The 56,595-nt window shown below is 71.2% G+C and carries 51 protein-coding genes (2 of these 51 cut by a window edge); 28 read left to right on the forward strand and 23 right to left on the reverse strand.

The window, feature by feature from the left end; translation table 11 throughout:
- A protein-coding gene (locus AB0Q90_RS26125; RefSeq protein WP_363164290.1) for a type ISP restriction/modification enzyme crosses the window boundary here: on the forward strand, positions 1–98 show its 3' portion. The gene continues 1,042 nt to the left of window position 1, outside the view; only the last 98 of its 1,140 coding nucleotides appear in the window; its start codon lies beyond the left edge, outside the window; it ends in the stop codon at positions 96–98.
- Here AB0Q90_RS26125 and AB0Q90_RS26130 read toward each other — a convergent pair.
- The gene (locus AB0Q90_RS26130) at positions 91–810 is read right to left on the reverse strand and encodes a TetR/AcrR family transcriptional regulator C-terminal domain-containing protein (protein WP_363164291.1); all 720 of its coding nucleotides are present in this window, start codon (positions 808–810) and stop codon (positions 91–93) included. The two genes, AB0Q90_RS26125 and AB0Q90_RS26130, sit on opposite strands and share 8 nt — an antisense overlap.
- Positions 811–873: 63 nt before the next feature.
- On the opposite strand from AB0Q90_RS26130, the gene AB0Q90_RS26135 reads away from it, so the two are divergent.
- Genes AB0Q90_RS26135 through AB0Q90_RS26145 form a run of 3 tightly spaced genes read left to right on the forward strand, consistent with a single transcriptional unit; the run spans position 874 to position 3,833 of the window.
- A complete protein-coding gene (locus AB0Q90_RS26135; RefSeq protein WP_363164292.1) occupies positions 874–1,833 on the forward strand; it encodes an ATP-binding cassette domain-containing protein in 960 nt (319 codons plus the stop codon).
- Positions 1,830–2,612 (forward strand): ABC transporter permease, encoded by a 783-nt coding sequence (locus AB0Q90_RS26140; RefSeq protein WP_363164293.1) that lies wholly within the window; start codon positions 1,830–1,832, stop codon positions 2,610–2,612. The genes AB0Q90_RS26135 and AB0Q90_RS26140 overlap by 4 nt, the downstream gene beginning before the upstream one ends.
- A gap of 24 nt (positions 2,613–2,636) precedes the next feature.
- On the forward strand, positions 2,637–3,833 hold the full coding sequence (locus AB0Q90_RS26145; RefSeq protein WP_363164294.1) for a CaiB/BaiF CoA-transferase family protein: 1,197 nt from the start codon (positions 2,637–2,639) through the stop codon (positions 3,831–3,833).
- A 16-nt stretch (positions 3,834–3,849) separates the two neighbouring features.
- Here AB0Q90_RS26145 and AB0Q90_RS26150 read toward each other — a convergent pair whose 3' ends face one another.
- The 3 genes from AB0Q90_RS26150 to AB0Q90_RS26160 form a co-directional block, all read right to left on the reverse strand.
- Positions 3,850–4,119 (reverse strand): hypothetical protein, encoded by a 270-nt coding sequence (locus tag AB0Q90_RS26150; protein ID WP_363164295.1) that lies wholly within the window; start codon positions 4,117–4,119, stop codon positions 3,850–3,852.
- 126 nt (positions 4,120–4,245) lie between these two features.
- Positions 4,246–5,031, reverse strand: coding sequence for an anti-sigma factor (locus tag AB0Q90_RS26155; RefSeq protein ID WP_363164296.1), 786 nt, complete (start codon positions 5,029–5,031; stop codon positions 4,246–4,248).
- Entirely contained in the window at positions 5,028–5,570 is a 543-nt protein-coding gene (locus tag AB0Q90_RS26160) for a sigma-70 family RNA polymerase sigma factor (protein WP_363164297.1), read from the reverse strand. Before AB0Q90_RS26160 ends, AB0Q90_RS26155 begins: the two co-directional genes overlap by 4 nt.
- A 209-nt stretch (positions 5,571–5,779) precedes the next feature.
- Here AB0Q90_RS26160 and AB0Q90_RS26165 point away from each other — a divergent pair, with 209 nt between their 5' ends.
- The 4 genes from AB0Q90_RS26165 (at position 5,780) to AB0Q90_RS26180 (ending at position 11,882) form a co-directional block, all read left to right on the forward strand.
- Positions 5,780–7,306, forward strand: a complete 1,527-nt coding sequence (locus AB0Q90_RS26165; RefSeq protein WP_363164298.1) for a DUF4331 domain-containing protein — start codon at positions 5,780–5,782, stop codon at positions 7,304–7,306.
- 106 nt (positions 7,307–7,412) lie between these two features.
- Positions 7,413–8,726, forward strand: coding sequence for a tetratricopeptide repeat protein (locus AB0Q90_RS26170; RefSeq protein ID WP_363164299.1), 1,314 nt, complete (start codon positions 7,413–7,415; stop codon positions 8,724–8,726).
- On the forward strand, positions 8,723–10,246 hold the full coding sequence (locus tag AB0Q90_RS26175; protein WP_363164300.1) for a nickel transporter: 1,524 nt from the start codon (positions 8,723–8,725) through the stop codon (positions 10,244–10,246). Before AB0Q90_RS26170 ends, AB0Q90_RS26175 begins: the two co-directional genes overlap by 4 nt.
- Before the next feature lie 52 nt (positions 10,247–10,298).
- Positions 10,299–11,882, forward strand: a complete 1,584-nt coding sequence (locus AB0Q90_RS26180) for a serine/threonine-protein kinase (RefSeq protein WP_363164301.1) — start codon at positions 10,299–10,301, stop codon at positions 11,880–11,882.
- Positions 11,883–11,886: 4 nt separating this feature from the next.
- Here AB0Q90_RS26180 and AB0Q90_RS26185 read toward each other — a convergent pair whose 3' ends face one another.
- Positions 11,887–12,681: an SGNH/GDSL hydrolase family protein gene (locus tag AB0Q90_RS26185; protein WP_363164302.1), complete on the reverse strand. Its 795-nt coding sequence runs from the start codon at positions 12,679–12,681 to the stop codon at positions 11,887–11,889.
- Between the two features lie 317 nt (positions 12,682–12,998).
- Between AB0Q90_RS26185 and AB0Q90_RS26190 the strand changes: the two genes are divergently transcribed.
- The 7 genes from AB0Q90_RS26190 (at position 12,999) to AB0Q90_RS26220 (ending at position 22,578) form a co-directional block, all read left to right on the forward strand.
- Positions 12,999–14,207 (forward strand): S8 family peptidase, encoded by a 1,209-nt coding sequence (locus AB0Q90_RS26190; protein ID WP_363164303.1) that lies wholly within the window; start codon positions 12,999–13,001, stop codon positions 14,205–14,207.
- Positions 14,208–14,359: 152 nt separating this feature from the next.
- Positions 14,360–14,785, forward strand: a complete 426-nt coding sequence (locus tag AB0Q90_RS26195) for a hypothetical protein (protein WP_363164304.1) — start codon at positions 14,360–14,362, stop codon at positions 14,783–14,785.
- A 1-nt stretch (position 14,786) separates the two neighbouring features.
- On the forward strand, positions 14,787–15,884 hold the full coding sequence (locus AB0Q90_RS26200) for a GNAT family N-acetyltransferase (RefSeq protein WP_363164305.1): 1,098 nt from the start codon (positions 14,787–14,789) through the stop codon (positions 15,882–15,884).
- A gap of 372 nt (positions 15,885–16,256) precedes the next feature.
- The gene (locus AB0Q90_RS26205) at positions 16,257–17,078 is read left to right on the forward strand and encodes a glycosyltransferase family 2 protein (protein WP_363164306.1); all 822 of its coding nucleotides are present in this window, start codon (positions 16,257–16,259) and stop codon (positions 17,076–17,078) included.
- A complete protein-coding gene (locus AB0Q90_RS26210) occupies positions 17,075–18,064 on the forward strand; it encodes a glycosyltransferase family 2 protein (RefSeq protein WP_363164307.1) in 990 nt (329 codons plus the stop codon). Before AB0Q90_RS26205 ends, AB0Q90_RS26210 begins: the two co-directional genes overlap by 4 nt.
- Entirely contained in the window at positions 18,057–18,893 is an 837-nt protein-coding gene (locus AB0Q90_RS26215; RefSeq protein WP_363164308.1) for a polysaccharide deacetylase family protein, read from the forward strand. The genes AB0Q90_RS26210 and AB0Q90_RS26215 overlap by 8 nt, the downstream gene beginning before the upstream one ends.
- A complete protein-coding gene (locus AB0Q90_RS26220) occupies positions 18,886–22,578 on the forward strand; it encodes a lipopolysaccharide biosynthesis protein (RefSeq protein ID WP_363164309.1) in 3,693 nt (1,230 codons plus the stop codon). The genes AB0Q90_RS26215 and AB0Q90_RS26220 overlap by 8 nt, the downstream gene beginning before the upstream one ends.
- 6 nt (positions 22,579–22,584) lie before the next feature.
- Here AB0Q90_RS26220 and AB0Q90_RS26225 read toward each other — a convergent pair whose 3' ends face one another.
- Complete coding sequence (locus tag AB0Q90_RS26225) at positions 22,585–24,006, reverse strand: xylan 1,4-beta-xylosidase (RefSeq protein ID WP_363164310.1); 1,422 nt, start codon at positions 24,004–24,006, stop codon at positions 22,585–22,587.
- A gap of 70 nt (positions 24,007–24,076) precedes the next feature.
- Between AB0Q90_RS26225 and AB0Q90_RS26230 the strand changes: the two genes are divergently transcribed.
- Positions 24,077–25,189, forward strand: coding sequence for a DUF5925 domain-containing protein (locus AB0Q90_RS26230; RefSeq protein ID WP_363164311.1), 1,113 nt, complete (start codon positions 24,077–24,079; stop codon positions 25,187–25,189).
- A 44-nt stretch (positions 25,190–25,233) separates the two neighbouring features.
- Positions 25,234–26,004 carry a DUF72 domain-containing protein gene (locus AB0Q90_RS26235; protein ID WP_363164312.1) on the forward strand — a complete coding sequence of 257 codons (771 nt, stop codon included), beginning with the start codon at positions 25,234–25,236 and terminating at the stop codon, positions 26,002–26,004.
- Between the two features lie 2 nt (positions 26,005–26,006).
- Here the strand turns inward: AB0Q90_RS26235 and AB0Q90_RS26240 are convergent, their stop codons facing one another.
- Positions 26,007–26,378, reverse strand: coding sequence for a GntR family transcriptional regulator (locus AB0Q90_RS26240; protein WP_363164313.1), 372 nt, complete (start codon positions 26,376–26,378; stop codon positions 26,007–26,009).
- Between the two features lie 70 nt (positions 26,379–26,448).
- Here AB0Q90_RS26240 and AB0Q90_RS26245 point away from each other — a divergent pair, with 70 nt between their 5' ends.
- Positions 26,449–27,381, forward strand: a complete 933-nt coding sequence (locus AB0Q90_RS26245; protein WP_363164315.1) for a GNAT family N-acetyltransferase — start codon at positions 26,449–26,451, stop codon at positions 27,379–27,381.
- Positions 27,362–27,865, forward strand: a complete 504-nt coding sequence (locus AB0Q90_RS26250; RefSeq protein ID WP_363164316.1) for a DUF402 domain-containing protein — start codon at positions 27,362–27,364, stop codon at positions 27,863–27,865. The genes AB0Q90_RS26245 and AB0Q90_RS26250 overlap by 20 nt, the downstream gene beginning before the upstream one ends.
- Here AB0Q90_RS26250 and AB0Q90_RS26255 read toward each other — a convergent pair.
- Positions 27,862–28,476, reverse strand: coding sequence for a class I SAM-dependent methyltransferase (locus AB0Q90_RS26255; protein WP_363164317.1), 615 nt, complete (start codon positions 28,474–28,476; stop codon positions 27,862–27,864). The genes AB0Q90_RS26250 and AB0Q90_RS26255 overlap by 4 nt on opposite strands.
- A gap of 139 nt (positions 28,477–28,615) precedes the next feature.
- Here AB0Q90_RS26255 and AB0Q90_RS26260 point away from each other — a divergent pair, with 139 nt between their 5' ends.
- Positions 28,616–28,750, forward strand: coding sequence for a hypothetical protein (locus AB0Q90_RS26260; protein ID WP_363164318.1), 135 nt, complete (start codon positions 28,616–28,618; stop codon positions 28,748–28,750).
- A gap of 25 nt (positions 28,751–28,775) precedes the next feature.
- On the opposite strand, the gene AB0Q90_RS26265 is transcribed toward AB0Q90_RS26260, so the two are convergent.
- Positions 28,776–29,225, reverse strand: coding sequence for a GNAT family N-acetyltransferase (locus AB0Q90_RS26265; protein WP_363164319.1), 450 nt, complete (start codon positions 29,223–29,225; stop codon positions 28,776–28,778).
- Positions 29,226–29,298: 73 nt separating this feature from the next.
- On the opposite strand from AB0Q90_RS26265, the gene AB0Q90_RS26270 reads away from it, so the two are divergent.
- A complete protein-coding gene (locus tag AB0Q90_RS26270; RefSeq protein ID WP_363164321.1) occupies positions 29,299–29,889 on the forward strand; it encodes a hypothetical protein in 591 nt (196 codons plus the stop codon).
- Positions 29,890–30,049: 160 nt separating this feature from the next.
- Positions 30,050–31,048, forward strand: coding sequence for a lytic polysaccharide monooxygenase (locus tag AB0Q90_RS26275; protein ID WP_363164322.1), 999 nt, complete (start codon positions 30,050–30,052; stop codon positions 31,046–31,048).
- Between the two features lie 59 nt (positions 31,049–31,107).
- On the opposite strand, the gene AB0Q90_RS26280 is transcribed toward AB0Q90_RS26275, so the two are convergent.
- Together AB0Q90_RS26280 and AB0Q90_RS26285 are read right to left on the reverse strand one after the other, a co-directional pair.
- Positions 31,108–31,968, reverse strand: coding sequence for an alpha/beta fold hydrolase (locus tag AB0Q90_RS26280; protein WP_363164323.1), 861 nt, complete (start codon positions 31,966–31,968; stop codon positions 31,108–31,110).
- 174 nt (positions 31,969–32,142) lie between these two features.
- Positions 32,143–32,589 carry a MarR family winged helix-turn-helix transcriptional regulator gene (locus AB0Q90_RS26285; RefSeq protein WP_363164324.1) on the reverse strand — a complete coding sequence of 149 codons (447 nt, stop codon included), beginning with the start codon at positions 32,587–32,589 and terminating at the stop codon, positions 32,143–32,145.
- 136 nt (positions 32,590–32,725) lie between these two features.
- Between AB0Q90_RS26285 and AB0Q90_RS26290 the strand changes: the two genes are divergently transcribed.
- Positions 32,726–33,100, forward strand: coding sequence for a cupin domain-containing protein (locus AB0Q90_RS26290; protein WP_363164325.1), 375 nt, complete (start codon positions 32,726–32,728; stop codon positions 33,098–33,100).
- Here the strand turns inward: AB0Q90_RS26290 and AB0Q90_RS26295 are convergent.
- The 3 genes from AB0Q90_RS26295 to dnaE form a co-directional block, all read right to left on the reverse strand.
- Positions 33,078–34,217 carry an NADAR family protein gene (locus AB0Q90_RS26295; protein ID WP_363164326.1) on the reverse strand — a complete coding sequence of 380 codons (1,140 nt, stop codon included), beginning with the start codon at positions 34,215–34,217 and terminating at the stop codon, positions 33,078–33,080. The genes AB0Q90_RS26290 and AB0Q90_RS26295 overlap by 23 nt on opposite strands.
- A gap of 143 nt (positions 34,218–34,360) precedes the next feature.
- Positions 34,361–35,323, reverse strand: a complete 963-nt coding sequence (locus tag AB0Q90_RS26300; protein WP_363164327.1) for a hypothetical protein — start codon at positions 35,321–35,323, stop codon at positions 34,361–34,363.
- On the reverse strand, positions 35,320–38,736 hold the full coding sequence (gene dnaE, locus AB0Q90_RS26305) for a DNA polymerase III subunit alpha (protein ID WP_363164328.1): 3,417 nt from the start codon (positions 38,734–38,736) through the stop codon (positions 35,320–35,322). The genes AB0Q90_RS26300 and dnaE overlap by 4 nt, the downstream gene beginning before the upstream one ends.
- Positions 38,737–38,879: 143 nt before the next feature.
- Here dnaE and AB0Q90_RS26310 point away from each other — a divergent pair, with 143 nt between their 5' ends.
- Positions 38,880–39,944 (forward strand): DUF3533 domain-containing protein, encoded by a 1,065-nt coding sequence (locus tag AB0Q90_RS26310; protein ID WP_363164329.1) that lies wholly within the window; start codon positions 38,880–38,882, stop codon positions 39,942–39,944.
- Here the strand turns inward: AB0Q90_RS26310 and adhE are convergent.
- The 6 genes from adhE to AB0Q90_RS26340 form a co-directional block, all read right to left on the reverse strand.
- A complete protein-coding gene (gene adhE, locus AB0Q90_RS26315) occupies positions 39,932–42,526 on the reverse strand; it encodes a bifunctional acetaldehyde-CoA/alcohol dehydrogenase (RefSeq protein WP_363164330.1) in 2,595 nt (864 codons plus the stop codon). The two genes, AB0Q90_RS26310 and adhE, sit on opposite strands and share 13 nt — an antisense overlap.
- 217 nt (positions 42,527–42,743) lie before the next feature.
- The gene (locus AB0Q90_RS26320) at positions 42,744–43,826 is read right to left on the reverse strand and encodes a S1 family peptidase (RefSeq protein WP_363164331.1); all 1,083 of its coding nucleotides are present in this window, start codon (positions 43,824–43,826) and stop codon (positions 42,744–42,746) included.
- Positions 43,827–44,103: 277 nt separating this feature from the next.
- Entirely contained in the window at positions 44,104–45,003 is a 900-nt protein-coding gene (locus tag AB0Q90_RS26325; protein WP_363164392.1) for a slipin family protein, read from the reverse strand.
- A gap of 182 nt (positions 45,004–45,185) precedes the next feature.
- Positions 45,186–46,094 carry a S1 family peptidase gene (locus tag AB0Q90_RS26330; protein ID WP_363164332.1) on the reverse strand — a complete coding sequence of 303 codons (909 nt, stop codon included), beginning with the start codon at positions 46,092–46,094 and terminating at the stop codon, positions 45,186–45,188.
- A gap of 239 nt (positions 46,095–46,333) precedes the next feature.
- Positions 46,334–47,179 carry a S1 family peptidase gene (locus AB0Q90_RS26335; protein ID WP_363164333.1) on the reverse strand — a complete coding sequence of 282 codons (846 nt, stop codon included), beginning with the start codon at positions 47,177–47,179 and terminating at the stop codon, positions 46,334–46,336.
- Between the two features lie 378 nt (positions 47,180–47,557).
- On the reverse strand, positions 47,558–48,739 hold the full coding sequence (locus AB0Q90_RS26340) for a DUF5685 family protein (protein ID WP_363164334.1): 1,182 nt from the start codon (positions 48,737–48,739) through the stop codon (positions 47,558–47,560).
- Positions 48,740–49,054: 315 nt separating this feature from the next.
- On the opposite strand from AB0Q90_RS26340, the gene AB0Q90_RS26345 reads away from it, so the two are divergent.
- The gene (locus AB0Q90_RS26345) at positions 49,055–49,492 is read left to right on the forward strand and encodes a cell division protein SepF (RefSeq protein WP_363164335.1); all 438 of its coding nucleotides are present in this window, start codon (positions 49,055–49,057) and stop codon (positions 49,490–49,492) included.
- A gap of 37 nt (positions 49,493–49,529) precedes the next feature.
- Here AB0Q90_RS26345 and AB0Q90_RS26350 read toward each other — a convergent pair whose 3' ends face one another.
- Together AB0Q90_RS26350 and AB0Q90_RS26355 are read right to left on the reverse strand one after the other, a co-directional pair.
- Positions 49,530–50,708: an acyl-CoA dehydrogenase family protein gene (locus AB0Q90_RS26350; RefSeq protein ID WP_363164336.1), complete on the reverse strand. Its 1,179-nt coding sequence runs from the start codon at positions 50,706–50,708 to the stop codon at positions 49,530–49,532.
- Between the two features lie 89 nt (positions 50,709–50,797).
- Complete coding sequence (locus AB0Q90_RS26355) at positions 50,798–52,393, reverse strand: MFS transporter (RefSeq protein WP_363164337.1); 1,596 nt, start codon at positions 52,391–52,393, stop codon at positions 50,798–50,800.
- A gap of 250 nt (positions 52,394–52,643) precedes the next feature.
- Here AB0Q90_RS26355 and AB0Q90_RS26360 point away from each other — a divergent pair, with 250 nt between their 5' ends.
- A complete protein-coding gene (locus AB0Q90_RS26360; protein ID WP_363164338.1) occupies positions 52,644–53,840 on the forward strand; it encodes a hypothetical protein in 1,197 nt (398 codons plus the stop codon).
- Positions 53,841–54,079: 239 nt separating this feature from the next.
- Entirely contained in the window at positions 54,080–55,084 is a 1,005-nt protein-coding gene (locus AB0Q90_RS26365; protein ID WP_363164339.1) for a phosphatase PAP2 family protein, read from the forward strand.
- 103 nt (positions 55,085–55,187) lie between these two features.
- Here AB0Q90_RS26365 and AB0Q90_RS26370 read toward each other — a convergent pair whose 3' ends face one another.
- Positions 55,188–55,403: an I78 family peptidase inhibitor gene (locus AB0Q90_RS26370; protein WP_363164340.1), complete on the reverse strand. Its 216-nt coding sequence runs from the start codon at positions 55,401–55,403 to the stop codon at positions 55,188–55,190.
- 418 nt (positions 55,404–55,821) lie between these two features.
- Between AB0Q90_RS26370 and ctaD the strand changes: the two genes are divergently transcribed.
- Positions 55,822–56,595: the beginning of a cytochrome c oxidase subunit I gene (ctaD, locus tag AB0Q90_RS26375; RefSeq protein WP_363164341.1), read on the forward strand. 906 nt of this gene lie beyond the right edge of the window; the window shows 774 of its 1,680 coding nt (coding positions 1–774); its start codon is at positions 55,822–55,824; its stop codon lies beyond the right edge, outside the window.

A 56,595-nucleotide genomic window follows, 5' to 3' on the forward strand; every position in this document is an offset into this window, starting at 1 on the left:
GGGCGGGGGTGCTGCCGGTGCCGGACGCGGCACGCAGGCCGGCGTCGGTCCTGGACCACCACGAGGAAGGCCCGGAAGGCCAGTTCACGCTCATCTGACGGGCGCGTAGCTGTCCAGCAACCGCCCCAGCATCCGCTCGAACGTGGCCTCCGGGTCCTCCGCCGGAGCCACCCCCTGCGCGAACAGCGCGGCCAGGTGCGGATACTCCCCCGTCATCACCTGGCGCATCATGTACTCCCCCCGCACGGCCTGCTCCCGCTCCGCACTCCAGGCGGTGGCCCGCGCCCGCTCGGCCAGCGCCAGTTCGTTCGCGACGAACGTCATCACCGACCCGTTGACCATCCCGAACAGCTCCAGCTTCGTGCCGGGCGGCACATCGAGCCCCTCCAGACAGGCGAGGACCCAGTCCAGACAGCGAAGGGCGTTGGGGCTGATGCTGTACACGGACGACATCACCCGGATCACCCACGGATGCCGCCGCATGATGTCGCGAGCCTGACGCGCCAGGAACATCATGTCCGCGCGCCAGTCCCCGCTCGGCTCACGGGACAGCTCGTACTCCCCGCTGACGAGGTCGACCATCAGCTCGTACAGGTCCTCTTTGCGCGGCACGTAGTTGTACAGGGACATCGTCCCGCACCCGATGTCCGCCGCGATCCGCCGCATCGAGACGGCGTCGAGGCCGTCCGCGTCGGCGATCCGGACGGCGGCCGCCGCGATGTCCGCCCGCGAGTACGCGGGCTTCGGCCCGCGCCCCGTGCGCTCGGGGCGCGCCCAGATCACTTCGGGTTCGGCCGCTCGGCCCGCCATCGATCATCACCTCGCCCACCATCGTAGTTACGTACACCGTACGTAGTGCGCTATGGTCGCCGCATGACTACTACGTACGCTGTACTTAGTGAGGGTCTGGAGAAGCGCTTCGGCGAGGTCCGTGCCCTGCGCGGGCTGGATCTGGCGGTGGCCGCCGGCACGGTCTGCGGCATCCTCGGGCCGAACGGCGCCGGCAAGACCACGGCCGTCCGGCTGCTCACCACGCTGCTGCGCCCTGACGCGGGCTCCGCACGGATCGCCGGCCACGACCTCGTGAGGGAGCCGGCGGCGATACGGCGCCGGATCGGCGTCACCGGGCAGTACACCTCGGTCGACGGGGACCTCACCGGACGCCAGAACCTGCGCCTGTTCGCCCGGCTGCACCGGGTCCGGGACGCCGCCGCACGCGCCGGCGAGCTGCTGGACCGCTTCGGGCTGACCGAGGCCGCCGACCGGCCGGCGTCCACCTACTCGGGCGGTATGCGGCGACGGCTGGACCTGGCGGCGAGCCTGATCCGCCACCCCGAGGTGCTGTTCCTGGACGAGCCGACCACCGGCCTGGACCCGGCCAGCCGGAACATGATCCGGGCAGCGGTGCGCGAGCTGACCGGCGAGGGCACGACCGTACTGCTGACCACCCAGTACCTGGAGGAGGCCGATCAACTGGCCGACGACATCGCCCTGGTGGACCGGGGACGGGTGGCGCACACAGGCTCCCCCGCCGAGCTCAAAGCGCTGATGGGGACCTACGTCGAGGTCGTCCTTGCCCGTCCGGAGGTGATGGTGCGGGCGGCCGAGGTACTCGACCGGCTGACCGGCGGCGAGCCGGCGTTCGACCACGACCGGGCCGCCGTCGGCGCGGTCACCCGGGACACCACGCTCACGCTCCCCCGGCTGGTGCGTGAACTCGACGCGGCGGGCGTGCCGTTGCTGGACGCGAGCCTCAAGGCCCCCACCCTCGACGATGTCTTCCTGCGCCTCACCGAGGACGACCTGCGGGACGACAAGGAGCACGCGGCATGAGCACCCTGGCCCACGACGGCACGGCCCTCCTCGGCCGCCAGCTCCGGCGGATCCGGAACAACCCGGGGCTGATCGTCCTGACCCAGACCACGCCCATCACCATGCTGCTGTTCTTCGGCTACGTCTTCGGCAGCGCGGTCGCGATGCCCGGCACCGAGTACCGCACCTACCTGGTGCCCGGACTGCTCGCGGCCACGGCCGTGGGCGGGATCATGACGGGCATGTTCCAGGCGGCCCAGGACACGCACCGCGGCGTGACGGACCGGCTGCGCACCCTGCCGGTGAGCCGGGCCGCGGTACCACTCGGGCAGGCGGTGGCGGACCTGGTCGTCACGGCGGCAGGGCTGGTGCCGTTCCTGCTGGTCGGGCTTGCGGTGGGCTGGCGGTTCGAGGGGTCGGCCCTCGAAGGGGCCGCCGCCCTGGGCCTGCTGCTGCTGTTCCGGTTCGCGTGCACCTGGGTCGGGATCCTGCTCGGACTGCTCAGCCGGAGCGAGGAGGCCGCCGGGCAGCTCGGCAGCGCGACCTTCGTCCTGCCGCTGCTGTCCAACGCGTACATCCCGACCGACAATCTGGCGGGCTGGCTGCGCACGGTCGCCGAGTGGAACCCGGTCAGCGCGGTCACCACGGCCCTGCGGGACCTCTTCGGCAACGCTCCCGTACCCCAGGACGCCGCCTGGCCCGTGGCACACCCCGTCGCCGGCTCGCTGGCCTGGTGCGCGGTGCTGATCGCGGTGGCCGCGCCGCTCGCCGTACGCCGGTACGCCCATGGCCAAGGCTGACGCCCACGGGGCATGATCGCCCGCATGGAATCGCAGCCGCTCCCCCTCGCGGGCATCACCGTCGTCGCCGTCGAACAGGCCGTGGCCGCTCCCTTCGCCACCCGGCAGCTCGCCGATCTGGGTGCCCGGGTGATCAAGGTCGAGCGGATCGACGGCGGCGACTTCGCCCGCGGCTACGACACCGCCGCCCGCGGCCTGGCCTCGCATTTCGTGTGGTGCAACCGCGGCAAGGAGTCCATCGCCCTGGATCTGAAGGACGCGCGCGGCCTGGACGTCGTACGGCGGCTGATCGACGACGCGGACGTCTTCGTACAGAACCTCGCGCAGGGGGCCGCGGCCCGGCTGGGCCTCGACGCGGCCACGCTGTGCGCCGCGCACCCGCGGCTGATCGCCGTGGACATCTCGGGATACGGCGCGGGCGGCCCGTACGCGGACAAGCGGGCGTACGACATGCTCGTGCAGTGCGAGGCGGGGCTGGTGTCGGTGACCGGGACGCCCGAGCAGCCGGTGAAGGCCGGGATCCCCGCGGCGGACATCGCGGCCGCCATGTACGCCTTCTCAGGAGTGCTCGCGGCGCTGGTACGGCGGGGTGTCACCGGGCGCGGCGGGCCGGTGGAGGTGTCGATGCTGGAGTCGCTGGCGGAGTGGATGGGGCATCCGCTGCACCATGCGATGCACGGTGGCACGGCCCCGGCGCGCACCGGGCTCGCGCACGCCGTCATCGCGCCGTACGACGCCTATCCGACGGCGGACGGCGGGCGGGTGCTGTTGTCGGTGCAGAACGACCGGGAGTGGCGGCGGCTGGCCGAACAGGTGCTTGAGCGGCCGGAGTTGGGTTCGGATCCGGCCTATGCCACGAACGCGGCGCGGGTGGTGAACCGGGAGCGCACCGACGAGCTGGTGGGCAAGGCCCTGGGTGCGCTCGGCACGGACGAGGCGCTGGCCCGGCTGGAGGGCGCGGGGCTGGCGTGTGCGCGGCTGAGGGATCTGCACGAGGTGGCGGAGCATCCGCAGCTGGCGGCCCGGGAGCGGTGGCGGGAGGTGGGCTCGCCGGTGGGGCCGCTCAGGGCACTGCTGCCGCCCATCACGCTGCCGGGTGGGGCGGCGGCACACATGGGGGACGTACCCGCGCTCGGGGAGCACACCGGAACACTGCTGCGAGCCGTGGGGATGACGGACGGCGAGATCGCAGCACTGCGCCGGGACGGTGTGGCCGCCTGAGCGCGGGCCGGAACGCCTAGTGGCCGCCGAACAGTGAGCGGCGCAGTCGGCGCAGTGGCGCGAAGAGCGAGACGCGACGGACTCGCGCACCCCGGTCACTGTGCTGACGCACGGGCTCACGCGCGGTCAGTTCACGCATCAGCAAGGTCGCCTCGGCCGTCTTCTGCTGCGGCACGGCGGGACCCGCCAGCACCGCGAGATGGCGGTCGAGGCGCGAACTGGTCGCGCTGCTCCCGCAGGTGATCGCAGGGACCCTCGCCCTGCTGCGCACTGTTATCTGTTCCATGACACTCCCCACCCGTACGAGTCCACCCGGCCCGGGCAGGGTAACCCTATCGCTCCCGTGGGGCACTCGTGTATCGCGGTCACAGGATTCACCTTCCCCGTAAGGGTGTTGACGACCCGTCGTTGATTACTCTCCGAATCCAACCGATTTCAGGGCGAGTTGGACAACCGGCTGGGTGGTGGGCTGCGCCGAGCCCCCGTCCGGCTCGACGGTCACAGCGAGTGACGTCGCGGACTTGTCCAGGCCGGACGCGACCAAGGGCGTGTCGCCGTCGAAGAGCCCGAGGGAGCGCGGTTGCGCGTCGGGGCGCATGAGCCACAGTTGATGCACGCGGTCGCCCGGGGGGTCGCCGTAGCCGCCGAGGGTGACCACCGCGCGCCCCTCCGATACGGAAGCGATCACTCCGATACTTCGGCCGCGAGCGTCCTGCCCACCGGCCGCCCGGGCGTCGGGAGCCGCCAGAACGTGGGCGATCTCACGTGCCCGGTCCCGCTCGGCGTTCAGCCGGTCCTGCGTCTCGTTCGCCTGTACGGCGAACAGGGCCGCGACGACGAGCGCCGCGGCGGCGGTGGCCGTGGCGAACGGCACGAACAGCGGCCCCCGCCGCCGCACCCGCGGCGGCGGCTGCGCCCCCCACACATGCGGCGGCAACTGCGGCTCATGCGCCCGCACCGCCTCCTGCGGAGTCGTCCGTACGGCGGCCAGGACCCGTTCGCGCAGCGCGGCCGGCGCGGGGGCCGCCGTCGACCAGGCCAGCCGGACCGCGTCCTCGGACAGGGCCCGCACCTCGGCGGCGCAGCGGTCACAGTTCTTCAGATGCTTCTCGAAGCGCACGCGTTCGGCCGGTTCCAGGGCGTCGAGGGCATAGGGGGCGGCAAGGGAGTGCAGATCTCCGCGGCGGAACAGGCTCATGCGGCGCCTCCCAGGCACTCGCGCAGCCGGGTCAGCCCGTCGCGCATCCGTGTTTTCACCGTGCCCAGCGGCAGCGAGAGCCGCTCGGCGACCTCACGGTAGGTGTAGCCGTCGTAGTAGGCGAGGGTGACCGACTGGCGCTGGAGGGCCGTGAGCCGGTCCAGACAGCGGCGGACCCACTCGCGTTCGAGGCCGGCCTCGACCTCCTCGGCGACATGGTCGAAGGCCGGCTGGTTGGCGCGGAGCGCCTCGCGCTGCTCGCGCTCACCGGCCGCGCGGGCGCTGCGCACCCGGTCGACGGCCCGGCGGTGGGCGAGGGTGAGGACCCATGACAGGGCGCTGCCCCGCCCGGGATCGAACCGCCCGGCGGACCGCCACAGTTCCAGCAGCACCTCCTGCGCCACCTCCTCCGACTGGGCCGGGTCCCGCACCACACGCCGCACCAGCCCGAAGACCGGCCCGGACACCAGTCCGTACAGCTCCTCGAACGCCTTCTGGTCGCCGCCTGCCACGAGCATCAGCAGCTCGTCCGCCTCCAACTCGTCTCCCCCTCCCGCGAGACCGCATCTGGGCCGTCCCGTCCCACGAGGTATTCGCAACGCACCCACCTCCGGATGGGGTTACGGATCAGAAGGCCCAAAACGCGGGTCGGCGGGCAGCCGAATCTGTTTTTCGGGTCGGACCAATCCGCTCCGCGCGCGGCTCCGAATCCCGGTGCGTCAGGCAAGTTGAACCGAGGACGGACGGCATGACACCTATCTCCAGGAGCGGCGCGGGACGCGCGAGCGTCGCGACCCTCATCTGTGGTGCGCTCGCCGCCGGGGGGCTCGCAGCCGCCGGCGTGACCGCGCTGGAACCGGGGGCGGCCTCCGCCTCCAGTCACCGGGAGGCCCCCCTGATCTCGGGGACCCCGCAGTACGACAACACGGACGTGTACGCGTTCGTCAGCCCGGACAAGCCGGACACCACCACGATCGTGGCGAACTGGATCCCGTTCGAGGAGCCGGCCGGCGGACCGAACTTCTTCCCGTTCGCCGAGGACGCCCAGTACGACATCCACATCGACAACAACGGTGACGCGCAGGGCGAGCTGCTCTACCGCTTCACCTTCAAGACGCATGTGAAGAACAAGAAGACGTTCCTGTACAACACCGGTCCGGTCGAGAGCCTCGACGACCCCGACCTGAACGTCACGCAGACGTACGACATCGACCTGCTGCGGCTGAAGAACCAGCACCTGGTCTCCAAGACGAAGATCGCCAACGATGTGCCGGTGGCGCCGTCGAACGTCGGCAAGGCCTCGATGCCGGACTACGCGAAGCTGCGCAAGCAGGCGATCCACCCGCTCGCGGGCGGTTCGACGACGTTCGCCGGCCAGGCCGACGACCCCTTCTTCCTGGACCTGCGCGTCTTCGACCTGCTGTACGGCGGGAACCTCAGCGAGGTCGGGAACGACACCCTCAAGGGCTACAACGTCAACTCCATCGCGCTTCAGGTGCCCACGCACATGATCACGGAGTCGGCCGAGCAGCCGATCGTCGGGATCTGGTCGACGACCCAGCGCAAGAACGCCCAGGGGCACTTCACCCAGGTGTCGCGCCTGGGCAACCCGCTGGTGAACGAGGTCGTCAATCCGCTGAAGGACAAGGACAAGTTCAACGCGGACTCGCCCTGGAACGACGGCCAGTTCCTGAAGAACGTGACCAACCCCGAGCTGCCGAAGCTCATCGAGGCGATCTACAAGATCCCGGCGCCCGCCGAGCCGCGGAACGACCTCGTCGATGTCTTCCTCAAGGGTGTGAAGGGGCTCAACCAGCCGCCGAACGTGCGGCCCGCGGAGGAGCTGCGGCTGAACACGTCGATCAAGCCGACGGCCTCGCCCAAGCGGCTCGGTGTGCTCGACGGCGACAACGCCGGGTTCCCGAACGGGCGCCGGCTGTCGGACGACGTGCTCGATGCCGCGCTCCAGGTCGTCGAGGGCGAACTGGTCGGCTCCAAGAACGACTTGGGCGACGCGGTCGACAAGAACGACAAGGCCTTCGAGAAGGCGTTCCCGTATGTGGCGCTGCCCACGGAGGGGTCGCGGGGGCCGCTGGCGAAGGGCACCTCCGGTGACACGGATGTGCGCAGCCAGATCGGGGACGCGCTGTCCCCTGCCGGGGGTTCCGATGACACCACGCTGATCGCGGCTTCTGCGGGGGCCGGGGCTGCGGGGATCGCCTTGATCGGGGCCGGGTTGCTCTGGTGGCGGCGGATGCGGGAGCGGGCGTACTAGGCGCCGTGGCGGGGAGCTGTGCGGGTTCGGCCGCGGGTCTGTTGTGGCCGGTCGCGCAGTTCCCCGCCCCCTTGGCCGTTCGTTTCAGACCGAACCAGGAGAGGTCATGAGGAAGCACAGGCTTCAACTCGCCTTGTGTGTCGCGCTGTTGGCCGTCGCGTTCACCGCCGGGTCGATCGCGCTCGGCGGCGGGCGGGAGACGCCCGGGCGGAGTGTCGCGGCCGGGTCCCCGGCGCTCCTCGCCTCCGGTGACCTCGACGCGAGTGTCTCCGCCCTCCAGGAGCATCTGCGGGAGCAGCCGCGGGACTTCACCGGGTGGGCGACGCTCGGGCTCGGCTATGTCGAGCAGGCCCGGACCAAGGGTGACCCCTCGCGGTACCCGCAGGCCGAGCGGGCGTTCGAGCGGTCCCTCGCGGTGGAGCCGGGCAACGATCAGGCGCTCGCGGGCCGCGCCGCCCTCGCGGCGGCCCGGCACGACTTCGAGGGCGCTCTGGAGTACGCCGACCGGGCGCTGGCGCAGAACCCCTACAGCGAGCGCGCGCTGTCCACCCGGATCGACGCCCTCGTGGAACTCGGCCGCTACGACGAGGCGTCGAAGGCGGCCGACACCGCGGACTCCCGACGGCCCGGCATCCCGGTGTTCACCCGGTACGCGTACGTGCGCGAGCTGCGCGGGGACGTCACCGGCGCCCGCCGGGTGCTGGAGCAGGCTCTCGGTGCGGCGACCGCGCCCGGGGACGTGGCGTACGTGGCCACGCAGCTCGGGCAACTCGCCTGGAACCAGGGCGACTACAAGTCCGCACTGCTGCACTACGCGCGTGCGCTCTCGGCCGACGAGGCCTATCTGCCGGCCTTGGAGGGCCGCGCTCGTGCGCAGGCCGCGCGCGGGGAGACGGCGGCGGCGGTCCGTGGCATGGCGGACGTCGTCGTCCGCTCCCCGCTGCCCGGTCCGCTCGTCGGGCTCGGTGAGCTCTACGAGGCGGGCGGCGACCGGACGAAGGCGCGTGACCAGTACGCCCTCGTCGACGCCTGGACGGCCCTGGCCCGCGCCAACGGCGTCAACGCCGATCTCGACACCGCGCTCGCCGCGGCCGACCACGGCGACAAGGCCTCCGCCCTGCGCGCGGCCCGCACCGAGTGGGACCGCCGCCGCACGGTGCACACCGCGGACGCCCTCGCCTGGGCGCTGCACGTCAACGGCCGCGACGCGGAGGCCCTGCCCTACGCTCGCCGGGCCACGGCCACCGGCTACCGCAACGCCGCGTTCCTCCACCACCGCGGCATGATCGAGTACGCCACGGGCCGGGCGCGGGACGCCCGCACCCACCTGGCGGCGGCCCTGGAGCTCAACCCGGGCTTCTCGCCCCTGGGCGCCCGCGAGGCCCGTACGGCCCTCAAGGACCTGGAGGCGGCCAAGTGACCCTCCGTCGCCTGATCGCCTCCGGCGCGGCCGTCCTCACGGCCGTCGGCGCGCTCGTGCTGGTCCCCTCCCCACCCGCGAGCGCGCACCCCCTCGGCAACTTCACCGTCAACCGCTACGACGGTCTCGTCGCGGCGCCCGGCGCCCTCCGCGTCGATCATGTCGAGGACCTCGCGGAGATCCCCGCCACGCAGGCGGGGCCCGACATCGAGAAGCTCGGCGTGAGCGAGTGGGCCGGGCGGCGGTGTGCCGCGGCGGCCGAGGGCAGCAGGCTCACCGTGGACGGGCGCACGGTCGCCCTGACCGTGCGGAGCAGCCGTGCGCGGGTGCGTCCCGGGCAGGCCGGGCTCGACACCCTGCGGGTGGAGTGCCGGCTGACCGCTCCGCTGCCCGAGGGTGCCGCCGTCGCCGTCCGTTTCCGGAGCGCGGGCGCGGACTCCGGGCCCGGCTGGCGGGAGATCACCGCGCGCGGCGACCGTATGACGCTCACCGGGTCGGACGTACCGGAGAAGTCGGCGTCCCGCGAACTGACCGACTACCCGCAGGAGTTGCTCTCCTCCCCCACCGACACCGCGACCGCCTCCCTGCGCGTCCGGCCCGGCGGTCCGGCCCTCGTCGAGGAGCAGGGGGACGCCCCGGCCGCCTCCGTACTGCCGCGCGGCGCCGACCGCTGGACCCGTGCGCTGGACTCCCTGGTCGCCCGCCACGACCTCACGGTCGGGTTCGCCGCGCTCGCGCTGCTCGTCGCGGTCGCCCTGGGCGCGATGCACGCGGTCGCCCCGGGCCACGGCAAGACGCTCATGGCCGCGGTGGCGGCGGCGCGCGGCGGGCGGGCCCGGATGAAGGACGTCCTCCCGCTCGCCGCCTCGGTGACGGTCACCCACACCCTGGGCGTGGTCGCCCTGGGCCTGCTGGTCACGGCCGGTTCCGCGGCCGCCCCGTCGGTGATCACCTGGCTGGGCATCGCGAGCGGGGCCCTGGTGGCGGCGGCCGGCGTGACGCTGGTCCGGCGGGCCTGGCAGCAGCGGAGCCACACGCATACGCACGTCCCCCAGCGCACTCCCGTCCTGGTCGGGGCCCACGCCCACAGTCACGACCACCATCACCACGACCACGACCACGGTCACACCCACACGCACACCCACGGCGGCCACACCCACACCCACCCCACAGCCCCCACCCTCCGCGGCACGATCCTCCTCGGCTTCGCCGGCGGGCTCGTGCCCAGTCCCTCCGCGGTCGTGGTCCTGGTCGGTGCGGCGGCCCTCGGGCACGCCTGGTTCGGGCTGCTGCTCGTCGTGGCGTACGGCCTCGGGCTCGCCCTCACCCTCACCGCGACCGGGTTCGCCGTCGTCCGGCTGGGGGCCGGGGCGAACCGGCTGCTGGAGCGGCGTCCCCGGTGGGCGGTGCACCCCTTGGCCGCCCTGGTCCGCCGCACCGCGCCGCTGGTGTCCGCGGGGATCGTCGTAGCTCTTGGGGTCGGATTGGTGCTCAAGGGGGCGGCAAGCGCAGTCGGCTGAGCTAGTTTTGTGAGGAAAAGGAGATTTCGCGCGCATGCGAATGGGGGCGCCCGTGTCCGACGCACCGGGCAGTGAACGAGTGATCGCGGGCCGCTACCGACTCCTGTCCCCGCTGGGCGAGGGCGGCATGGGGACGGTGTGGCGCGCCCGTGACGAGGTGCTGCACCGCGAGGTCGCCGTGAAGGAGGTGCGCGCTCCGCACGGGCTGCCCGCCGCCGAGGAGCAACGCATGTACGCCAGGCTGGAGCGCGAGGCGTGGGCGGCGGCACGCGTGGCCAACCGCAATGTCGTGACGGTGTACGACGTGGCCACCCAGGACGGCCGGCCGTGGATCGTGATGGAACTGGTCCGCGGTATCTCGCTGGCCGAACTCCTGGACGCCGAGGGCCCGTTGGCGCCGCAGCGGGCCGCGTACATCGGCGCCGAGGTGCTGGCGGCGCTGCGGGCCGCGCACGAGGCGGGGGTGCTGCACCGGGATGTGAAACCGGCCAACGTCCTGCTGTCGAACGACGGTCGGGTGGTGCTCACGGACTTCGGCATCGCCATGGTGGAGGGCAGTTCGGCGCTGACGATGACGGGCGAGGTGATCGGCTCGCCCGAGTTCCTCGCCCCCGAGCGGGCGCTGGGCCGTACGCCCGGCCCCGAGTCCGACCTGTGGTCGCTGGGCGTGCTGCTGTACGCGTCCGTCGAGGGCAACTCCCCCTTCCGTCAGGACACCCCGCTCAGCACCCTGCGGGCGATCGTCGACGAGGAGCTGCCCCCGCCGCGCCGCGCCGGTGCGCTCGCCCCCGTCATCGAGGGGCTGCTGCGCAAGGAGCCGGGCGAGCGGCTGCCGGCCGAGCGGGCGGAGCAGGATCTGCGGCTCGTCGGCGCTGGCGGCACGCTGCGCGCCGACACGCTCCGGGCGGGGCCCTACGCGCCGACGGTCGCCGCGCACCCGCAGCCGCCGACCCCGCCGCCCACCCGGGTGGGCCCCACCGCGCCGACCCGCCCGGTCCCCGGCCCCGACCACCACGAGCGCAGCCACCGCGCCTCCGTGGTCATCGTCGCGGGCCTGGCCGCGCTCGCCCTGGCGCTGGCCGGTCTGACGTACGCGCTGCTGAACCAGGGGGACGAGGGTGGCAAGGGGGGCGGCTCGGGCGCCACCACGAGCCAGGCGCAGACGTCGGCGGCGCCGAGCGAGACGGACGACGACAACGCCACCGGCGGGGGCGAGAGCCCGACGCCGACCCCGAGCGAGAGCCGTACGACGAACCCGCCGCCGCAGTCCGTGCAGGTCTCCGTGACGGGGTCGAACACGGAGTACGAGGGGGCCTGTCCGCCGCCCGAAGGGGAGGCGCCGCTGTTCACGGCCACGTTCACGGTGGGGCGGCTGCCGGCGGAGGTCAGCTATCGCTGGGTGTCGAAGGGCGAGGACGTGATGGATCCGGAGTGGCGCACACTGTCGTTCCCCGAGGGCGGCACCCGGACCAAGCAGGACCAGGCCTTTGTGACCACGTACAACGAGAGCGGGACCTTCGAGGACGAGATCACCGTCGAGGTCCGCGATCCGGTGGAGACCGAGTCCAACTCGGTGGCGTTCTCGGTCACTTGTGTGACGGAGACCCCGACGGACGGGGCCTCCCCCAGTTCATGACCGGTCAGGCGGCGCTGTTCAGGACGGGCAGATAGCCGCCGGACTGGCCGGCCGCGGTCGGGTGGTACGACTCGCCGATGTTGAACCAGTTGACGCTGTGCAGCCAGGAGCTGCCGGAGCAGATCTCGTGGCCGGTGAAGGTGGTGCGCACGTCGCCGAAGGTGAAGGCGTGCGCGGCGGCGCGGGTGGCGACGGCGGCGTCGAGGTAGTCGGCCGCGTCGTTGATGGCCTTCCGCTTGGTCTCGGAGAGGCCGAGGCAGGTGGTGCCGAGCTTGTAGAAGCGCGGGTAGCCGATCACGACGACCCGGGCGGACGGGGCCTTGGTGCGGATCGCCGAGTAGACGCCGTCGAGCTTGCCGGGCAGCGTCGTGTCGACGTAGGCCTTGGCGGTGTTGATACGGGAGATGCAGGCGCTGTCGGACTGCAGGACGCAGGTGGTCATGACGTCGGCGAAGCCGGCGTCGTTGCCGCCGACGCTGATGGAGACCAGGGCGGTGGCGGAGTTGAGCGGGCCCATCTGGCCGGCCAGAACATCATCCGTTCGGGCGCCCGAGCAGGCCGTGAAGGCGAACGACGAGGGTGAGTTGGCGGCCGCCCAGAGGTAGGGGTGGGCCTTGGTGCTGCGTTTGCAGTCGCCGCTGGAGCTGATGTAGCTGCCGGCGCCGACCCCGGAGGCATAGGAGTCGCCGAGGGCCACATAGGGGCCGGTGGCGGCCTGTGCGGAGCCGGAGCCGGCGAGGACGACGCCGACGGCGAGGAGGAGCGAGCTGACGTAAGCGGCAATTCGGGAACGTCTCATGGAACCTCCCTTTAGCAGGATCTCTGCCACAACCGTCGTAGCAACTACGCGTGTTGACGGGAAGTGTTCATGCCAAGACTTTCCGGTCGTTTCCGGGATCCTTCCTGTGCGTTCACCATGAGTTCGATTACGTGCTCATGACAGATTCATTGACAGCTCGTCAACTGCCTTGTTCTACCCCTGTAGATCGCCCACGCTTTACTCCGGCCCGGAGCGGAACGCGACGCTCCCGGCTGTGTGCGCGATGACGCGCGCACCCCCCACAGACGCGGGCCACACCCCGGCCGCGCGCCGCCTATGAGGAGGACTCCCTCGTAATGGCACAACTGCGTAGCAAGAAGCTCCGGTTCGCCGCGATAACCAGCCTGGCGACCGCCGCCCTCGTCGGAGGGCTCACCGCACTTCCCGCCGAGGCCGCCCCGGCCGAGGGCACGGTCCTGGCCGCCGGCTCCCCCACGGCGATCAAGGACAGCTACATCGTCACCCTCAAGAAGGACGCCGGCCTCAAGGCGTCCTCGACCGCCGGCAAGAACCTCGTCAAGGAGTACGGCGGCACGGTCAAGAAGACCTACGGCAAGGCGCTGAACGGCTACTCGGCCACCCTCTCCGCCACCGAGGCCAGGAGACTCGCCGCCGACCCGGCGGTCGCCTCCGTCGAGCAGAACCAGCGCGTCCAGCTCACCGACACCACGCAGTCCAGCGCCCCCTGGGGCCTCGACCGCGTCGACCAGACCTCCCTGCCGCTCTCCGGCACCTACACCTACCCGGACAGCGCGGGCAGCGGCGTGACGGTCTACGTCATCGACACCGGCGTGCGCATCACCCACTCGCAGATCAGCGGCCGTGCGAGCTACGGCTACGACGCGGTCGACGGCGACACCACCGCCTCCGACGGCAACGGCCACGGCACCCATGTGGCCACCACGGTCGCGGGCACCACCTACGGCGTCGCCAAGAAGGCGAACATCGTCGCGGTGCGCGTGCTGAACAACAGCGGCTCCGGCACCACGGCCGGCGTGATCGCGGGCATCGACTGGGTGACGGCCAACCACTCCGGACCCTCGGTCGCCAACATGTCGCTGGGCGGCGGCGTCTCCACCTCCCTGGACACGGCGGTCGCCAACTCCATCGCCAGCGGCGTGACCTACGCGGTCGCGGCGGGCAACAGCAGCGCCAACGCCTCCTCGTACTCCCCGGCCCGGGTCGCCTCGGCGATCACGGTCGGCGCCACCACCAGCACCGACGCCAAGGCCAGCTACTCCAACTACGGCTCGGTCCTGGACATCTTCGCCCCCGGCTCCTCCATCACGGCGGGCTGGTACACCAGCGACACCGCGACGAACACCATCTCCGGTACGTCGATGGCGACCCCGCACGTCGCGGGCGCGGCCGCGGTCTACCTGGCGAACCACACCTCGTCCACCCCGGCCCAGGTCGCCTCGGCCCTGACCAGCGGCGCGACCACCGGCAAGGTCACCAGCGCGGGCACCGGTTCGCCGAACCGGCTACTGAAGATCGTGCCGTGACGCCTCGGCGACCGGCCTGAACGACCGTTCCCCGGAGGCGTCCGCCGCCTCCGGGGAACACCCTTGTGGCCGTCCTCGGCATCTTGACGGCCGCCACGGGCCTGCGCGACATTGAAGCCCGGCATCCGGCGCTTCGGGGGGCAAAGTCGCCAATGCAGACCTTAAGGCTCAAGACATCTTCAACGGACGGCGCCGAGCGCGCGCGACCAGGACCGGGGAGGGACCTGTCGGCGCTGCTCGCGGGCGCCGCGACGGCCGTGGCGGGCCTGGGCGCGATCCTCGCGCTGGCGGGCTCCGACTCACCGCTGCGCGGCCCGTTCACGCTGTTCTTCCTGCTCGCGGCTCCGGCCGCGGCCATCGCCGCCGCGCTGCGCGGCCTCGAACCCTTCGGCCGGCTCCTCGCCTCCGTGGCGGGCGCGGTCGTCGTCAACATGCTGGTGGCCCAGGGAATGCTGGCCGTGCACCGGTGGTCGGCCACCGGCGGCATCGTGGCGGTGACCGCGCTCAGCTCCCTGATGCTCCTGCTCGTTCTGGTACGGCGCAGGCGCGGCCGTACGGACAGAAGGCGGACCGACTGACGTGGACATCAGCGTGCACCGTCCCGGCGAGCTGACCGCAGCCGACCGGACGGCCTGGACGGCTATGCAGTCCAAGGCCCATCTGCACGGCTCGCCCGAACTGGCGAACCCTTTCCTGTCCCCTGAGTTCGCGCTCGCCGTCGGCCGCTGCCGGCGCGGGGTGCGGATCGCGGTCGTACGGGAGGACGGCGAGCCCGCCGCGTTCTTCCCGTACCAGAGAACGGCGGCCGGCGTGGGCCGCGCCATCGGCCTCGGGGTCTCCGACGCCCAGGGCCTGGTGCACCGGCCCGGGTTCACCTGGGACGCGCGTGAGCTGCTGCGCGCCTGCGGACTCGCGGTCTGGGAGTTCGACCATCTCGTCGAGGGCCAGTCGCCCTTCGCCGAGCGGGCCACCGGGACCTTCCCGTCCCCGGTCATGGACATCGACCAGGGGTACGAGGCCTATCTCGCCCAGCTCCGCGCCGGATCACCGAAGTTCACCCGGACCACACTGGCCAAGGAACGCAAGCTCGGCCGGGACCACGAGGGTGTGCGCTATGTGCACGACGAGCGCGACCCGGCCGCCCTGCGCGCCCTGATGGACTGGAAGTCGGCGCAGTACCGCCGTACCGGGCGCAGCGACCGCTTCGCCCAGGAGTGGATCACCCGGCTCGTGCAGCAGCTGTTCCACACCCGCTCCGAGTCGTTCGCCGGGATCCTGTCGGTGCTGTACGCGGACGGCAAGCCGGTCGCGGCCCACTTCGGGCTGCGCTCCGAGCGGGTGCTGGCCTGCTGGTTCCCGGCGTACGACCCGGCGTTCTCGAAGTACTCCCCGGGGCTGGTGCTGCATCTGCGCATGGCCGAGGCGGCCGCCGCCGACGGCATCGCGTATCTGGATCTCGGCCGGGGGCAGAAGGAGTACAAGGACTCCCTGAAGACACGCGAACTCAGCGTCTCCGAAGGGTGGGTGACACGTCGTCACCCCGTGGCGGTCGGGCACCGGGCGCGCCGTGCGCCGGTCCGGGCGCTGCGCAACACCGTGCAGACCCGGCCGGAACTGTTCGAGCCGGCCGACCGGCTGCTCAAGCGGATGGGACGACTGCGCTCAGGGGGTCGGTAACGGGCCAAAACAGATAAAAACGTGAGACCAGGTTCCAGGTCTTGCCATACGGGCTCAATCATCAATACCGTCGTACATCTCACCCGCATCGGACTGTCACCAAGCGGCTCCAGGGGAGGGCTCAGGACCGCGACGGTCCCGGCGCGGGGCGCGGTAGGGGGGTGCTCGGTGACCGCAACACTGACCGAGTCGTGCCGCGCGACCGGCTGCCGTGACCCGGAGGCCGGCCAGACTTGCCAGCTCACCATGCGCACACGGAGGTTCATGGAGGTGTCCTTCCGCGTTCCATGAGTGAGAACCCCCCTTTCGAACCGGACACGAAGCCGGGCCGCCCAGGGGCGGGCGGTCCACCGGACGAGAGGGACCAGACTCATGAGCTCAGTTCTGCGCCCGGCGACCACGGGCGACGCACATCGCACTGCCGGGTCGTACAAGCCCGTCTCCTCGTATCTCGCCATTACGCCGCCGGTGAGCGTGGTGATCCCGGCCATGAACGAGGCCGAGAACCTTCCGTACGTCTTCAAGACGCTTCCGGACTGGATACACGAAGTGGTCCTGGTGGACGGCAACTCCACGGACGACACCGTCGAAGTGGCCCGCGAGCTGTGGCCGGAGGTCAAGGTCGTCGAGCAGCACGGCCGGGGCAAGGGGGATGCCCTGATCACCGGGTTCGAGGCGTGCACCGGCGACATCATCGTCATGGTCGACGCGGACGGCTCCGCCGACGGGCACGAGATCGTCAGTTATGTCTCGGCGCTGGTCTCGGGCGCGGACTTCGCCAAGGGATCCCGCTTCGCCAACGGCGGCGGCACCGACGACATGACCTTCATCCGCAAGCTCGGCAACTGGGCGCTGTGCACCATCGTCAACCACAAGTTCGGCGCCCGCTACACCGATCTCTGCTACGGCTACAACGCGTTCTGGCGGCACTGCCTGGACAAGATCGACCTCGACTGCACCGGCTTCGAGGTGGAGACCCTGATGAACATACGGGTGGTCAAGGCGGGGCTGAAGGTACAGGAGATACCCAGCCACGAGTACCTCCGTATCCACGGCACCAGCAATCTGCGCGCCGTGCGGGACGGGTTCCGGGTACTCAACGTGATCCTCAAGGAGCGCTCCAACCGGCGGGACCTGCGCCGCCGCGCCGAGCGGTCCCCGATGCTCGACTCGGTGCGGGGAGAGATGTCTTGAGCGGTCCCGACATCTCCGTCGTGATCTGCGTCTACACCGAGGACCGCTGGGAGGACATCCTCGCGGCGGTCGCCTCGGTGCGGGCGCAGTCCCGCCCGGCCCTGGAGACCCTGCTGGTCGTCGACCACAACGAGGCTCTCCTTGAGCGCCTGGCCAAGGAGTACAAGGAGGCCGCGGATGTGCGGGTGCTCGCCAACGCGGGCCCCCGCGGGCTGTCCGCCGGCCGCAACACGGGCATCGCCGCCTCCTACGGCGAGGTGATCGCCTTCCTCGACGACGACGCCGTGGCCGAGCGGGAGTGGCTGCGGCACTTCGCCGCGGGGTACGCCGATCCGCGCGTGATGGCGGTCGGCGGGCGCACCGAGCCGATCTGGGCCTCGGGCCGCCGCCCGCTGTGGTTCCCGGAGGAGTTCGACTGGGTGGTGGGCTGCACCTACCGCGGCCTGCCGCGCGGGCTCGTCCGGGTGCGCAACGTCCTGGGCGGAAACGCTTCCTTCCGGCGTACGGCGTTCGACGCGGCGGGCGGCTTCGCCACCGGCATCGGCCGCGACGGCGACCGGCTGCCGCTGGGCTGCGAGGAGACGGAGCTGTGCATCCGCCTCACCCGGGCCAGACCCGACGCGATCCTCCTGATCGACGACCGCGCGGTGATCCACCACCGGGTGCCCGAGGCGCGCGAGCACTTCGGGTACTTCCGTACGCGCGCCTACGCCGAGGGTCTGTCCAAGGCGCTGGTGGCCCGAAGTGTCGGCGCCGACAAGGGACTTGAGTCCGAGCGCCGGTACACGACCCGGGTGCTGCCGGCCGGGGTGGCGCGCGGGCTGCGGGACGCCGTACTGGCCCGGCCGGGCGGTGCGGGACGGGCGGGCGCGATCGTCGCCGGGGTGCTCACCGCGGCCGGCGGGTATGTGGTCGGGAGTGTGCGGGCACGCAGGGGCGGGGCCACCTACTCGGTGGCGGCGATCGAGGGGGGCGCGAATGACTGAGACGGGCGTGCCGAGAAGTGGGGCCGGCACGGCTGACGAGCGCGTGCCGATCCTCATGTACCACGCGGTGTCGTCCGCGCCGAACGACGCCACCCGCGCGCTGTCCGTGACACCCGAGGCGTTCACCGAGCAGATGGCGCTGATCGCGGACCTGGGCCTGAACCCCGTCGGCACGGCCGAGTTGGCCGCCCGCTGGCGCTCGGGCCGCCCGCTGCCCGAGCGGCCCGTCCTCATCACCTTCGACGACGGATACGAGGGCGTGCACCGGCACGCGCTGCCCGTGCTCGCCAAGCACGGCTTCGCCGCCACCCTCTTCGTCTCCACCGGCTGGCTGCGCGGCCCGCACGACACCGGCAACGCCCTGGACACCATGCTGGACTGGGACCAGGTGCGCGAACTGGCCGCCGCGGACGTGGAGATCGGCGGCCACAGCCACACCCATCCGCAGCTCGACCAGCTCCCGGACGACGATCTGCGCCGCGAGCTGATCTGGTGCAAGGAGATCGTCTCCGACCAACTCGGCATCGTCCCCGCCTCGTTCGCCTACCCGTACGGCTACTCCAGCCGCCGGGTGCGCGAGGCGGTGCGCGAGACCGGGTACGCCCAGGCGCTCGCCGTCGGCAACGGCCTCGCCCGCCGCCGGCAGGGGCCGTACGCCCTGCGCCGGGTCACCGTGCGGCGCAGCACCGGCATGGAGGAGTTCCAGCGGCTGGTCGAGGGCCGCGCGATCACCCGTACGTTCGCCCGGGACCTCGCCCTCACCAAGGGCTACGCCATGGTCCGCAGAGCCCGACAGGTCCGCCGGAAGGCCATCCGTTCCCGTGTCTGACACGACGACCACGACCGAGACCGCGCAGCCCGCCGCCCGGGCACCCGAGCAGCCGGGGCGCGGCAGCCAGCTGTTCCGCAACGCCTACGCACTGATGATCAACACCGGTATCTCCGCGGTGCTCGGTCTCGGTTTCTGGCTCGTCGCGGCCCGCTACTACACCGAGTCGGCGGTCGGCCAGGGCTCCGCCGCGATCGCCGCGATGAAGTTCCTCGCGGGCCTGACCGCGGTGACCCTGACCGGCGCGCTGGCCCGCTTCATCCCCGTGGCGGGCCGGGCCACCGGCCGGCTGATCTTCCGTACGTACGCGGGCAGCAGCGTCGTGGTGGCGCTGGCCGCGGGCGGCTTCCTGCTCACCCTGGACGGGTGGGGGCCGTCGTACCGCTTCCTCGACGGTCCGCTGCCCGCGCTCGGCTTCGTGGGCGCCGTCGTCGCCTGGAATGTGCTCACCCTCCAGGACGGGGTGCTGACCGGGCTGCGCAGCGCGCTGTGGGTGCCGGTGGGCAACACCGCGTTCTCGGCGGTGAAGCTGGGCCTGCTGATCGCGATCGCGGCGGCCGTGCCGACGACCGGCGTGTTCGTGTCGTGGGTCGCGGCCATCGCGATCTCGGTGCTGCCGCTGGGCTGGCTGGTGTTCCGGCGGCTGGTGCCTCGGCATGTGAAGTCGACCGCGGAGCACACGAAACCGCCGTCGGTGAAGGAGATCGGGAAGTTCCTCGCGGGCGACTACACCGGCTCGCTGTTCTCGCTCGCCGTGGTCTATCTGATCCCGGTGATCGTGGCCGCGCAGGTCAGCTCCGAGGACAACGCGTACTTCTACATCACCGCCACCATCGGCGGCACGGTCAACCTGCTCGCCATCAACATGGGCGCCTCCCTGACCGTCGAGGGCTCGCACGACCCGGGGCGGCTCGCCGCCAACACCCGGGCCGCGCTCAGGCGCATGGCGCGGATCATGCTGCCGGTCTCGGCGATCCTGTTCTTCGGGGCGCCGTGGATCCTCGGGGTGTTCGGCTCGGGCTACGCGGACGCGGCCACCCCGCTGCTGCGCTGGTTCGCGGTCGGTGCGGTGCTGCGGGTCGTGATGGAGACGTACTTCGCGGTGCTGCGCGCGCAGAGCCGTACCGCCGGACTCGCCTGGCTCCAGGGCCTGTTGTGCGCCCTGGTGCTCGGGCTGACGCTGCTGCTGCTCCCCCGGATGGGGCTGACCGGCGCCGGCGTCGCCGAGATCTGCTCGCTGGCGGTGATCGTCGCCATCGCCGCGCCGAAGCTGTACCGGACGGTGCTGGCCGCACCGGACCTGCCCGAGGACGCGGCACCCGACGGTGACCTCGCCGACCTCGGTGCCCGCGAGGCGCCCGAGGCGGCACGCCGGCGCGGTCCCGCCTGGGCGCTGGACACCGACACGCTCACGCTCGGCGTCCACGTCGACTTCGACCACCTGGAGCGCCGCCCCGACGTCCGGCCAGGCCCCGGCACCCCGCCCACGGGCCTGCCCGTGGTGCGCCCCGAGCACCGGCCGACCTGGGCGGTGGGCCTGCCCGTGGAGAAGGTTGAGCCGGAGGTGGACGCGCCGTTCGAGGCCGCGGAGAAGGCAGTCGTACCGGAGCTGCCGGAGCAGCAGCCGGCCGTACGCGAGGAACCGCCCGTCCCCTCCTCGCCCGAGCCGCTGCACCCCACCCGGCTCGGTCTCGTCCTCGGCTGTCTGCTGATCGCCGCGCTGCTGCTGTACTGGGTGCCCGCGCTCCGGCTCGGCGAGGCCGATCTGGACGAGATGGGCGGGCTCGGGCTGATCTCGGTGCTGCCGATGCCGACCCTCGTCGGCGCCGGGCTGCTGGTCACGGTGTTCGCCTCGCTGCTCTGGCTGGGCCGCGAGCACCGGACGCTGCTGCTGGTCACCCTGCTGGCGACGGTCGTCTCGCTGCACTCCCTGCCCGCGCTGATCGAGACCGAGCCACGGTTCGCGACGGCCTGGCAGCATCTGGGCTTCCTGGACTACATCGACCGCACCGGGTCCGCCGTACCGGACCTGGACGCGCGCTGGAGCTGGCCCGGGTTCTTCGCGGTGGCCGCGTTCGTGGCGCAGGCCTGCGGGGTCTCGGACCTCACCGAGGTCATCCGCTGGTGGCCGCTGACCATGCAACTGCTGTACCTGGTCCCGATGTTCCTGCTGACCCGCTCGATGCGGGCGAGCTGGCGCGCGCGGTGGACCGGCATCTGGATCTTCGTGCTCAGCGCCTGGGTCGGCCAGGACTACTTCTCGCCGCAGGGCTTCACCTATCTGCTGTATCTGGTGTTCGCGGCGATCCTGCTGGTCTGGTTCCGGGCGCCGCGGGTGATCTGGACGAAGGTGCGGCCGGGCGAGCTGGAGGTGGAACCGGCGAACCGGCGGCAGCGGGCCGTACTGCTGCTGGTCGTCATAGGGCTGTTCGCGGCGAGCGTCCCGGCCCACCAGCTCACCCCGTTCGTGATGCTGGGCGTGCTGACGGTGCTGGTGCTCGTCGGCCGCAGCGAACTGCGCGGCCTGCCCCTGCTGTTCGGGGTGCTGGTGGCGGTCTGGGTCGGCTTCATGGCCGAGCCCTACTGGTCCGGCCACTTCGACGAGCTGTTCGGCGGGGTCGGCGGCGTCGGCTCCAATGTGTCCTCGTCCGTCTCCGGCCGTATCGAGGGCGGCAGTTCGACCCACAAACTGGTGCTGTACACGCGGGTGCTGCTGGCCGGCAGCGTGATGGCGCTCGCCTGCTACGGCTGGTGGCGCCGCCGCGACCACAAGTACCGCGAGCGCTCCCTGGTCGTCCTCACCTTCGTCCCCTTCCTCGGCTTCGGCATGCAGAGCTACGGCGGCGAAATGGCGCTGCGCGTCTTCATGTTCGCCCTGCCCGGCGCGGCCCTGCTCGCCGGACTCGCCCTGTTCCCGCGCACCGGCGTCACCGCCGAGGAGCGGGACAAGGACCGGGTGAGCCTTGCCCCGATGGCCGCGTTCATGGCGGGCCTGGTCCTCATGGGCGGCTTCCTGGTGGCGCGCTGGGGCAACGAGCCGTTCGAGCGGATCCGGCCCGGCGAGGTCGCGGCCATGGAGTACGTCTACGCCCACGACGACCCGAGCGTGCGGCTGCTGTGGCTGAGCAACGACACGGTCAACGTCGTGACGCCGTCGATGCCGTGGGGCGCGCGGGACATGGAAAAGGTCGAGTACCTGCCGACGCTCGCGCCGGCCGACCCGGTGCTGGTGTCGGGTCTGGTGAAGGCGCTGAAGGACGCGGGTCCGAACTCGTATCTGATGATCAACCGCAGTCAGGTCACCTATCTGCGGATGGATGTCGGCTACGCGGAGAGCTGGGAGCCGCGGCTCATCCAGAACCTGGACCGGCGGCAGGAGCTGAAGAAGGTCTTCGTCAACGAGGACGTGACCATGTACGCGCTGCGCAAGCAGCCGGCGGGCGAGGTCCCGAAGGCCGATCCGGGTCCGATCGGGCCGAAGGTGACCTGGACGCCGTGGTCGGTGGTCGGGGCGCTGGCGGCACTGGCCCTGATCGTGCTGCTGACGACGCGCGAGGTGGTCCGGGTCGCGGTACGGCCGAGCGTGCGGCAACTGCGCTGGCTGCAGAGCAGCTTCTGGTTCTCGCTGCCGCTGCTGGCGGTGCTGTTCGCGGCGCTGGTGCAGCGGTTCCTGACGATGAAGTGAGGCGCGTCAGGTGGCTCGGCGTTCGAGCCACCTGACCTCGTAGGCCTGGAGCTTGACCGTCCTGCCGTCGACCTTGGTGCTGATCTGCCGGTCGCGGATGTTGACCACCAGGGCGGTCTTGTCCGTGGCGAGGACGCGGACGTCGGCGGACGAGGTCACCGGCTGCTGGGCGGTCCCCGGCGGGAACGTGGCGTTGAACCGGCTGACCAGGTCGAACATGGGCAGGTTCCGGCCGCCGTTCGCACCGCTGGTGGGCGTCCAGAGGCAGCCGGGGCAGTCGGTGCCCTTCTCGTTCTCCGGGTTCCAGTAGAAGGCCGAGGTGGCGCCGCCCTTGGCCAGGGCGATCATTCCGGCGGCCTGGACGGCGACCCGACGGCTCTCGGACCAGCCCTCGCGCTCGTCGTTGCCGTCGGCGGGCTCGACGTAGTACTCGGCCCACCACAGCGGCAGGTCGTCGCCGGTCTCCCGGCGCACCCACTCCCCCACGGCGGTGAACTTGTCGGTGGCCGCGAACTCGTCCGGCAGCAGCTCGTCGTCCCGGGTGTAGCTGGAACCGTCCACGACGACGAAGTCCGCGCCCGCCTTGTGCTCGTTCCAGTAGGCGAAGGCGTCCAGGACCCGCTGGTCCATCGCGCCCCAACTGCCCTTCAGATCCGGGGAGGCGTGCTCCTCGCGCGGGTCGAGGCTGTCCATCACCAGATAGGGCCCGCCGACCATGATGTCCGGGTCGACCTTCTTCAGGGCCCGGTAGACGAGGTTGTACAGCCGGGTGTAGCCCTCGTAGTCCCAGCGGGCCTCGGCGTCGTTCCAGAAGCCCTTGAACTCGTTCCAGACGATGAAGTGCCGTACGTCCGGATAGCGTTTGGCGACGGTCGCGGCGAGCGCGGCGTAGTCGTCGAAGTGCTCGGGCTCCGGCGCGGTCTCCAGCGCGGCCTGGCTCCAGTTGGTGTGGTCGACGCCGGGCTCGCAGCCCTTCATCCAGTCCGGGGCGCAGCACAGCGTGACGACGGGCGTGCTGCCGGAGGCACGGGCGAAGTCGATACGGCGGTCCATGGCGCCGAAGTCGTAACGCCCCTCGACCGGCTCGGGGTTGTCCGCGCCCCAGCCCATGATGTGCTGGATCTGCGGCAGCCCGCCGGCGTCCGCGATCCGTTTCTCGACGCGCGCCACCGCGGCGTCGTCGCCCTCGTCGGCGCTGAACTGGGTGTGGGTGAACCCCCAGCCCACCTCCGGCCCGGACGCGGCCGGTGTGGCGGCCGGGGTGCCGTGCACCTTGTCGCCGTCGGGCGAAGTGCCCGCGGTGTCGTCGCCGTTGCCGGGCAGCGTGGTCAGCAGGGTCACGACCAGGGCCAACGCGACCGCACCCACGCCGAGCAGCGCGGTGAGCCGCCACCGCCGTGCCCCCGAATTCCACCCATGACGTCCCATCGAGGGCAACGGTAACGGGGAAACGGGCACGGGGAACAGACGGGAGAAATCCCATGCACGAAGTGCTTCCGTGACGGATCATGGCCGCATGTCTGCGAACCCACACGACGCTCTGCCGATCCGGCTCAACGTCGACGACAGCGACTCCCCGTCCGACGTCGTCGACGCGCTGTTCCTCGGCCGCTTCGCGACGGGCGAGCAGCCGTACTCGCACGCGGCGAACATCGACCGCGTGCGGTCCGGCGCGACCCTGCTGCCGTCGGGCGCCCGGGTGCTGCGCATCGCGCGGGACGACGACCGCAGCGCGACCCTCGCGGAGGGCGACGGCTGGACCCTGCTGGTCTCCCGCTGGAACCGCGGCGCCGATGTCACCGTGACCGCGACCAGCGCCGACCTGGCCAAGAAGGTCCTCGACCAGGCCACGGACGGTGCCGCGGACGAGCCCGAGCCGCAGCCGGAGAACGTGACCATGGGCTTCTGGTACGTCTCCCCCAGGCGCGGCCCGCACCGCACCACCCGCCAGATCTCGGCGGGCACCTGGGAGGAGGTGCGGCCCAACTACACCGCCCCCGTGGCGGACGCGATGGACGGCCTGATGAAGACGACCCCCGAGGACATCGCGGGCCGTCTGCTGCTCCTGCACGGCCCGCCGGGCACCGGGAAGACGTCCGCGCTGCGCACCCTGGCCCGCTCCTGGCGGGACTGGTGCCAGGTGGACTGCGTGCTGGACCCCGAGCGGCTCTTCAGTGACGTCGGCTATCTCATGGACATCGCGATCGGCGAGGAGGACGGCACGGGCAAGGGCCGCTGGCGGCTGCTGCTCCTGGAGGACTGCGACGAACTGATCCGCGGCGAGGCCAAGCACACGGCGGGGCAGGCGCTGTCCCGGCTGCTGAACCTCACCGACGGCCTGCTGGGCCAGGGCCGCAACGTCCTGGTGGGGGTCACCACCAACGAGGACCTGGAGCGGCTGCACCCGGCCGTGGTCCGCCCGGGCCGCTGTCTGGCCCGGATCGAGGTCGGCGCGCTGACCCGCGCCGAGGCGGTGAACTGGCTGGGCACCGAGGAGGGCGTCGGCCGCGAGGGGGCGACCCTGGCGGAGCTGTACGCACTCCAGCGCGGCACCTCCCCGACGGCGCTGCCGGAGCCGCGGGGCGGGGCGGAGGCGGGGCTGTACCTGTAGTGCACTCCTGTCAGCACACTGACGGGGAGTGCTTTGATGGGGGTATGACCCTGTTCGTCGGCACGTCGGGGTGGCAGTACAAGGACTGGCGGGGCGTCCTGTACCCGGAGGGCTGTCCGGTGCGGCTCTGGCTGGAGGAGTACGCGGCCCGGTTCGCGACGGTCGAGATCAACAACGCCTTCTACCGGCTGCCGTCGCGGGAGAACTTCGCGGCGTGGCGGGAGCGGGTGCCGGCGGACTTCGTGGTCGCGGTGAAGGCCAGCCGCTATCTCACCCACATCAAGCGGCTGCGGGACCCCGAGGAGCCGGTGGACCGGCTCATGTCCCACGCCGCCGGTCTCCACGACCGCCTCGGCCCGGTCCTCCTCCAGCTCCCGCCGACCCTGCACGGGGACCCGGGCCTGCTGGACGCCTGCCTCGCCCGCTTCCCCTCCGGCACCCGCGTCGCGGTCGAGCCGCGCCACGACTCCTGGTGGACACGGCCGGTGCGCGAGGTCCTTGAGTCGCGGGGCGCGGCCCTGTGCTGGGCCGACATCCAGGCCCGCCCGGTCACCCCGCTGTGGCGCACCACCGACTGGGGCTACGTCCGCTTCCACCAGGGCCGGGCCCACCCCTGGCCGCGCTACGGCAACCGGTCCCTGACCACATGGACGACCCGCATCGCGGACACCTGGCCGGACAGCCGGGACGTCTACGCGTACTTCAACAACGACCTGGGCGGAGCGGCCGTGCGGGACGCGGCGGTGTTCGCAGGGGCGGCGGCGAAGGCGGGGCTTACGGTGACGCGGGTTCCGGAGGAACTGCCCGTGGGCTGACCTCAGTCCTCTTCGTACACCGCCCGCAGTGCATCCCGCACGGCGGCCAGGGCGTCGCCCTCGTCAAGCCCCAACCGCCGCACCCGCTCCGCATACGCCTGCGCGGCAGCCGCCGCTTCCCGCTCCGCCGCCGAGCCCGCGGCCGCGACAAACGTGCCGTTGCGCCCCCGTGTCTCGATCACCCCGTCCGTCTCCAGCGCCCGGTAGGCCTTGGCGACCGTGTTCGCGGCCAAGCCCAGCGACTCGGCGAGCCCGCGCACCGTCGGCAGCCGGTACCCCACCGGCAGCACGCCGGCCCGCGCCTGCTCGGAGATCTGCGCCCGCACCTGCTCGTAGGGCGGCGCGCTGTCATCGATGTGGATCTTCAAGGTCACAGGCCGATTCTCCCGTACCCGCCGGAAAATGAGAGGCACCGGGACTCGCCCGTCCGTAACGTGCGGCCTCATGACAGTCATCGTGCGCGAGATCTGGCCCGGGGACCGGGCCGACCTGGAGGGCTTCGGGGCCGTCCGGCACAGCGCCCTCCCGTTCTTCCTGGTCACCCCGGACTCCGTCGCCTACGACCTGGCGCACACGCATCCCGACGCCCACTACCGGCCGCTCGTCGCCGAGGAGGACGGCGAAATCATCGGGACCGCGCAGGTCGGCGTGCTGCACGAGAATCCGGGGCCGCTCCAGGGCTTCGTCAACGTGTACGTACACCCGGAGCGCACGCACCGCGGCGCGGGCACGCTCCTGGTCCGCGCCGCCGAGGAGTACCTGGCCGGCCTCGGCGCGACCCGGCTGCTCGCCTGGGTGCTGGACGAGCCCGGCAACCGCGCCTTCGCCGAGGCGCACGGCTACCGCGCGGGCCGTTCCGCGCACTTCCTGCGGCTCGATCTCGCGAACGGCACGCTGCCGCCGCTCCAGAGCCCGCCGCCCGGTGTCGAACTGCGTACAGCGGCGGACTTCGCCGACGACCCGCGCCCGGTGTTCGAACTGGACGCGGAGGTGACGGCGGACGAACCCAGCGAGGCCGGCACAGCCGAACTCACGGACTACGAGGCGTGGCTGGAGGAGACCTGGCGCCACCCGCTCATCGACCTCGGACTGACCACGATCGCCCTGGTCGACGGCCGCCCCGCCGCCTTCAGCGCCGCCCGCACCGACGGCGGCACCCGCTACGGCACCGCCATGACCGGCACGGCCCGCGCCTTCCGCGGCCGGGGCCTGGCCAAGCTCGCCAAGAACGACTCCCTGCACCGGGCGCGCGCGGCCGGGTTCACGCAGGCGTTCACGGGCAACGACACCGGCAACCAGCCGATGCTCGCGATCAACAAGTGGTTCGGGTACGAGATCTGCGCGACGGAGGTGCGGTATGTCCGCGAACTCGGCTGACACCAGGGCGGTCGTGGACGTCGTCCTCGTCAAGGGCGGCCGTACGAAGATCCGTTACCCGGCGGAGCTGCTCGGGGACGACGGCACCCGTATCGCGGTCCGCGCCCCCTGGGCCGGCGACGGCGTCCGCGACTTCGGCTTCGTCCGCTTCGAGTCCGGGGACGTTTTCACCGAGTACTACTGGCGCGACCGCTGGTACTCGGTGAAGGAGGTCCGCGCCTGGGACGGCACCCTCAAGGGCTGGTACTGCGACGTCACCCGCCCGGCCACGTTCTCCGGCTCCGAACTGGTCGTCGAGGACCTCGACCTGGACCTGTGGCGCTCGGCCGACGGCACGGACGTACGCAGACTGGACGAGGACGAGTTCGAGGAAAGCGGCCTGACGGATTCGGACCCGGAGGCGGCTGCCGCGGCGATGACGGCCCTGGACGAGCTGGAGGTGTTCGCCTCCGTCGAGGGCGGCCTGGAGTCCTTGCTGGCCTAGACCGTCGCCACCACGGCGTACCGCTCGTCCTCCACGGCCCTGCCCCACAGCAGCGGGTCGCCGGACAGTCGCTCCACGCGCACATGTCCGGCGATCGGGGCGAGGAGGCCGGTGAGCCGCTCGGCCGGTATGCCGGCGGGGCTGACGGTGCCCCACACGCCCTCGACGAGGACGAGCCGCCCTCCGGGCCGCAGCAGCGTGCGCCAATGGCGCAGGACCCGCGCGGGGTCGGGCAGCGTCCACAGCACGTGCCGGGCGAGCAGGACGTCGTAGCACTGTTCCCCCACCGGTGGCAGCGCCGCGTCACCCACCAGGAACACCGCGTCACGTCCCGCGAGCTTGGCCCGGGCGAGGTCCACCATGGCCGGAGACAGGTCCACGCCCGTGACCCGGTGTCCCTGTTCGGCCGCGAGCAGCGACAGGCTGCCGGTGCCGCAGCCGAGGTCGAGCAGGTCGCCCGGCCGCTCGGGCAGCCAGCCACGCAGCCGCTCGGCCCAGGCGGCGCGGACCTCGGGGCCGCGCAGGCCGTGGTCGGGCTCGTCGTCGAAGGAGGCCGCCGCGGCGTCCCAGTCGACACGCGGCGCGGTCGTCCCGTCACTGTCGTTCGTCATGCGCCCAAGAGTGACACCCGCCACTGACAGTCGAATCGTGACAACCGCCACTGACAGACCGGCGCCGATGAGGAACGCTCACCAAAAGGGTCTACCTCCGTGACAACACGGAGCTCGGTGGGTCCTGAAGGAGGCAGCCATGCGCCGTATGACCGTGCAGAAGCCCCTGAAGAAGACGGACTCCCGGCGGCTCCGCGAGGAGAGCGACGAGCGCCCGACCGCGCGTCCGGAGGTCCGCAAGGACATCGCTCGAACGTGGTGGCCGGACGGCTGACCCGCCCGGCCGGCTCCGCACGGCGTCAGCCGAGCCTCTTGCGGTAGTGAACGCGGTCGTACGGCCCCTCCACACGGCGCTCCACGACCTCGTATCCGAACTTCGGGTAGATCTTCTGGTTCTCCCACATCTTGGCGTTCGTGTAGAGCCTGACCTCGGGCAGTCGCAGCGCACGCGCGTGTGCGTCCACGAACGCCAGGAGCCGCCGCCCCACGCCGGTGCCCTGCGCATCGGGGTGGACGGCGATGTTGTCGACGTACAGATGGTCCTCGTACGCCTCGACCACCACGAGCCCGACCACGGGATCCCCCGTGACGAACACCTGCCCCGCGGCCACGCACGCCACGTAATCCCGCTCCATGGGCTGCGGCACCAGCCCGATGCGCTCGATGTAGTGGCGGTACGCGGCGTCGGTGACATCCTTCACGGCGGCTGCGTCGACACTGACGGCCTGCCGTATCTCCTCGTTGCTCATACCCGAACGCTAGCCAACCGATTGGACTCCGCCGGCGTCCCGCAGGACTCTGAGAAGAGGCCCGGGAGGACATATGGCCAACGACGACCGCTCCGCCGCCATCGCCGATCTGTGGCGCTACTACGACGAACACGCGGCCCAGGCTCGCCAGCACGAGACCCTGCGGGCGACCGTGACGAGCATCCTCGCCGCGATCTCGGCGGCCGTGGTGGCACTCTCCGGCGTGGGCGGCCTGTCGACCGCGGATATTCCGGCCGGGGTCGTGGTGCTCGTCCTCAGCGTCCTGGGCGTCGCGCTGAGCATCAAGCACTACGAGCGGAATCGCTTCCACACCAAGGTCCTCGCCGCGACCCGTACGGCGATCGACAACCTCCAGCGGAACCCGGCGCTGGAGGTGCCCAGGACGGGCGACCTCCGCAAGGCCGCCAAGAAGAAGCACAAGAAGGAGTTCTCCGTACGGCGCCGCCCCTCCGGAACTCTCTCCACCGAACCGCGCCCCGAGCCGACCCCCGAGGCGAGCCCCGAGGCGACCTCCGAGCCGCCCTCCAAGGTGTCCCCCTGGATCGGCGTCCGGCTCCACATGCTCTGGCTCGGCCTCCCCGTCTGCATCGGCATCGTCGGTGTCCTGCTCATCGTCCTGTCCGCCATCGGAGTGCGGCGCTGAACCCCCCTTCCTCAGCCCGCGATTAGCGCTCCCTTAACGCGGCCATAAGGATCTCCATCACCCGCCTCCAGCAGGCGATTTCGCGGTTTCTTCGGGCTAGCTTGCTGATCGCCCCCACGGGCCGGCCACGCAATCACCCACCGCTTCCCAGGAGTTCCCCATGCCCGCACGCCGCAGGGTCGCCACCGCAGCATCCGTCGCCGCCGTCGGCATAGCCCCGCTCGCCCTGACCCCGCTGGCCGCCGCGCCCGCGGCCGCGCACGGTTCGATGGGCGACCCGGTCAGCCGGGTCTCGCAGTGTTACGCGGAGGGCCCGGAGAGCCCGAGGTCGGAGGCGTGCAAGGCGGCGGTCGCGGCCGGCGGCACGCAGGCGCTGTACGACTGGAACGGCGTCCGCATCGGCGACGCGAACGGCAGGCACCAGGAGCTGATCCCGGACGGCAAGCTGTGCAGCGCGAACAACGAGGCGTTCAAGGGCCTCGACCTGGCCCGCGCCGACTGGCCGGCGACGAGCGTGAGCAGCGGCTCGTACACCTTCAAGTACCGGGTGACCGCGCCGCACAAGGGCACCTTCAAGGTGTACATCACCAAGGCGGGTTACGACCCGGCCCAGCCGCTGGCCTGGGACGACCTGGACCTGGCCAACCCGGTGGCGACGGCCACGGACCCGGCCGCTTCGGGCGGCTTCTACACGTTCTCCGGCACCCTGCCCGAGCGTTCCGGCAAGCAGTTGCTGTACGCGGTCTGGCAGCGCTCGGACAGCCCGGAGGCGTTCTACTCCTGCTCGGACGTCGCCTTCGGCGGCACGGCGGGCGGCTCGGACACCGAGGAGACCGAGGAGACCGAGGAGACCGAGGAGACCGACGAAACCGAGGCCGCTCCGACCGCCTCCGCCCCCTCCGAGGAGCAGATCGAGGACGGCGCCGACCAGTCGACGATCGAGCACCACGGTCACGGCGACCAGGACGCCAGTACGTCGGCGGAGCCCGTCCAGGAGGCCGGGGCGAACCGGCCCAAGGCGGCCGGTGCCACGCAGAACCTCGCCGAGACCGGCGGTGACAGCAGTACGACGTACCTCGCCGTGGGCGGTGCGGCCGCGCTGGCGGTCGGCTCGGCGGCGCTGTTCCTGTCGGTCCGGCGACGCGCCACTCGCTCCTAGGACCGGCACGGGGGGCGGGGCCTGTCCGGCGGCTCAGGCCGGACAGGCCCCGACGGCTGTCAACTGAACGCCGAGGCGCAGCTGCTGGGCTTCGCGTGCGCCGGGTCGAGGGCGTTGGCAACCTCGTGGAAGGCGATCCGGTCGAACAGGCCGATCGCCAGGTGCTCGGAGAGGTCGACCGGGCACAGGTCCTGGAGCAGGACGTTGCGTACGTCCGGCCCGTCCAGGTACTGGCTGCGGTACGGCGTGACGACCTGGTCGTACTTGGTGGCGATCACCGTGTACCGGACGCCTGGCACGGTGTCGCCGCCCTCGTTGAGCTTGGTGAGGAAGGCGGAGCCGGCGATCTGGTCGGCGAGGCCCGGCGTGGCGGTGGAGAGCAGGTCCTCGGCGCCCGGGAAGTACGGCAGCAGATGGGTGAGGCCGGACAGGTTCGTGCCGTGGTTGTCGGGCGCGATGCCGACGAGGGCGTTCACCTCGGCGGCTCCCCCGAGGAACTTCAGGTAGTAGCGGGGCATCATGCCGCCCTGCGAGTGCCCGACGAGGTCGGTCTCGGCGGCGCCGGTCGCGGCGAGCACCTTGTCGACGAACGCGTCGAGTTGTTCCGCCGACTTGTCGATCGGGCCGAGGCCGTGGAAGAGCGGCACACCGGGCAGCTGACCGTAGTCGAGCGAGAAGACGCAGTAGTCACGCTTGGTCAAGTACGGGGCGAGACCCAGCCAGTTGTCGACGGAGTTGCCGAAGGTGCCGTGCACCAGGACGACCGGGCGGGGATGGGCGGCGGACGGCTTGCACGACCAGTTGTTCCAACCGCTGCTGGGCGCGTCGTCGGCCTGCGCGGCGGTGGCGGGAACAAGGGCGACCGCGGTGGTCAGCAGCAGGGCGGCGAGAGGTCTGAGCACTCGTTTCCAGGGCAGCATCGGGTGATCTCCTTGCGGCTCAAGGGAGGTACGACGGCCTTACGCCCTGTGATCCGGATCACGAGGATGCTGTTCTCTCGCCAAGTTACGGACGAGTAGTGGAACTGTGAAGTTACGCGTCAGTAAAAACTTCCAGTGATAGTCAGTGGCGGGTGTAATGCCACTGACGAACCGTCACCAGGTGGGCCTGATGGGACCATAGGGCGCAATGCGCGTCAATTGCTCGCGCAACGCCCGCAGTTCACCCTCACCGAGCACCTCCGCCCACCCCCGCACGGCATCCGCGGCCGCTTCCTCCGCGGCCCGTGTGCAGGCCCACCCCAGCTCGGTCAGTACGACCAGCCGGGCGCGCGCGTCCTCGGGATGCGGTCGGCGCTCGACGTACCCCTTGCGCACCAGCTCGTCGACGAGCTGACTGGCGGCCTGCTTGGTCACTCCGAGATGCGCGGCGAGGTCGGTCGCCGTCGCGCCGCCTGGGGCAAGCCGGGCGAAGGCGAAGCCGTGCGCGGGCCTCACCCCCACGAAGCCGCGGGCGACGACGCCTTCATTGATGCGCTGGGTGAGCTCGCCCGCGACGGCGAGCACTGCGGCGGTCAGGGCCATGGCCTCGGATTTCTGCACGGAGGCATTGAAACACCCTTGACGAACTGGTCAAGCTGCTTGACTATTAAGTCACTCAACTTGGTCAAGCAGCTTGACCATCTTGCAGTGACAACCAAAGCCATGACAACGAAAGCCGTGACAACGAAAGGCAGACATGCCCGTCATTCGCACGTCCGAAGCCGTCACCCACGAGATCCACGGCGCCCGCTTCGTCTCGTACGCCACCCCCCGCACCGGCAGCAAGGAGCTGTGCGCCTGGCGCGGCGAGATCCCGCCGGGGACCAAGGCGCCCGCGCACACGGTCAGCCGGGAGGAGATCCTTCTGGTGCTCGTCGGCAGCCTGCGCGTCACCCTCGACGGCCGCACCGACGACATCTCCGCGGGCGACGCCCTGGTCATCAACCCGGGCGCGACCCTCGCCGTCGAGAACCCGAGCGATCAGACCGCGATCACCTGGGTCACCACGTCCATCGGCCTGGAGGCGGAACTGGCCGACGGCACCCGGATCACTCCGCCGTGGGCCAACTGACCGAGTCCAGCAGCAGTTCGGAGCGCACCAGCTCCAGCAGCCGGCCGACCCAGTTGCGGCCGCGGTCGTCGCGGGCGTCCTTCCAGTACGGGGACTCCGAGAGGCCGGTGTAGCTGATCCGCGCGTCCCCGGTGGACAGCAACACCTCGGTGAGCCCGGGGTGCTGGGTGAACTTGGCGCGCAGCAGCCCGGCCATGACGGCGAGGCGCAGTTCGGGCCAGTCGTCCCGGCGTTCGGCCCGGCCGCCGAGCTTGTGCGCCTCGTTGGGGCTGTCGGCGGCGCGGATACGGTCACGGTCGTCGGCGTCGGCCGCGGACAGGGACCAGTAGCCGTGGAGGACGGACGCGTAGGTCTCGCCGCCGAAGTCGATCGACACCGGGTAGTCGTTGCGCAGCACGAACAGTCCGGGCTTCTCGGGCCAGCCGCGGGGGAAGCCGACCTCATTCGAGACGAGGGCCGGCTCCACGGGCCCCTCCGGATCGTCGGCGTGCCGCACGGCCCGCCACGCCCCCGACTTCCGGACGCTCTCGTCCCGCCGACGGAAGTAGTCCAGCGCGTCCCGGTGCATCTCGGCGGTGGCCACCGGCCCGTCCCCGTCCACGGGTTCGCCGAGGTCGGTGACGAGGATCCGCAGGGGCCGGTCCTGGGAGTCCATGTCACCCAGAACGTAGATCCGCAGATGCGCCGGCACCGCGAGATAGGCGTCCCGGAGCAGGGCGCGACGGGCCTCGGACGGCTCCTCCTGATAGCGCCCGATCGCCTCCTGCAGCCGGTCCCGGGCGGTCGGCCGACCGCTCAACTCCTCGACCTTGTCGGCGACTTCGAGGAGAAAGCTCTCCGGTGTGCACGGCTCGGGGCTGCGGGATTCCCACTTGGTCTCGTCGGCGGGCCAGTCGGGGGCAGCGGGGTTCCGCACGGCGATCCGCCCGGACCCGAGCAGCCTCTCCAGCCCCTCCAGATCGGTCCGCTCCTCGCAGTGCACGGCACCGTCCGCGAAAACGAACAGATCCTCGACGACATACACCTCGCTGTACGGGTTCCGCCGCCACACATGGCACCAGACCCCGTCGATCTTCTCTCCGCCCACGACCCGATGGGTCGGCCCACTCCAGCTCATGAACGCACACGCTACCTGCGCGGCCGCACCCGCCTCACGCCGCCAGCGCCCCTCGGCGCCACCGCCCGCCTCACGCCGCCAGCGCCCGGCACCACCGCGCCCGCCTCACGCTCCCGACGCCCCCTGGCACCACCGCACCCGCCTCACGCCGCCAGCGCCCCCGGCACCACCGCGCCCGGCCCGAACTTCGCCCGCACCCGGTCCGCGACCTCCTCGATCCGCCGCACCTTCTCCTCGGCCGGATCAAAGCTGAGCTGGTACGAGGCCTGCTCGGCGGGGTCGAGCCCCTCCGCCCGCAGGGCGATCGTCCGTACCCGGGCCCGCTGCAGCCCCAGCGCCTCGTACATGCCGTATGCCACCCGGGTCAGCGCGGCGGAATGCGCGGTCGGCTCCTTCAGCGAACGGCTGCGTGTCGTCGCGGACCGGTCGGCGTAGCGCACCGTGAGGGTCAACGTGCCGCAGACCTTGTCCAGGGCGCGCAGCCGGGCCCCCAGCTCCTCGGCCGCGGAGAGCAGCGCACGCCGATGCCGGTCCGCGTCCAACTCGTCCCGCTCAAAGGGGCGTTCGGTCACCAGTGACCGGGAGACCCCGTCCGGTACGACCCGCCCGCGATCGACCCCGTTCGCCTTCTCGTGCAGCTCACGCCCCGCCTTCGCCCCGACCAGCCGCTGGAGCGTGGACAGCGGCGCGGCGGCGACCCGGCCGAGGGTGTCGAGACCGTACTCGCACAGCGTGCGCCCGGTCGCGGCGCCGACCCCGGGCAGCGCGGTGACCGGCAGGTCCGCGATGCCGTCCGGACCCTCGGGCAGCACCCCGGTGACCCCGGGCCGTGCGTCGCGCAACGCCATCCGGGCCAGCATCGGCCCCGGCCCGGCGCCGATCACACAGTCCACGCCGTAGTGCGCGAGCGCACGCACCCGGATCACGGAGGCCAGCTCGACGGCGCTGCGCCCGAAGTACCGCTCGGCGCCCCGCAGATCGGCCAGCGCCCCGTCCGGCGGGAGCGCCTCGACGACGGGCGTGAACTCCTCCAGCAGCCCGAGCAGCCCCGGCAGGGCCGCCTCGTACATCGGCGGCAGCTGGAAACGTACGCAGAGGATGGTCATCCCGCACTCCCCGGACTCTGGTGCCACAACTTCCGTGTCTGTGAGGGCTCCTGACCCGCAGGTCGCAGATCGGCCCACGGATGCAGTTCGTATCCGGTCGGCATCTGGATGCGCCGGCCGTGCGTCGGATCGTCACCCGGCCCCTGCGGCACGGGCTCCGCCAGCCGGGCCGCCACCTCGTCCAGGCCGCCCTCGGCGCGCAGTTCGACCAGTTCGGCGAGGTTCCAGGCGGCGGCGCCCACCACGCTGAGGCTGCGCGGCCCGCGCCGCTGCACGACTCCGCGCACCAGCAGCAGCCAGGAGTGGAAGACGGTGTGGGCGCAGGCGTCGTGGGAGTCGTCGAAGAAGGCGAGGTCGACCAGGCCCGTGCCGTCGTCCAGGGTGGTGAAGATGACCCGCTTGCCGGACCGGATCGGCGGGGTCTGGGTGGCCGCCTTGGCGCCCGCGACGAGCACCGTCTCACCGTGCCGCAGCTCGCGCAGCCGACGCGCGCTGACCACGCCCAACTCCCCCAGGAACTCCCGGTGGTCGTCCATCAGGTTGCGCGAGGCGTCCATGGACAGCACGCCCAGTTCGGCGCTGAGCCGCTCGGCGGACGACAGGTCGGGCAGCCCGGCGGGTGCGGTCTTCCGCCCGCCGGACAGCGGCAGTTGGCCACCGCCGCCGCCCCGGGCGCCGCGGTGCAGCTCGGTCAGGTGCAGTTGCAGATCGCGCCGGTTGGCGCCGAAGGCGTCCAATGCCCCTACCTGCGCAAGCCTTTGAGCAAGCGGCCGGCTCGGCCGCGCCCGCTCCCAGAAGTCGAGCAGCGAGGCGTACGGCTGCCCCTCCGCGATCCGCGCCGCCTCGGCCTCGCTGATGCCGTGCACATCGGAGAGGGCGAGCCGCAGCCCCCACACCGAAGGGGATTCAGACACCAGTTCGATATGGTGTGCGACCGCCGACCGGTTCACGTCCAACGGCAGGATCGGCACCCCCCGCCGCCGCGCGTCCGCCAGCAGCAGCCGCTTCGGATACATCCCGGGGTCGTGCGTGAGCAGCCCCGCGTAGAAGGCCGCCGGATGGTGCGCCTTCAGCCACGCCGACTGGTACGTCGGTACGGCGAAGGCGACCGCGTGCGCCTTGCAGAAGCCGTACGAGCCGAAGGCCTCGACGATCTCCCAGGTCCGCCGGACCGTCTCCGTGTCATAGCCCTTGGCCGCCGCGGCCTGCGCGAACCAGAACCGGATCCGCCCCTGCGACTCCGGGTCGGAAAGACCGCGCCGCACCCGGTCGGCCTCGTCGCGTCCGCAGCCGGTCATGATGTGCACGATGTCGATGATCTGCTCGTGGAAGACGACGACTCCGTACGTCTCCTTCAGCGGCCCCTCCAGATCCGGATGCGGATAACGCACGGGCGCCCGCCCGTGCCGGGCCTCGATGAACGGCCGCACCATGTCGGCGGCGACCGGACCGGGCCGGAAGAGCGAGATGTCGACGACGAGGTCGTGGAAAGTGGCCGGCTGCAACCGCCCGACCAGATCGCGCTGCCCCGGCGACTCGATCTGGAAGCAGCCCAACGTCTCGGCGGAACGGATGAGTTGGTACGTCGCCGGATCCCCGGGCGGTACGGCGTCCAGGTCGACCCCGGTGCCCGTGGCCCGCTCCACCTCCGCGAGCGCGTGCGCCATCGCCGACTGCATCCGCACACCCAGCACATCGAGCTTGAGCAGCCCGAGGTCCTCCACGTCGTCCTTGTCGAACTGGGACATGGGGAAGCCCTCGCCGCTGGTCGGCATGACCGGCGTACGGGCCAGGAGCGAGGCGTCGGACAGGAGCACCCCGCACGGGTGCATGGCGACTCCGCGCGGAAGGGCGTCGAGGGCCTCGACCAGCTCCCACAGCCTGCCGTACCGCTCCTTCTCCCCTGCCAGCTCCCGCAGTTCGGGCAGCTCCTCCAGCGCCGCGCGGGCGTCGCGGGCGCGGATGTGCGGGAAGGACTTGGCGATGCGGTCGATGTCGGCGGGGTCCATGGACAGGGCCGCGCCCACGTCGCGGACCGCATGGCGCACCCGGTACGTCTCCGGCATCGCGACCGTCGCCACCCGCTCGGTGCCGAACCGGCCGATGATCGCCCGGTAGACCTCAAGACGGCGCGCGGACTCCACGTCGATGTCGATGTCGGGCAGCACCGGGCGGCGCTTGGACAGGAAGCGCTCCATCAGCAGCCCGTGCTCGACCGGGTCGGCGTGGGCGATGCCGAGCAGATGGTTGACGAGCGAGCCCGCGCCGGAGCCGCGCGCGGCCACCCGGATGCCCATCTCCCGTACATCGTCCACGACCTGAGCGACCGTCAGGAAGTAGGAGGCGAAGCCGTGGTACGCGATGATGTCCAGCTCCTGGTGCATCCGCTCCCAGTAAGCGCGCTTCCCGGAGTACCCCTGCCGCACCATCCCCGCCGCCGCCCGCGAGGCGAGCACCCGCTGGGCGGTGCGGCGGCCGGCACCGACGAGGTGCGGTTCGGGGAAGTGGACGGTGCCGATGCCGAGGTCGCCCTCGGGGTCGACGGCGCATTCGGAAGCGGTCGCCTGTGTCTGCTCCAGCAGGCGCCGGGCGGTGTCCCGCCGGTAGCCCGCGGCCTCGACGATCCGCTCGGCCGCGTGCAGCATGGTGCCCGCGTCCTTGAGCCAGGCCTCGCCGGAGTCCAGTTCCTTGGTGGGGTCGATGGGGACCAGGCGGCGGGCGGCGTCCAGGACGTCGGCGACCGGGCCCTGGCCGGGGTCGGCGTAGCGGACGGCGTTGCTGAGCACCGGCCGGATCCGCTGTTCGGCGGCGAAGCCGACGGTACGGGCGGCCAGCCGCAGGGAGCCGGGGCCGGTGCCCTTGCGGCCGTGCCAGACGACCTCCAGGCGCAGCGCGTCGCCGTAGATCTCCCGCCAGGGGGCCAGCAGTACGGCCGCGCGGTCCGGGCGGCCCGCGGCGAGGGCGCGGCCGATGTCGGAGTCGGGTCCGAGCAGCACGGTCAGGCCGTCGCCCCGGTTGTCGTCCCGGGGCAGCAGCGGGGAGCCGGGGTCGGCCTGCGCCGCCGTAACGATTCTGCAGAGGTCGGCCCAGCCATGTGCGCCGTCCCGGGCGAGGAAGGTGACACGGGGTGTCGACTCATCGACGAAGGCACCCCCACGCACGGGGGCGCGGCGCCGTTCCTGTCGCATGGGCCCGGGTTCCGCCACCGCCAGCTCCGCGCCGAACAGGGGCCGCACCCCCGCCTTCGCGCAGGCCTTGGCGAAGCGGACCGCACCGGCGAGGGTGTCGCGGTCGGTGAGCGCGAGGGCGTCCATGCCCCGTTCGAAGGCGCGCTCCGCGAGCCGCTCCGGGTGGGAGGCGCCGTAGCGCAGGGAGAACCCGGAGACGGTGTGCAGATGAGTGAAACCAGGCATCCGCACCTCCCGCCAGCGCTGATATCGAACACAAGTTCCCAATGACCTCACCCCCACCATAGACCAAAACTCGAACGCATGTACGACAACCGTTCGGCCGCCTCCCACCTGCGGAAACGTCCATGACCTCGGACTGTGGGGACATGACACAGAACAGCTTTCTCGCCGAGGTGAAGGACGCGGTCACCCCGCGGGCCACGCTGCTGGTCCTCGGGGTGGTCGCCCTCCAGCTGCTGTTCATCGCTTCCTACGTGGGGGCGCTGCACGACCCGAAACCGAAGGACGTGCCCTTCGGGGTCGTCGCGCCCCGGGCTGCGGCCGCGCAGGCGGTGACCCGGCTGGAGCAGCTGCCCGGCTCACCGCTGGACCCGCGTGCGGTGGCCGACGAGGCGACGGCGCGAAAGCAGATCATGAACCGGGACATCGACGGCGCCCTGGTGATCAACCCGGCCGGCACCACCGACACACTCCTGGTCGCCTCCGGCGGCGGGACCGTCCTCGCCACCGCCCTGGAGAGCCTCACCACCGCCCTGGAGAAGACCCAGCAGCGCACGGTCAGGACCGTCGACGTGGCCCCGGCGTCCGCCGAGGACTTCGACGGTCTGTCGTCGTTCTACCTGGTGGTGGGCTGGTGCGTCGGCGGCTATCTGTGCGCCTCGATCCTGGCGATCAGCACCGGGGCCCGGCCCGCCAACCCGCGCCGCGGGACGATCCGGCTGATCGTGATGGGCCTGGTGTCGATCGTCGGCGGGCTCGGCGGTGCGGTGATCGTGGGGCCGGTCCTGGGCGCGCTGCCGGGCAGCGTGCTGGCGTTCTGGGGGCTCGGCGCACTGGTCACGTTCGCGGTCGGGGCCGCCACGCTCGCCCTTCAGGGAATCTTCGGGATCGTCGGCATCGGCCTGGCGATCCTGCTCGTGGTGATCGCGGGCAACCCGAGTGCGGGCGGCGCCTTCCCGCTGCCGATGCTGCCGCCGTTCTGGCAGGCGATCGGCCCGGCGCTGCCCCCGGGCGCCGGGACCTGGGTGGCGCGCTCGATCGCCTACTTCGAGGGCAACGACACGACGGCCGCCCTGCTGGTCCTCTCGGCATGGGCGGCCGTCGGCATCGTGGTCACGCTGGTGGCGGCGGGGCTGCGGAAGAAGCGTGAGGGCGAACCCCTGCCGACCCGGGCGGGCGAGGGCGAGCCCCTGCCGGCTCAGGCGCCGTAGTACGCCTTCCGCATCAGCTCCTCCATCTCGTCGATCATCGGCATCCGCGGGTTGGCGGGCGCGCACTGGTCGGCGTAGGCGTTCAGCGCCTGCTGCGGGATCGCCGCGACGAAGGCCTTCTCGTCGACCCCCTCCTCCTGGAAGGAGGCCGGGATGCCGCAGCGCCGGCGCAGGTCCTCGACCGCGCGGGCGTAGGACTCCACGCCCTCCTCGGGGGTGGCGGCGGGCAGGCCCAGCATGCGGGCGATGTCCTGGTAGCGCTCGGGGGCCCGGTAGGTCTCGGCCTTCGGCCACGGGGTGGCCTTGTGGGTGACCGTGCCGTTGTGCCGGATGACGTGCGGCAGCAGCAGGGCGTTGGTGCGGCCGTGGGCGACGTGGAAGGTGTTGCCCAGGGTGTGTGCCATGGCGTGCACCAGGCCGAGGAAGGAGTTGGCGAAGGCCATGCCCGCGATGGTGGAGGCGTTGTGCATCCGCTCCCGGGCCCGCGGCGCCCTGGCCCCCTCCTGCACACAGGCCTCCAGGTTCTCGAAGATCAGCTTGATGGCCTGCAGGCACTGGCCGTCGGTGAAGTCGCTCGCGTAGACCGAGACATACGCCTCCGTCGCGTGGGTCAGCGCGTCGAAGCCGGAGTCGGCGGTCACCGTCGGCGGGAGGTGCATCGCCAGCACCGGGTCGACGATGGCGACGTCCGGGGTGAGCGCGTAGTCGGCCAGCGGGTACTTCTGGGCGGCCTCGGGGTCGGAGATGACCGCGAAGGGGGTGACCTCCGAGCCGGTGCCGGACGTGGTCGGAATCGCCACCAGCTGGGCCTTCTCCCCCAGCTTCGGGAACTTGTAGGCCCGCTTGCGGATGTCGAAGAACTTCTCCCGGGTGTCGGCGAACTCCACCTCGGGCCGCTCGTACATCAGCCACATGATCTTCGCCGCGTCCATCGGCGAGCCGCCGCCGAGCGCGATGATCGTGTCCGGCTCGAACTCCCGCATGGCGGCGGCGCCCGCGCGTACGGTGGCCAGCTCCGGGTTGGGCTCGACATTGTCGATGAACTGCAAGGTGACCGGCTCGGCACGGGAGTTGAGGATCTCGGTGACCTTACGGACGAAGCCGAGCTGTTCCATCGTGCGGTCGGTGACGACGGTGACGCGGTGCACGTCCGGCATCGACTTCAGGTAGCGGATGGCGTTGCGCTCGAAGTAGATCTTCGGCGGCACCTTGTACCACTGCATGTTGGTGTTGCGCCGTCCGATCCGCTTGATGTTGAGCAGGTTGACCGCCGAGACGTTGTTGGACACCGAGTTGTGCCCGTACGACCCGCAGCCCAGCGTCAGCGACGGCAGGAAGGCGTTGTAGACGCTGCCGATGCCGCCGAGGCTGGACGGCGCGTTGACGATCACCCGGATCGCCTTGACCCGCTTGCCGAACTCCTCGGCCAGCCCCTCGTCCTCGGTGTGGATCGCGGCGGAGTGCCCGAGCCCGTCGAACTCGACCATACGGGCGGACAGTTCGAGCCCCTCCTCGACGGATCCGGCGCGGAGCGCGGCCAGCACCGGCGACAGCTTCTCCCGGGTCAGCGGCTCCCGCTCACCGACCTCCGCGCACTCGGCGACGAGCACGGAGGTGTCGTCCGGCACGGTGAACCCGGCCTGCTCGGCGATCCAGGCGGCGGACTTGCCCACGACCGCCGAATTGAGCCTGGCCTCGCCGCAGTTGGCGCCCTCCGCGCCAACGCCGAAGAGGAACTCCTCCAGCTTGGCCTTCTCGGCGTCGGAGACGACATGCGCGTTCAGCCGCTCCATCTCGGCGATCCCGGCCTCGTAGATCTGCTGGTCCAGGATGATCGCCTGCTCGGAGGCGCAGATCATGCCGTTGTCGAAGGCCTTGGAGAGGATCACGTCGTGCACGGCACGGCCGAGGTCGGCGTCCGCGGCGACATAGGCGGGCACGTTGCCCGCGCCGACGCCGAGGGCGGGCTTGCCGCAGGAGTAGGCGGCCCGGACCATCGCGTTGCCGCCGGTGGCGAGGATGGTGGAGACGCCCTCGTGGTGCATCAGCAGCCGGGTGGCCTCCATCGAGGGCACCTCGATCCACTGCACGCACCCTTCGGGCGCCCCGGCGGCGATCGCCGCGTCGCGCACGACCCGGGCGGCCTCGGCGGAGCACTGCTGGGCGTTCGGGTGGAAGGCGAAGACGATCGGGTTGCGGGTCTTCAGGGCGATGAGCGCCTTGAAGACGGTGGTGGACGTCGGGTTGGTCACCGGCGTCATCGCACAGACGACACCCACCGGCTCGGCGATCTCGGTGACGCCGTTCAGCTCGTCGCGGTGCACGACGCCGGCGGTGCGCAGACCGCGCATGGAGTGGGTGACGTGCTCACAGGCGAAGATGTTCTTGACGGCCTTGTCCTCGAACAGCCCGCGCCCGGTCTCCTCGACCGCCTGCCGGGCCAGCTCCCCATGGGCGGCGAGGGCCGCGAGAGAGGCCTTCTGGACAATGTGGTCGACCTGCTCCTGGTCGTAAGCCTCGAACCGGCGAAGCGCGTCGAGCGCGCCCTCCACCAGTAGGTCCACCCGGTCTGCGACCTGCATGGCAGGCCTCCTTCACCACGGTCTTCGCTGTCACCTCCATTCGAACGCCCCGACCCGTGCGCCGGTGCACGAGAAGGGCCCTATCTGGGGGCGGAAGGTCCCGGGAGGGACCGGGAAGAAGGTCCCGGAAACAAAAAAGCCCCCGGAAAGGGGCAGCACGGGTGGTGCGGGTGGGAACAGCCAAAAGACATCCCACCCGCACCCGACACGCAAACCGTCAGCCGATCGAGGTCCCGGTCGCCGACAGCGCCTCCGTCACCGGCTGGAAGAACGTCTCCCCGCCGGAGGTGCAGTCACCGCTGCCACCGGACGTCAGCCCGACCGCCTTGTCCCCGGAGAACAGCGACCCGCCACTGTCCCCGGGCTCGGCGCAGACGTCGGTCTGGATCAGCCCGTTGACGATGTCACCGTTGCCGTAGTTCACGGTCGCGTCCAGCCCGGTCACCGTCCCGGAGTGCACCTGGGTGGTCGACCCGCTCCGCGTGACCTCCATGCCGACCGTCGCGTCGGCCGCGCCCGAAATCGCCTGCGCGGAACCGTCGTAGAGGTTCACCTCGCTCGGGTGGTCGACCTCGGCGGTGTACTTCACCAGCCCGTAGTCGTTGTCCGGGAAGCTGGAGACCTCGTTGGTGCCCAGGGCGTTGCCGTCCGCGTCCTGCCAGTCGGTGATGCCCTCGGTGCAGTGCCCCGCGGTCAGGAAGAACGGCTCCCCGCCCTTGACCACGTTGAACCCGAGGGAGCAGCGCCCGCTCCCGTCGGTGATGGCGTCACCGCCCGCGATGAAGGGCTTGAACTCCCCCTTCGTACGCTGGAGTTCGGCCGTGCCGCCCAGCCCCTCGACCACCTCGGTGAGCTTGGTCCACTCGGCGTCGGAGACGGTCCGGTCGGCGGTGACGACGACCTTGTTGGTCGTCGGGTCGGTCACCCAGGACGTGCCCGGGATGGTCGCGTCCTGCTTCAGCGTGCCGCGCGCGCTCTTCAGTTCGGCGAGGGAGTTCGCCACGAGCCGGGCCTTGGCGCCGGCTTCCTCGACGGATTCGGCCGCGCCCCTGTCGAGCACGTTCACCACGAGGTTCTTCGTCTGTGCGTCGTAGTACGTGCCGGCCGCGCCGGCGCCGAGATCCTCGACCAGCGTCGAGGCGAGCTTTCCGGCCGCCGTGACCGACAGGGTCTCGGGTGTGGCGGTCGTCGTGGGCTCGCTGGCGTTCGCAGTCTGGAAGGTGACTCCCGCGGCCACCAGTGCGGCGATGCCCGCACCTGCCGCGGCGGCCCGCCGCCTGGGTATGCGTCGGTGCTTCAACTCACGTCCTCCTGTGGGGGGTCGGTCCGGGAGGTTGTGGGGACCTCGCGAACCGGAAGGCGTTCGGTCACAGAGGCGGCGCACAGCAAAAAGCCGCGTCCGTGCCGGTTGATCGGCGCCTACTATTCCGAGGCTCACAGGGGGCACACAAGGTCGACTTCAGGACGTACACACGGTCGTCACGACACGCCCGCCGACCCTTGACCGTGCACGGTCACCCCAGGTGCGTTCGCACTGCAAACACTACGTGCGAGTAACTTACTGCAATGCGTAAGGTCTACTCCTGTCCTGAATCCAGCCCTTCGGGGTCCGGATCCAACAGGGGCTCCACGGGCGGCAGTTGCTCCTGCTCCGGAGGCCGCTCGACAGAACGCGCTTGCTGCACGGGCGGCGGAGGAGCCGGCTGCGCCGGCCCCGGTTGCTGGGCCTTCTCCAGGAACCGCAGCAGCTCCACCGGGAACGGCAGCACCAGCGTGGAGTTCTTCTCGGCCGCGACCGCCACCACGGTCTGCAACAACCGCAGTTGCAGCGCGGCGGGCGTGTTCTCCATCTGCTGCGCGGCTTCCGCCAGCTTCTTCGACGCCTGGAGCTCGGCGTCGGCGTTGATGACCCGGGCCCGGCGCTCACGGTCGGCCTCGGCCTGCCGGGCCATCGACCGCTTCATCGTCTCGGGCAGGGAGACGTCCTTGATCTCGACGCGGTCGATCTGCACACCCCAGCCCATCGCCGGGCTGTCGATCATCAGCTCCAGACCCTGGTTGAGCTTCTCGCGGTTGGACAGCAGATCGTCCAGGTCGCTCTTGCCGATGATCGAGCGCAGCGAGGTCTGCGCCATCTGCGAGACCGCGAACCGGTAGTCCTCGACCCGCACCAGCGCGTCCGCCGCGTCCACGACCCTGAAGTACACGACCGCGTCCACCCGCACCGTGACGTTGTCCCGGGTGATGCCCTCCTGGGCCGGCACCGGCATCGTCACGATCTGCATGTTCACCTTGTGCAGCCGGTCCACGAACGGAATGATCATCGTGAACCCCGGCTCGCGCACCTGGGAACGGAGTTTGCCGAGCCGCAGGACGACACCGCGCTCGTACTGTTTGACGACGCGCGCCGCCGACATCGCGTACACCGCTCCGACGGTGGCCAGGGAGACCCCCACCGCCACCAGTTCCTCGACCATCGCGGCCCCCAGGGTCCGAAGTGGGCGCATCAGGTGTGTCAGGCGCTTACCTGGTGTGTCCTTCGACGGTAACTCCGTGGTCCGCACAAGGGCGAGCCCCCGCACGGCGGTTGCGTGCGAGGGCTCGCCCGGTGCTGGCTGCGCAGTACAGGTGCGTACGACTGCCGGTGGTGCGGTCCGGCCTAGAAGACGCTCATGCCGTAGGCGTTCAGGGCCTCCACGACCGGCTGGAAGAAGGTCGTGCCGCCGGAGGAGCAGTTGCCGCTGCCGCCGGAGGTCAGACCGTACGCGGTGCCGTTGCTGCCGTAGAGCGGGCCGCCGGAGTCGCCGGGCTCGGCACAGACGTTGGTCTGGATCATGCCGTAGACGATGTCACCGCCACCGTAGTTGACGGTCGCGTTGAGGCCGGTGACGCTGCCGGTGTGGATACCGGTGGTGGAGCCGTCACGGATGACGCTGGTGCCCACGGTCGGGTTGGCCGCCCTGACGATGTCCGTGTTGCCGGCCGTGCCCGACTTGGTGATCGAGGTGTTGGTGTACCGGACGAGACCGTAGTCGTTCGTCGGGAAGCTGGAGCCGGAGGTCGGGCCGAGGACTGTCGTACGGCCGGAGTTGGAGTACCACGTGCCCGCGCCGTCGGTGCAGTGACCGGCGGTCAGGAAGTAGTAGGCACCCGCGCTGTTGCGGACGTTGAAGCCGAGGGAGCAGCGCCAGCTACTCGCATAGATGGCGTCGCCGCCTGCGATGTACTTCTGGAACTTGCCCGGGGTCTTCTTGATCGTCAGCGCGTCGGCGTTGGCGCCGGCCTGCTGCTTGATCTCGGCGATCTCGGCCTGGGAGACCGTGCTGTCGACCGTGACGAGGACACGGTTGGTCTTGCTGTCGACGGCCCAGGCGGTGCCCGGGATGTCGGCCTTGAGCACGGAGCTGCTCGCGCTCTTCAGCTCGGCGGAGCTGAAGGTGGTGGGGGTGTCGGCCGCGGTCGCGCTGGGGATCGCGATCGCTGCTGCGGCCACGAGGCCGGTGGAAACGGCGATCAGCCGGGTCCGTCTCGTGAAACCGCTGCGGGGGGTGGTGCGCTTGATCCTCACTTTTCGTTCCTCCACATGGGAAGTCGGGGGCCCTCGTGGGGTTCGGGCCCGTGAGGCGCAGCCAGGAGTCGGAACTGTCCGGATTCCGAACATGCCGTGCCCCTGACAAGCGCTGTGGGGGAGTATTCGGCCGCACGGCCGGTGGGCGCAAGGGCACCTTTCGGCCGTGCAGCCTTCAACTGACCTTCAGAGGACGCCGATCGTGTACGGAACTGTCTGCGACCGGACCAGCGGACGGACTAGTAGATGCTGACCTTGTAGGCGCTGAGCGCCTCCGGAACGGGCTGGTAGAACGTGGTGCCGCCGGTCCGGCAGTTGCCGCTGCCGCCCGAGGTGAGCCCGAGCGCCTTCGTCCCGTCGTACAGCGGGCCGCCCGAGTCGCCGGGCTCGGCGCACACCGTGGTCTGGATCATGCCCCGTACCGTGCCGCCGCCCTGGTAGCGAACGGTGACGTCGAGCGCGGTGACCGTACCGCTGTGGGTGCCCGTCGTGGAGCCGGTGCGCTTGACGGACTCGCCCACATAGGCGTTGGCGGCGGTGTATCCGCCGGGGTGGCTGAGACTCGTGTTGTCGTAGCGGACGAGGGCGTAGTCGTTGCCGGGGAAACTGGCGCCGAGCGTCGGGCCGATGAGCGTGTTGTGGGCCTGGTCGGTGTACCAGGTGCTCACCGACTTGCCGCAGTGTCCGGCGGTGAGGAAGTAGTACGTACTGCCGCTGACCACGTTGAACCCGAGCGAACAGCGGTAGCCGCCGCCGTAGATGGCGTCCCCGGCGGAGACCAGCGGCCGGAAGGTACCCCGGGCGCGATCGATGCGTACGGCGTCGGCGCCGGCCGCCTTCTTGATGTGGGCGACCTCGGCCGCGGAGACCGTGCTGTCCGCGGTGACGACGACTCGTCCGGCGGCCCGGTCCACGTACCAGGCGGTGCCGTCGACCGCGGCGTCCGCCACGGCGTCCTCGACCTGGGCGAGTTGCGCGGCGCTGCGGGCGCCGGTGTCGCCCGCGGCCGCTCCGGGCGCGCCGGCCAGGGTTGCGGCGGCGAGACCTGCGGCGACGGCGAGCAGTCTGGTGCGCTTGATTCTCACTGGTCCTCCTCTTGGGAAGCGGAAGGCCCGACGGGGTGGGGGCCCGTGAGACGCTGCCTCAATGGCGTGTTCCTGACATGCACCGCAGTGAGGATGACTCCCCCCGCCCGCCCGCACAAGAGGCTCACAGAATCGGAAACGGCGCGGCCACGAGATCGCAACGCGCCGAGGCTCCGCCGGCCGCGCCCGGGAGGCAGGCGGATGACTGCGGGTGCGTGGGGGCTGGTCGCGCAGTTCCCCGCGCCCCTGAAGGGGCGCTGCCCATGGCCCGCGTAGCTGCGGGCAGTCGTGCCGCCGGGGCGGCACCCGCTGCCAAGGAGAGCGGCACCCCGCAGGCGCGGGCGAGCGCACCCACCCCCACGCCGGCCTCCGGACCGCTCAGCAGCTGCACCCGCAGTCACAGCCGTCGCACCCACAGCCGTCGTCCCCGCAGCAGTTGCTGCAGCAGTCGCAGCAGCTGCAACAGTCCCCGCACCCACTGCAGTCACAGTTCGTGCACAGCCCCTCCCGCCGCTCCCGCGACCAGGGATCCTCGAACTCCCCGCAGCACATCTGGCACGTACAGGCCAGCCCCAGCCACACCGCACACCCCGTCAGCAGCCCCCGCCGGTCCCGCCGCGGCGGCTCCGGCGGGAGGCCACCGGGCCCGCCGGGAAAACCGGGACCGCCGGGCGGCGCATACGGCCCCGCCATGTGCGAGCAGGACGCCGACCCGAACGCCCGGTCCACCGACCGCCGCAGCTCGTGCACCAGCAGCAGATGGGCCAGCTTGGCGTCGGTGAACTCGACCTCACGCAGCGCGAGCCGTATCCCGTGCAGGGCGTCGTCGGCGAGCCGGCGCACCTCTTCCACCGGCGTCCCGGTGGCGGCCAGCGGATTCCACGCACCCGACGCCGCGTCAGCTTCCTTGTCCTCCACGGCGTCCAGCAGATGCGCGAGCCGCCCGAACAGCCGCCCCGCCTCGGCGAGCGGCTCGGCGTTGCCCGGCCGCCCGGCCAGCACGGCGGTGTGCGCGAAGGCGGCCGCGGTCGCGGTCTCGGTCGGCTCGGTGACGGCGAGGATCGGCGTCCCGGGCCCGGCGAGCGCCTCGATGCCGATCTGCCGGTCCACGGCATCGACCAGCAGAGCGGTGTCGAACCCGACGGCGGAACCGCTCCGCGCCCCGGCCGCGCCCCAGCTCGCGGCGACCCGGCGAGCGGCCGAGGCCACCGGCCGCCGGGCCAGCAGCCCGTCCCCGTCGGCCACATGGTCGCGCACCTTCGCGGAGGCGAGCACCAGCGAGACCGCCGCCGCGAGCCGCGCGCCCTCGCCGTGCGCCACGGACGCGGTGCGCATCCCGCGCAACGGGCACGGTCCGGCCGTACGCCGTCCCGCCTCCTCCCGCCCGGCCTGAGCCTCCGTCAGAACCGAGATGAGCAGCCCGTCGTAGTTCGTCACGACCCGGGCGAGCTGACCGTGGTCCCCGCGCAACGCGAGGCACAGACCGCACAGATGGGCCATCCACTGGCCGGCCAGACGTTCTCCGAGCCGATGACGGCAGGGCCTGACGATTCCGAACACGACGATCCCCCGTGATTGATACGACATTTGCGTCGCGGCATCGTATCGACCGTCCCTGCGGCCCCCTGCGCACCCTCCGGCTTCACCCGTACGCACCGCACATCACCCATACGCCGCGAAGAATCATATTTCACTCACAGTCAGCAGCCATGTGGGGCAAGGCCCTTGGGGGGCCTGGGCTCTCGACGGATTCGCTGTGCACCAGTACCGTCACAAACCCCCCGCGCGGCGTCTATCCACTTGGCGCGCCGTCCGCATCATGGATGACCATAGGGATGCGGAAAGCAAGAAAGACCGCTGTGAGAGGAGGCGTCCATGGGATCGGTGCGCAAGGCGAGTGCCTGGCTGGGCCTCGTTGACGACAACGATGACGAGCGTTACTACGACGACGACTACTCCGAAGGGACCGAGCCCGGGGAGGCCTGGGTCACCGATCCGCGGGTGAAGGTGGCCACGGACGTGGCCGAGGAGAAGGGCCGTCGCATCGGCACGGTCACGCCGGACAGCTTCCGGGACGCGCGCGCCATCGGCGAGCTGTTCCGGGACGGGGTCCCGGTCATCATGAACCTCACGGCCATGGAGGCCGGCGACGCCAAGCGTGTCGTGGACTTCGCGGCCGGCCTGATCTTCGGCCTGCGCGGTTCGATCGAGCGGGTGTCCACGCGGGTGTTCCTGCTGACCCCGGCCAACACGGAGATCGTCAACGGCGAGCCGGCCGCGCACCGTACGGACGGCTTCTACAACCAGAGCTGAGGCAGGGCCGCTCGCCGGCCCTGCCCCGCTCAGGGGTTCACCGGAAGGCGTCGATCCCGGTGAGCGCCTTGCCCAGCACGAGCTGGTGCATCTCGACGGTGCCCTCGTAGGTGAGCACCGATTCGAGGTTCGTCGCGTGCCGCATGATCGGGTACTCCAGCGAGATCCCGTTGGCACCGAGGATCGTCCGGGCCGTACGGCAGATGTCGATGGCCTCGCGGACGTTGTTGAGCTTGCCGAAGCTGACCTGCTCGGGACGCAGGCGGCCGGCATCCATGCGCCGCCCCAGATGGTGGGCGAGCAGAATCCCCTTGTGCAGTTCGACCGCCATGTCGGCGAGCTTGGCCTGGGTGAGCTGGAAGCCACCGATGGGCCGCCCGAACTGCTCCCTGGACTTCGCGTAGTCGACGGCGGCCTCGAAGCAGGAGCGGGCCGCGCCCATGGAGCCCCAGACGATGCCGTAGCGCGCGTGGGTCAGACAACTGAGCGGTCCACGCAGGCCGGTGACCTCCGGCAGGACGGCGTCGGCGGGCAGCCGTACCTCGTCCATCACCAGCTCGCTGGTGACGGAGGCGCGCAGCGACAGCTTGTGCTTGATCTCGGGAGCGGAGAAGCCGGGGCTGTCGGTCGGCACGACGAAGCCGCGGATGCCGTCCTCGGTCTGCGCCCAGACGACGGCGACCCCGGCGACCGACCCGTTGGTGATCCACATCTTGCGGCCGCTGAGCACCCAGTCGGAGCCGTCCCGCTTGGCGTACGTGCGCATGTTGGCCGGGTCGGAGCCGTGGTCGGGCTCGGTCAGCCCGAAGCAGCCGATGACCTCGCCGGAGGCCATGCGGGGCAGCCAGTTCTGCTTCTGCTCCTCGCTGCCGAAGCGGTGGATGGCGTACATGGCGAGGGAGCCCTGCACGGAGACCAGGGACCGGATCCCGGAGTCGGCGGCCTCCAGCTCCAGACAGGCGAGCCCGTACTGGACGGCGGAGGCACCGGCGCAGCCGTAGCCGTTCAGCGACATGCCGAGGGCGCCGATGGAGCCGAGTTCACGGGCCAGTTCGCGGATGACGGGCAGCTCGCCCGTCTCGTACCACTCGGCGACATGCGGCAGGACGCGGTCGGCGGCCCACCGGCGGACGGTGTCGCGGACGGCGAGGTCCTCGGGCTGAAGGAGGTCGTCGATCCCGAGCGGATCGGCGGGATCGAACGGGGGCAACGGCATGGGAGACCCTCCGGCAGCTCAAAACTAGCAGCGCTAGTCACAGATTGAAGGCCGACGTTACGACGCAGTGTCCACCACGTCCAGCCTTCTCAGGCGGAGACCCGGGACTCCGCGACCTCTCGCGGCGCCGGCAGTTCCACCGCCTGCTGCTCGCAGCTCATCGTCCGCGGCAGCCGCAGCGCCATCACCGCGCCCAGCAGCAGCAACCCGGCGCTCACCAGCAGGGTCACATGCAGCCCGTGCACGAAACAGTTCCGGGCGACGTCCCGCAGGGTCGCCCCGGCGGGCCCGCCCAACTGCCCGGCCACCTCGTAGGCCTCGCCCAGCGAGTGCCCCGCTGCCGCGGAGGCCGAGGCCGGCACCCCGGGCACGGACGACAGTCCGGGCGTGTACGCCGCGTTCATCACGCTGCCCAGCAGCGCGATCCCGATGCCCGCGCCCAACTGGTACGAGGTCTCCCCGATCGCGGCCGCGCCACCGGCCTGCTCCGGCGGAGCCTCGCTGAGCATCGACTCGTACGCCCCGAACAGCGTCGTCTCCAGGCCGAAGCCCAGCAGCACGAAACCGGACAGCAGCAGCGCCGGATCGTCGGTGCCGCCCATCGCCGTCAGCAGCACCACCGCGAACGCCGTCAGACAGAACCCGGAGCACACCATCCGCCGCGGCCCGAAGCGCCGCAGCATCCGCGCCCCGGCGAGCCCCGCCGCCATCGCCGCGAACGTCAGCGGCAGCAGCCGCAGTCCGGTCTCCAGCGGGGACAGGCCGAGCACGAGTTGCAGGTACTGCGCCGCGATCAGTTCCAGACCGACCAGCGCCAGCATCGCCAGCACGATGCAGCCCACCGAGGTGCTGAACGCCGGCCGCGCGAACATCTTCAGGTCCACCAGCGGATACGTACGGCGCCGCTGGCGTCGTACGAAGAGCACCAGCAGTGCCATGCCGCCGAGCAGGGGCACCGCGGTGACCCAGTCGAGTTCCCCGCCGCCGAGCCGCTTCACACCCAGCACGACACCGAACAGCCCGGCCGCGGCCATCAGCGCGCCGACCACGTCCCAGGGGCCCTTGCCGTCCCCCTTGGACTCGGGCAGCAGCAGCCGGCCCACCGGCAGGCTGACCAGCATCAACGGGATGTTGACAAGGAACACCGAGCCCCACTGGAAGTGCTCCAGCAGGAAGCCGCCGAGCAGCGGGCCGACCGCCGCGCCGACCGCGGCCACCGCGCTCCAGATACCGATCGCGAGCGCCCGCTCACGCCGGTCGGGGAAGACCTGGCGGAGGATCGACAGCGTGGCCGGCATGATCATCGCGCCGCCGACGCCGAGCAGCGCCCGCGCCACGATCAGCACCTGGGCGGTGTCGGCGAGCGCAGCCATCGCGGATGCGACGCCGAACAGGCCGTAGCCGAGGAGCAGGATGCGTCTGCGGCCCACCCGGTCGCCGAGCGTGCCGAAGAGGATCAGCAGCGAGGCGCAGACCAGCGGGTAGATGTCGACGATCCAGAGCAGTTCTATGGCGCCGGGCCGGAGGTCCTCGGTGACGGCGGGCACCGCCACGTGCAGCACGGTGGCGTCCACGGCGACCAGCAGCAGGCTGACACAGAGGACGACGAGGACGACCCAGCGGTTGGCACCGGCCCCGGCCGCCCGACGGCGCAGCCCGACGGCAGCCGTGGTCGTCCCGGACATGTACGTACCTCCCAGATGTTCCCTCGCGTTCGGCGGGTTCACGGGGTGGGGACTCCCCGTGACTCGGCCGGGGAGGAGCGGTGGTCCCCGGCCCGCGCAACGAAGCGAGTGACTCGTCAGCGTACGCGAGTCCACGCCACTGCCGAGTGGCGGACCTCTCAGACTCCGGACAGAACACGTGTGGCGTACGCCACTTCCCTCTTCGGGGCAGCGGGCGGTCCGGTTCGGGCGCCCACCGATAATCGAGCCCGTGACCGATCTTTCTACGCGCGTGCACCGTGCGGCCCCCGCCCTGCTGGGATACGTGGCCGTGCGCGCCCTGGGCCTGCTCGCGCTGGCCCTGTGGAGCGCGGCGCGCGACAAGAGCGCGTACACGCTGCTGACCGCCCGCTGGGACGCGCTCTGGTACACCAGGGTCGCCGAGCTGGGGTACGGCTACGAGGTGCGGCTGCCGAACGGCGACGTGCACTCGAACCTGGCGTTCTTCCCGCTTCTGCCCTGGCTGGAGCGGGGCCTGCACGCGGTGACCCCGCTGTCGTACGCGGACGCCGGTTTCGTGGTCGCCGTGCTCGCCTCGCTCGCCGCGGCCTGGGGGATCTTCGCGGTCGCGGACCAGCTGTACGGGCGCCGGGCCGGGGTCTGCGCCGTCCTGCTGTGGGCGGTGCTGCCGGTCGGGATCGTGCAGTCGATGGCGTACAGCGAGTCGCTGTTCACGGCCCTCGCGGCCTGGGCGCTGTACGCGGTCCTGACCGGGCGCTGGCTGACCGCGGGCTCGCTGGCCCTGCTGGCCGGACTGACCCGGCCGGTCGGTCTCGCCGTCGTGGCGGCGGTGTGGGCGGCGGGCATTGCCTCGTTCGTGCGGGACCGAAGCGCGGCGCCCGGCGACAGCGCACGCACTCCGGGACACGCCCCCTCCCCCACCGGCGGCACGCTCCTTCAGGGCGCGCCGGCCGCCCGGCGCGCCCTGGGCATGCTGCTCGCGCCCCTGGGCGCCGCGGGCTACGTCCTGTGGGTCGGCCATCACACCGGAAAGGGCCCGCTCGGCTATCTCGACGTCCAGGCCGGCTGGCGCAACGGCTTCGACGGCGGCTACGCCTTCGCCCGCTTCGTCGCCGACAAGTTCACGTCGTTTCCCTCCGCGCTCGCCGGCGTCGGGCTGATCGTCGGCGTCGCCCTGGTGGTCTGGCTGTACGTCGTCTGCGTACGGCAGGGCCAGCCGCTCCCGCTGCTGGTGTACGCGGGTGTCGTCACCGCCCTCGCCCTGTGCGCATCGAGCTACTTCGGCTCGAAGCCGCGTCTGCTGCTGCCCGCCTTCCCGCTGCTGTTCCCGCCCGCCCTCTCCCTGGCCCGGCTGCGTACCCGCAGGTCGGCTCTGGTGCTGGGGCTGATCGGGGTGGCGTCGGCGGTCTACGGGGCGTTCTGGCTGAACGGCTCCGGTCCCCCGTGATCGTTCCGGGTACGCCCGATGAGCTCCCGGAGAATTCCGTGCCAGGTTTCGGTGAACGAATTCATAATCCGCATAAAGGCAAGGTCCGGAATGATCAAAGGAATTGAAGGATGCAGCGACCCGCCATTGCGGAACCTTAGGAAATTCACCTCTCCCTGAGAGGAATCCCACATCACATCGTCATCACAAACCGGCCGATTCGCCGGGGAACTGAGCTCACTCGCTGTAACGTCGATTGGGTGCGTACCGAACGAAACCTCACCCGTCTGGACCGGGTGTTCGCCAGGCTGGACCGTGAACCGGAACGGCCGGCCCACATCGATGTGCCGAAGATGAGCCGGCACCGGGTCGTGCTGTTCTCGGCGACCCTGGCCTTCTACGGGGCCATCGTGTGGGCCGTCCTGATCACCTCGTGGCTGGTCCGCCTCGACTGGCAGGTCATGTTCTTCCGGCCGTACCAGCAGTGGTCGGAGATCCACGCATTCGTCGACTACTACGTGGTGCTCGGTCAGCGCGGCCCCACCGCGGTGATGATCGCGGCCTGGCTGGGCTGGCGCTCCTGGCGGCAGCACACACTGCGGCCGCTGCTCGCGCTCTGTGTCTCGCTGCTGCTGCTGAACGTCACGGTGGGCGCCGCCAAGCTCGGCATGGGCCGCCTCGGACCGCACTACGCGACCACCATCGGCTCCAACGAGATGTGGCTCGGCGGCGATATATTTCCCAGCGGCCACACCGCCAACGCCGTGGTGACCTGGGGAATCCTGGCCTATCTGGCCTCCACGCCCAGAGCCCGCCGCTGGCTGTCCGCCCTGTCGGCGGTGACCTCGCTGGGCGTCGGCCTGTCCACGGTCTACCTCGGTACGCACTGGCTGAGCGACGTCCTCCTCGGCTGGGCCGCGGGTCTGCTCATCCTGCTCGCCCTGCCCTGGTTCGAGCCGCTGATCGCCCGCTCCGAGGCCGCCCTCTTCGATCTGCGCGACCGCTGGCGCGCCCGCGGCACCGTCCCGGCACCCGTGCCCGCGACGGTTCCGACTCCGACCCCGGTGCTGCTCAAGCCGCGCGGGGCCGCCCAGGACGAGGCCGCGGCCCGTACCTCCAGGGCGCCCGCCTATCTGGCGCCCGGCCCGCACACGGCCCGCTCCGAGCGCACGCCCGTCACCCCGGTCGGCAGCCGCCGGCCACCGCACACCGACCGCGGAACCCGCGGCACGACCTCGGCGGCCCGCCCCCTGACAGGCGGTTAGCCGGCGAAGGACCGCGGGGCTCGGTACGCACAACCCATCCCCGCAGCGACGGCCCCGGCCCTCTTCACGAGGAGCCGGGGCCGTCGTCGTGTCAGAGCGCGTCTCAGCCCTTCCAGACCCGGGCCACCACGCCGTCCTTCACCTCGAAGTTCAGCCGGCCCACGCGGTATTCCATGGTGATGATCGCGCCCGGCGGCAGTGACCGTACGGTGGTCCATCCCCGTTCGCGGGCGAGCCGCTCGGCCCGGTCGGCGGCGAGGCCCAGATACGTGTCCGGGTTTTCCCTGGGTTCGGCGGGGGGTGTCGGAATCGGTGCCATGCCGCCACGCTAGGCCCTGCCCCGCGGGCTCGGCCAGGGGGGCGGCCACCAAGGGTCACGCGTCCCTCTCCGGTCACGCTTTTGTCACAGGATCACGACACATGTTTCGGCACAACTCAGTCACACGTACGAGCGGTTCCCTACGCCTTTCGCGGGCAATCGAACGTAATTCCCGCGTGTCGCCGCGCCCCCTCGAAAAGGCCGTCGGAAAGTTCCCGGAGAACTGCCCCGGACTCCTTTCCCCGTCCGATTCCGCGCAGGGCCGGGGGAACCGACGCCGCACAGGAAAAGCACAGTGCCCGCGTACGCCCCCTGTCGGAGCCCGCGGCGACGCGAGCATCATGGCGGGGGCTCGCGGGCACGCGCGGCGCGGGCTTCGGCGGACCCGGGGCGCGACGAGCGAAGGGGCGAGCGAGCGATGGGGACTCAGACCGTGCAGGCGCCGGCGCGACCCGCACGGACCAGACAGCGCGGCCGGCTGATCGTCGACTGGCTGACCACCACCGACCACAAGAAGATCGGCCATCTGTACCTGATCACGTCGTTCGTGTTCTTCCTGGTCGGCGGTGTGATGGCGCTGCTGATGCGCGCCGAGCTGGCCCGGCCCGGGCTTCAGCTCATCGACAACCAGCAGTTCAACCAGATGTTCACGCTGCACGGCACGATCATGCTGCTGCTGTTCGCGACACCGGCGTTCGCGGGCTTCGCCAACGAGCTGATGCCCCTGCAGATCGGCTCGCCGGACGTCGCCTTCCCGCGGCTGAACATGCTGTCGTACTGGTTCTACCTCTTCGGCGGCCTGATCGTGATGGGCTCGCTGCTGGTGCCCTCCGGGCCCGCCGACTTCGGCTGGTTCGCCTACGCGCCGCTGAACAGCATGCAGCGCTCCCCCGGCATCGGGGGCGATCTGTGGATCATGGGGCTGGCACTGTCCGGCTTCGGCACGATCCTCGGCGCGGTCAACTTCATCACCACCATCATCGGGATGCGCGCACCCGGCATGACGATGTTCCGGATGCCGATCTTCGTCTGGAACACGCTGTTCACGTCGATCCTGATCCTGATGGCGTTCCCGGTGCTCGCGGCCGCGCTGCTGTGCCTGGAGGCGGACCGGCGCTTCGGCTCGCACATCTTCGAGGCGGCGAACGGCGGGGCGCTGCTGTGGCAGCACCTGTTCTGGTTCTTCGGGCAT

The organism is Streptomyces sp. NPDC079141 (assembly GCF_040686775.1).
Lineage (GTDB): Bacteria > Actinomycetota > Actinomycetes > Streptomycetales > Streptomycetaceae > Streptomyces.

Coding starts and splice junctions, on each gene's coding strand:
- AB0Q90_RS26235 (WP_363164312.1), top strand. CDS start 25,234: ATGACCCTGTTCGTCGGCACGTCGGGGTGGCAGTACAAGGACTGGCGG.
- AB0Q90_RS26185 (WP_363164302.1), bottom strand. CDS start 12,681: ATGAGACGTTCCCGAATTGCCGCTTACGTCAGCTCGCTCCTCCTCGCC.
- AB0Q90_RS26225 (WP_363164310.1), bottom strand. CDS start 24,006: ATGGGACGTCATGGGTGGAATTCGGGGGCACGGCGGTGGCGGCTCACC.
- AB0Q90_RS26205 (WP_363164306.1), top strand. CDS start 16,257: ATGAGCTCAGTTCTGCGCCCGGCGACCACGGGCGACGCACATCGCACT.
- AB0Q90_RS26255 (WP_363164317.1), bottom strand. CDS start 28,476: ATGACGAACGACAGTGACGGGACGACCGCGCCGCGTGTCGACTGGGAC.
- AB0Q90_RS26245 (WP_363164315.1), top strand. CDS start 26,449: ATGACAGTCATCGTGCGCGAGATCTGGCCCGGGGACCGGGCCGACCTG.
- AB0Q90_RS26345 (WP_363164335.1), top strand. CDS start 49,055: ATGGGATCGGTGCGCAAGGCGAGTGCCTGGCTGGGCCTCGTTGACGAC.
- AB0Q90_RS26215 (WP_363164308.1), top strand. CDS start 18,057: ATGACTGAGACGGGCGTGCCGAGAAGTGGGGCCGGCACGGCTGACGAG.
- AB0Q90_RS26150 (WP_363164295.1), bottom strand. CDS start 4,119: ATGGAACAGATAACAGTGCGCAGCAGGGCGAGGGTCCCTGCGATCACC.
- AB0Q90_RS26130 (WP_363164291.1), bottom strand. CDS start 810: ATGGCGGGCCGAGCGGCCGAACCCGAAGTGATCTGGGCGCGCCCCGAG.
- AB0Q90_RS26325 (WP_363164392.1), bottom strand. CDS start 45,003: ATGGTCGAGGAACTGGTGGCGGTGGGGGTCTCCCTGGCCACCGTCGGA.
- AB0Q90_RS26260 (WP_363164318.1), top strand. CDS start 28,616: ATGCGCCGTATGACCGTGCAGAAGCCCCTGAAGAAGACGGACTCCCGG.
- AB0Q90_RS26135 (WP_363164292.1), top strand. CDS start 874: ATGACTACTACGTACGCTGTACTTAGTGAGGGTCTGGAGAAGCGCTTC.
- AB0Q90_RS26275 (WP_363164322.1), top strand. CDS start 30,050: ATGCCCGCACGCCGCAGGGTCGCCACCGCAGCATCCGTCGCCGCCGTC.
- AB0Q90_RS26190 (WP_363164303.1), top strand. CDS start 12,999: ATGGCACAACTGCGTAGCAAGAAGCTCCGGTTCGCCGCGATAACCAGC.
- AB0Q90_RS26250 (WP_363164316.1), top strand. CDS start 27,362: ATGTCCGCGAACTCGGCTGACACCAGGGCGGTCGTGGACGTCGTCCTC.
- AB0Q90_RS26270 (WP_363164321.1), top strand. CDS start 29,299: ATGGCCAACGACGACCGCTCCGCCGCCATCGCCGATCTGTGGCGCTAC.
- AB0Q90_RS26170 (WP_363164299.1), top strand. CDS start 7,413: ATGAGGAAGCACAGGCTTCAACTCGCCTTGTGTGTCGCGCTGTTGGCC.
- AB0Q90_RS26290 (WP_363164325.1), top strand. CDS start 32,726: ATGCCCGTCATTCGCACGTCCGAAGCCGTCACCCACGAGATCCACGGC.
- AB0Q90_RS26145 (WP_363164294.1), top strand. CDS start 2,637: ATGGAATCGCAGCCGCTCCCCCTCGCGGGCATCACCGTCGTCGCCGTC.
- AB0Q90_RS26195 (WP_363164304.1), top strand. CDS start 14,360: ATGCAGACCTTAAGGCTCAAGACATCTTCAACGGACGGCGCCGAGCGC.
- AB0Q90_RS26280 (WP_363164323.1), bottom strand. CDS start 31,968: ATGCTGCCCTGGAAACGAGTGCTCAGACCTCTCGCCGCCCTGCTGCTG.
- AB0Q90_RS26155 (WP_363164296.1), bottom strand. CDS start 5,031: ATGAGCCTGTTCCGCCGCGGAGATCTGCACTCCCTTGCCGCCCCCTAT.
- AB0Q90_RS26165 (WP_363164298.1), top strand. CDS start 5,780: ATGACACCTATCTCCAGGAGCGGCGCGGGACGCGCGAGCGTCGCGACC.
- AB0Q90_RS26370 (WP_363164340.1), bottom strand. CDS start 55,403: ATGGCACCGATTCCGACACCCCCCGCCGAACCCAGGGAAAACCCGGAC.
- AB0Q90_RS26265 (WP_363164319.1), bottom strand. CDS start 29,225: ATGAGCAACGAGGAGATACGGCAGGCCGTCAGTGTCGACGCAGCCGCC.
- AB0Q90_RS26295 (WP_363164326.1), bottom strand. CDS start 34,217: ATGAGCTGGAGTGGGCCGACCCATCGGGTCGTGGGCGGAGAGAAGATC.
- AB0Q90_RS26350 (WP_363164336.1), bottom strand. CDS start 50,708: ATGCCGTTGCCCCCGTTCGATCCCGCCGATCCGCTCGGGATCGACGAC.
- AB0Q90_RS26310 (WP_363164329.1), top strand. CDS start 38,880: ATGACACAGAACAGCTTTCTCGCCGAGGTGAAGGACGCGGTCACCCCG.
- AB0Q90_RS26355 (WP_363164337.1), bottom strand. CDS start 52,393: ATGTCCGGGACGACCACGGCTGCCGTCGGGCTGCGCCGTCGGGCGGCC.
- AB0Q90_RS26140 (WP_363164293.1), top strand. CDS start 1,830: ATGAGCACCCTGGCCCACGACGGCACGGCCCTCCTCGGCCGCCAGCTC.
- dnaE (WP_363164328.1), bottom strand. CDS start 38,736: ATGCCTGGTTTCACTCATCTGCACACCGTCTCCGGGTTCTCCCTGCGC.
- adhE (WP_363164330.1), bottom strand. CDS start 42,526: ATGCAGGTCGCAGACCGGGTGGACCTACTGGTGGAGGGCGCGCTCGAC.
- AB0Q90_RS26300 (WP_363164327.1), bottom strand. CDS start 35,323: ATGACCATCCTCTGCGTACGTTTCCAGCTGCCGCCGATGTACGAGGCG.